53 protein-coding genes, 1 tRNA gene, 1 pseudogene and 1 riboswitch (2 of these 56 cut by a window edge) are annotated in these 57,671 nt (G+C 40.4%); of the genes and pseudogenes, 35 read left to right on the top strand and 20 right to left on the bottom strand.

What is annotated here, in order from left to right:
• Both JWR23_RS14445 and atpC read left to right on the top strand, forming a co-directional pair.
• Positions 1 to 580, top strand: a pseudogene (locus tag JWR23_RS14445) (F0F1 ATP synthase subunit beta) (its annotated part extends 188 nt beyond the left edge of the window); the annotation flags it as partial.
• A gap of 77 nt (positions 581 to 657) precedes the next feature.
• Positions 658 to 906 carry an ATP synthase F1 subunit epsilon gene (gene atpC, locus JWR23_RS14440; RefSeq protein WP_299516875.1) on the top strand — a complete coding sequence of 83 codons (249 nt, stop codon included), beginning with the start codon at positions 658 to 660 and terminating at the stop codon, positions 904 to 906.
• A gap of 169 nt (positions 907 to 1,075) precedes the next feature.
• On the opposite strand, the gene JWR23_RS14435 is transcribed toward atpC, so the two are convergent.
• Positions 1,076 to 1,648, bottom strand: a complete 573-nt coding sequence (locus JWR23_RS14435) for a dihydrofolate reductase family protein (protein WP_299516874.1) — start codon at positions 1,646 to 1,648, stop codon at positions 1,076 to 1,078.
• Positions 1,649 to 2,463: 815 nt separating this feature from the next.
• Here JWR23_RS14435 and ilvD point away from each other — a divergent pair.
• From ilvD to leuB, 9 genes are all read left to right on the top strand, one after another.
• The gene (gene ilvD / locus JWR23_RS14430; protein WP_299516873.1) at positions 2,464 to 4,167 is read left to right on the top strand and encodes a dihydroxy-acid dehydratase; all 1,704 of its coding nucleotides are present in this window, start codon (positions 2,464 to 2,466) and stop codon (positions 4,165 to 4,167) included.
• A gap of 105 nt (positions 4,168 to 4,272) precedes the next feature.
• Positions 4,273 to 6,012: a biosynthetic-type acetolactate synthase large subunit gene (gene ilvB / locus JWR23_RS14425; RefSeq protein WP_299516872.1), complete on the top strand. Its 1,740-nt coding sequence runs from the start codon at positions 4,273 to 4,275 to the stop codon at positions 6,010 to 6,012.
• Between the two features lie 50 nt (positions 6,013 to 6,062).
• Positions 6,063 to 6,713, top strand: a complete 651-nt coding sequence (ilvN, locus tag JWR23_RS14420) for an acetolactate synthase small subunit (protein ID WP_299516871.1) — start codon at positions 6,063 to 6,065, stop codon at positions 6,711 to 6,713.
• A gap of 108 nt (positions 6,714 to 6,821) precedes the next feature.
• Positions 6,822 to 7,880 (top strand): ketol-acid reductoisomerase, encoded by a 1,059-nt coding sequence (ilvC, locus tag JWR23_RS14415; protein WP_299516870.1) that lies wholly within the window; start codon positions 6,822 to 6,824, stop codon positions 7,878 to 7,880.
• 98 nt (positions 7,881 to 7,978) lie between these two features.
• Positions 7,979 to 9,142 carry a 2-isopropylmalate synthase gene (locus JWR23_RS14410; protein ID WP_299516869.1) on the top strand — a complete coding sequence of 388 codons (1,164 nt, stop codon included), beginning with the start codon at positions 7,979 to 7,981 and terminating at the stop codon, positions 9,140 to 9,142.
• 42 nt (positions 9,143 to 9,184) lie between these two features.
• The gene (gene leuC / locus JWR23_RS14405; RefSeq protein WP_299516868.1) at positions 9,185 to 10,591 is read left to right on the top strand and encodes a 3-isopropylmalate dehydratase large subunit; all 1,407 of its coding nucleotides are present in this window, start codon (positions 9,185 to 9,187) and stop codon (positions 10,589 to 10,591) included.
• A gap of 93 nt (positions 10,592 to 10,684) precedes the next feature.
• On the top strand, positions 10,685 to 11,281 hold the full coding sequence (leuD, locus tag JWR23_RS14400; protein ID WP_299516867.1) for a 3-isopropylmalate dehydratase small subunit: 597 nt from the start codon (positions 10,685 to 10,687) through the stop codon (positions 11,279 to 11,281).
• Between the two features lie 147 nt (positions 11,282 to 11,428).
• Complete coding sequence (locus tag JWR23_RS14395) at positions 11,429 to 12,946, top strand: alpha-isopropylmalate synthase regulatory domain-containing protein (RefSeq protein WP_299516866.1); 1,518 nt, start codon at positions 11,429 to 11,431, stop codon at positions 12,944 to 12,946.
• Between the two features lie 197 nt (positions 12,947 to 13,143).
• Positions 13,144 to 14,202: a 3-isopropylmalate dehydrogenase gene (gene leuB, locus JWR23_RS14390; RefSeq protein ID WP_299516865.1), complete on the top strand. Its 1,059-nt coding sequence runs from the start codon at positions 13,144 to 13,146 to the stop codon at positions 14,200 to 14,202.
• Between the two features lie 145 nt (positions 14,203 to 14,347).
• Here leuB and JWR23_RS14385 read toward each other — a convergent pair whose 3' ends face one another.
• From JWR23_RS14385 to JWR23_RS14345, 9 genes are all read right to left on the bottom strand, one after another.
• Positions 14,348 to 15,031: a hypothetical protein gene (locus JWR23_RS14385; RefSeq protein ID WP_299516864.1), complete on the bottom strand. Its 684-nt coding sequence runs from the start codon at positions 15,029 to 15,031 to the stop codon at positions 14,348 to 14,350.
• Between the two features lie 116 nt (positions 15,032 to 15,147).
• Positions 15,148 to 17,289 carry a M1 family metallopeptidase gene (locus JWR23_RS14380; protein ID WP_299516863.1) on the bottom strand — a complete coding sequence of 714 codons (2,142 nt, stop codon included), beginning with the start codon at positions 17,287 to 17,289 and terminating at the stop codon, positions 15,148 to 15,150.
• Between the two features lie 100 nt (positions 17,290 to 17,389).
• Positions 17,390 to 17,734, bottom strand: coding sequence for a Spx/MgsR family RNA polymerase-binding regulatory protein (locus tag JWR23_RS14375; protein WP_299516862.1), 345 nt, complete (start codon positions 17,732 to 17,734; stop codon positions 17,390 to 17,392).
• An 11-nt stretch (positions 17,735 to 17,745) separates the two neighbouring features.
• On the bottom strand, positions 17,746 to 20,304 hold the full coding sequence (locus tag JWR23_RS14370) for an outer membrane beta-barrel protein (RefSeq protein WP_299516861.1): 2,559 nt from the start codon (positions 20,302 to 20,304) through the stop codon (positions 17,746 to 17,748).
• Between the two features lie 155 nt (positions 20,305 to 20,459).
• Positions 20,460 to 22,856: a TonB-dependent receptor gene (locus JWR23_RS14365; protein ID WP_299516860.1), complete on the bottom strand. Its 2,397-nt coding sequence runs from the start codon at positions 22,854 to 22,856 to the stop codon at positions 20,460 to 20,462.
• 91 nt (positions 22,857 to 22,947) lie between these two features.
• Positions 22,948 to 23,508 carry an aminoacyl-tRNA hydrolase gene (gene pth / locus JWR23_RS14360; RefSeq protein WP_299516877.1) on the bottom strand — a complete coding sequence of 187 codons (561 nt, stop codon included), beginning with the start codon at positions 23,506 to 23,508 and terminating at the stop codon, positions 22,948 to 22,950.
• Between the two features lie 204 nt (positions 23,509 to 23,712).
• The gene (locus JWR23_RS14355; RefSeq protein ID WP_299516859.1) at positions 23,713 to 24,297 is read right to left on the bottom strand and encodes a 50S ribosomal protein L25/general stress protein Ctc; all 585 of its coding nucleotides are present in this window, start codon (positions 24,295 to 24,297) and stop codon (positions 23,713 to 23,715) included.
• A gap of 63 nt (positions 24,298 to 24,360) precedes the next feature.
• The gene (locus JWR23_RS14350; protein WP_299516858.1) at positions 24,361 to 25,305 is read right to left on the bottom strand and encodes a ribose-phosphate pyrophosphokinase; all 945 of its coding nucleotides are present in this window, start codon (positions 25,303 to 25,305) and stop codon (positions 24,361 to 24,363) included.
• 96 nt (positions 25,306 to 25,401) lie between these two features.
• Positions 25,402 to 25,472, bottom strand: a tRNA-Gln gene (locus tag JWR23_RS14345).
• A gap of 212 nt (positions 25,473 to 25,684) precedes the next feature.
• On the opposite strand from JWR23_RS14345, the gene JWR23_RS14340 reads away from it, so the two are divergent.
• Positions 25,685 to 28,816 (top strand): DUF2723 domain-containing protein, encoded by a 3,132-nt coding sequence (locus JWR23_RS14340; protein ID WP_299516857.1) that lies wholly within the window; start codon positions 25,685 to 25,687, stop codon positions 28,814 to 28,816.
• 103 nt (positions 28,817 to 28,919) lie between these two features.
• Here JWR23_RS14340 and JWR23_RS14335 read toward each other — a convergent pair whose 3' ends face one another.
• Positions 28,920 to 29,876, bottom strand: coding sequence for an acetyl-CoA carboxylase carboxyltransferase subunit alpha (locus JWR23_RS14335; protein ID WP_299516856.1), 957 nt, complete (start codon positions 29,874 to 29,876; stop codon positions 28,920 to 28,922).
• A 48-nt stretch (positions 29,877 to 29,924) separates the two neighbouring features.
• Positions 29,925 to 30,431, bottom strand: a complete 507-nt coding sequence (locus JWR23_RS14330) for a hypothetical protein (RefSeq protein WP_299516855.1) — start codon at positions 30,429 to 30,431, stop codon at positions 29,925 to 29,927.
• A gap of 366 nt (positions 30,432 to 30,797) precedes the next feature.
• Between JWR23_RS14330 and JWR23_RS14325 the strand changes: the two genes are divergently transcribed.
• The 3 genes from JWR23_RS14325 (at position 30,798) to JWR23_RS14315 (ending at position 36,537) form a co-directional block, all read left to right on the top strand.
• Entirely contained in the window at positions 30,798 to 32,285 is a 1,488-nt protein-coding gene (locus tag JWR23_RS14325; protein WP_299516854.1) for a PAS domain-containing sensor histidine kinase, read from the top strand.
• Between the two features lie 332 nt (positions 32,286 to 32,617).
• Positions 32,618 to 34,099, top strand: coding sequence for a glycine--tRNA ligase (locus JWR23_RS14320; RefSeq protein WP_299516853.1), 1,482 nt, complete (start codon positions 32,618 to 32,620; stop codon positions 34,097 to 34,099).
• A gap of 221 nt (positions 34,100 to 34,320) precedes the next feature.
• On the top strand, positions 34,321 to 36,537 hold the full coding sequence (locus tag JWR23_RS14315) for a tetratricopeptide repeat-containing sensor histidine kinase (RefSeq protein ID WP_299516852.1): 2,217 nt from the start codon (positions 34,321 to 34,323) through the stop codon (positions 36,535 to 36,537).
• Between the two features lie 82 nt (positions 36,538 to 36,619).
• Here the strand turns inward: JWR23_RS14315 and JWR23_RS14310 are convergent, their stop codons facing one another.
• Positions 36,620 to 37,261 carry a MarR family winged helix-turn-helix transcriptional regulator gene (locus JWR23_RS14310; protein WP_299516851.1) on the bottom strand — a complete coding sequence of 214 codons (642 nt, stop codon included), beginning with the start codon at positions 37,259 to 37,261 and terminating at the stop codon, positions 36,620 to 36,622.
• Positions 37,262 to 37,390: 129 nt separating this feature from the next.
• Between JWR23_RS14310 and JWR23_RS14305 the strand changes: the two genes are divergently transcribed.
• The 6 genes from JWR23_RS14305 (at position 37,391) to JWR23_RS14280 (ending at position 42,495) form a co-directional block, all read left to right on the top strand.
• Positions 37,391 to 37,864: a hypothetical protein gene (locus JWR23_RS14305; protein ID WP_299516850.1), complete on the top strand. Its 474-nt coding sequence runs from the start codon at positions 37,391 to 37,393 to the stop codon at positions 37,862 to 37,864.
• Between the two features lie 11 nt (positions 37,865 to 37,875).
• Positions 37,876 to 38,547: an NAD(P)-dependent oxidoreductase gene (locus tag JWR23_RS14300; protein WP_299516849.1), complete on the top strand. Its 672-nt coding sequence runs from the start codon at positions 37,876 to 37,878 to the stop codon at positions 38,545 to 38,547.
• On the top strand, positions 38,547 to 38,768 hold the full coding sequence (locus JWR23_RS14295; RefSeq protein ID WP_299516848.1) for a methyltransferase type 11: 222 nt from the start codon (positions 38,547 to 38,549) through the stop codon (positions 38,766 to 38,768). The genes JWR23_RS14300 and JWR23_RS14295 overlap by 1 nt, the downstream gene beginning before the upstream one ends.
• Positions 38,769 to 38,793: 25 nt before the next feature.
• On the top strand, positions 38,794 to 39,102 hold the full coding sequence (locus tag JWR23_RS14290; protein ID WP_299516847.1) for an antibiotic biosynthesis monooxygenase: 309 nt from the start codon (positions 38,794 to 38,796) through the stop codon (positions 39,100 to 39,102).
• A gap of 239 nt (positions 39,103 to 39,341) precedes the next feature.
• Positions 39,342 to 39,534, top strand: a riboswitch (cobalamin riboswitch).
• Between the two features lie 174 nt (positions 39,535 to 39,708).
• A complete protein-coding gene (gene metE / locus JWR23_RS14285) occupies positions 39,709 to 42,027 on the top strand; it encodes a 5-methyltetrahydropteroyltriglutamate--homocysteine S-methyltransferase (protein ID WP_299516846.1) in 2,319 nt (772 codons plus the stop codon).
• 228 nt (positions 42,028 to 42,255) lie between these two features.
• Positions 42,256 to 42,495 carry a cysteine-rich CWC family protein gene (locus JWR23_RS14280; protein WP_299516845.1) on the top strand — a complete coding sequence of 80 codons (240 nt, stop codon included), beginning with the start codon at positions 42,256 to 42,258 and terminating at the stop codon, positions 42,493 to 42,495.
• A 243-nt stretch (positions 42,496 to 42,738) separates the two neighbouring features.
• Here the strand turns inward: JWR23_RS14280 and JWR23_RS14275 are convergent, their stop codons facing one another.
• The 3 genes from JWR23_RS14275 to JWR23_RS14265 form a co-directional block, all read right to left on the bottom strand.
• The gene (locus tag JWR23_RS14275; RefSeq protein WP_299516844.1) at positions 42,739 to 43,158 is read right to left on the bottom strand and encodes an OsmC family protein; all 420 of its coding nucleotides are present in this window, start codon (positions 43,156 to 43,158) and stop codon (positions 42,739 to 42,741) included.
• A gap of 68 nt (positions 43,159 to 43,226) precedes the next feature.
• Positions 43,227 to 44,297 (bottom strand): NADH:flavin oxidoreductase/NADH oxidase, encoded by a 1,071-nt coding sequence (locus tag JWR23_RS14270; protein ID WP_299516843.1) that lies wholly within the window; start codon positions 44,295 to 44,297, stop codon positions 43,227 to 43,229.
• 88 nt (positions 44,298 to 44,385) lie between these two features.
• Positions 44,386 to 44,751, bottom strand: a complete 366-nt coding sequence (locus tag JWR23_RS14265) for a hypothetical protein (RefSeq protein WP_299516842.1) — start codon at positions 44,749 to 44,751, stop codon at positions 44,386 to 44,388.
• A gap of 147 nt (positions 44,752 to 44,898) precedes the next feature.
• Here JWR23_RS14265 and JWR23_RS14260 point away from each other — a divergent pair, with 147 nt between their 5' ends.
• Together JWR23_RS14260 and JWR23_RS14255 are read left to right on the top strand one after the other, a co-directional pair.
• On the top strand, positions 44,899 to 45,237 hold the full coding sequence (locus JWR23_RS14260; RefSeq protein ID WP_299516841.1) for a single-stranded DNA-binding protein: 339 nt from the start codon (positions 44,899 to 44,901) through the stop codon (positions 45,235 to 45,237).
• Positions 45,238 to 45,274: 37 nt separating this feature from the next.
• The gene (locus tag JWR23_RS14255) at positions 45,275 to 45,562 is read left to right on the top strand and encodes a hypothetical protein (RefSeq protein WP_299516840.1); all 288 of its coding nucleotides are present in this window, start codon (positions 45,275 to 45,277) and stop codon (positions 45,560 to 45,562) included.
• 80 nt (positions 45,563 to 45,642) lie between these two features.
• Here JWR23_RS14255 and JWR23_RS14250 read toward each other — a convergent pair whose 3' ends face one another.
• Together JWR23_RS14250 and JWR23_RS14245 are read right to left on the bottom strand one after the other, a co-directional pair.
• Positions 45,643 to 46,347: an SDR family oxidoreductase gene (locus JWR23_RS14250; protein WP_299516839.1), complete on the bottom strand. Its 705-nt coding sequence runs from the start codon at positions 46,345 to 46,347 to the stop codon at positions 45,643 to 45,645.
• A 13-nt stretch (positions 46,348 to 46,360) separates the two neighbouring features.
• Positions 46,361 to 47,341: a lysylphosphatidylglycerol synthase transmembrane domain-containing protein gene (locus JWR23_RS14245; RefSeq protein WP_299516838.1), complete on the bottom strand. Its 981-nt coding sequence runs from the start codon at positions 47,339 to 47,341 to the stop codon at positions 46,361 to 46,363.
• A gap of 202 nt (positions 47,342 to 47,543) precedes the next feature.
• On the opposite strand from JWR23_RS14245, the gene JWR23_RS14240 reads away from it, so the two are divergent.
• The 12 genes from JWR23_RS14240 (at position 47,544) to JWR23_RS14185 (ending at position 56,328) form a co-directional block, all read left to right on the top strand.
• Positions 47,544 to 48,410 (top strand): carbon-nitrogen hydrolase, encoded by an 867-nt coding sequence (locus tag JWR23_RS14240; protein ID WP_299516837.1) that lies wholly within the window; start codon positions 47,544 to 47,546, stop codon positions 48,408 to 48,410.
• Between the two features lie 53 nt (positions 48,411 to 48,463).
• Complete coding sequence (locus tag JWR23_RS14235) at positions 48,464 to 48,814, top strand: four helix bundle protein (protein ID WP_299516836.1); 351 nt, start codon at positions 48,464 to 48,466, stop codon at positions 48,812 to 48,814.
• A 2-nt stretch (positions 48,815 to 48,816) separates the two neighbouring features.
• Positions 48,817 to 49,875, top strand: a complete 1,059-nt coding sequence (locus tag JWR23_RS14230) for an agmatine/peptidylarginine deiminase (RefSeq protein WP_299516835.1) — start codon at positions 48,817 to 48,819, stop codon at positions 49,873 to 49,875.
• Positions 49,876 to 49,993: 118 nt separating this feature from the next.
• The gene (locus JWR23_RS14225; RefSeq protein ID WP_299516834.1) at positions 49,994 to 50,851 is read left to right on the top strand and encodes a DUF5668 domain-containing protein; all 858 of its coding nucleotides are present in this window, start codon (positions 49,994 to 49,996) and stop codon (positions 50,849 to 50,851) included.
• Between the two features lie 32 nt (positions 50,852 to 50,883).
• A complete protein-coding gene (locus JWR23_RS14220; RefSeq protein WP_299516833.1) occupies positions 50,884 to 51,918 on the top strand; it encodes a sensor histidine kinase in 1,035 nt (344 codons plus the stop codon).
• The gene (locus JWR23_RS14215) at positions 51,915 to 52,655 is read left to right on the top strand and encodes a response regulator (protein ID WP_299516832.1); all 741 of its coding nucleotides are present in this window, start codon (positions 51,915 to 51,917) and stop codon (positions 52,653 to 52,655) included. Before JWR23_RS14220 ends, JWR23_RS14215 begins: the two co-directional genes overlap by 4 nt.
• Before the next feature lie 85 nt (positions 52,656 to 52,740).
• On the top strand, positions 52,741 to 53,070 hold the full coding sequence (locus JWR23_RS14210; RefSeq protein WP_299516831.1) for a helix-turn-helix transcriptional regulator: 330 nt from the start codon (positions 52,741 to 52,743) through the stop codon (positions 53,068 to 53,070).
• Positions 53,071 to 53,118: 48 nt separating this feature from the next.
• A complete protein-coding gene (locus tag JWR23_RS14205) occupies positions 53,119 to 53,652 on the top strand; it encodes a DUF6428 family protein (RefSeq protein ID WP_299516830.1) in 534 nt (177 codons plus the stop codon).
• Between the two features lie 11 nt (positions 53,653 to 53,663).
• Complete coding sequence (gene arsN2, locus JWR23_RS14200; protein WP_299516829.1) at positions 53,664 to 54,098, top strand: arsenic resistance N-acetyltransferase ArsN2; 435 nt, start codon at positions 53,664 to 53,666, stop codon at positions 54,096 to 54,098.
• The gene (locus JWR23_RS14195) at positions 54,095 to 54,514 is read left to right on the top strand and encodes an arsenate reductase ArsC (RefSeq protein WP_299516828.1); all 420 of its coding nucleotides are present in this window, start codon (positions 54,095 to 54,097) and stop codon (positions 54,512 to 54,514) included. The genes arsN2 and JWR23_RS14195 overlap by 4 nt, the downstream gene beginning before the upstream one ends.
• Positions 54,514 to 55,572, top strand: a complete 1,059-nt coding sequence (arsB, locus tag JWR23_RS14190) for an ACR3 family arsenite efflux transporter (protein ID WP_299516827.1) — start codon at positions 54,514 to 54,516, stop codon at positions 55,570 to 55,572. The genes JWR23_RS14195 and arsB overlap by 1 nt, the downstream gene beginning before the upstream one ends.
• A 15-nt stretch (positions 55,573 to 55,587) precedes the next feature.
• Positions 55,588 to 56,328 carry a metallophosphoesterase family protein gene (locus JWR23_RS14185; protein ID WP_299516826.1) on the top strand — a complete coding sequence of 247 codons (741 nt, stop codon included), beginning with the start codon at positions 55,588 to 55,590 and terminating at the stop codon, positions 56,326 to 56,328.
• A 174-nt stretch (positions 56,329 to 56,502) separates the two neighbouring features.
• Here the strand turns inward: JWR23_RS14185 and phoU are convergent, their stop codons facing one another.
• Together phoU and pstB are read right to left on the bottom strand one after the other, a co-directional pair.
• Positions 56,503 to 57,192 (bottom strand): phosphate signaling complex protein PhoU, encoded by a 690-nt coding sequence (phoU, locus tag JWR23_RS14180; protein WP_299516825.1) that lies wholly within the window; start codon positions 57,190 to 57,192, stop codon positions 56,503 to 56,505.
• A gap of 73 nt (positions 57,193 to 57,265) precedes the next feature.
• Positions 57,266 to 57,671, bottom strand: partial view of a phosphate ABC transporter ATP-binding protein PstB gene (gene pstB, locus JWR23_RS14175; protein WP_299516824.1) — the 3' portion only. Its footprint extends 353 nt past the window's final position; the window shows 406 of its 759 coding nt (coding positions 354-759); the start codon falls outside the window, past its right edge — the gene reads right to left on this strand; its stop codon occupies positions 57,266 to 57,268.

Raw genomic sequence — 57,671 nt, 5'->3', positions numbered from 1 at the left:
CGAGATGGGTATGATGCAGGAACGTATCACTTCAACCAAACGGGGATCGATCACCTCTGTACAGGCGGTTTACGTACCTGCGGATGACTTGACCGACCCTGCGCCGGCAACAACATTTGCCCACTTAGATGCTACAACCGTACTTTCACGTAAAATTGCCGAGTTAGGTATATACCCAGCGGTTGATCCATTGGATTCGACATCACGTATCTTGAGCCCTGCTATTTTGGGCGACGAGCATTACAACACCGCTCAACGTGTTAAAGAAACCTTACAACGTTATAAAGAGCTACAGGATATCATCGCCATCTTAGGTATGGATGAGTTGTCTGAAGAAGATAAATTGGTTGTATCACGTGCCCGTCGTGTTCAGCGTTTCCTGTCTCAGCCGTTCCACGTTGCAGAGCAGTTTACAGGCTTAAAAGGTGTATTGGTTGACATTAAAGAAACCATCAAAGGATTTAACATGATCCTGGATGGCGAAGTTGACGAATACCCCGAAGCAGCATTTAACCTGGTTGGCAGCATTGAAGAAGCTATTGAAAAAGGTAAAAAATTATTAGAAGAAGCGAATGCTTAATTAGTCTGAAGTCTTGAGTCTAAAGTCATTAGTAATTTTGACTCAAGACTCAAGACTCAGGACTTAAGACTTAGAAAATGACATTAGAAATCCTTACTCCCGATAAAAAAGTGTTTGAAGGCGAGGCTACTTCGGTAACTCTGCCGGGCACTATGGGTTTTTTTGAGATATTGAACTACCACGCGCCTATCATCTCTACTTTGCAGGATGGTAAACTAACCGTACGTGCCGATGGTAAAGAAGAAGTTTTTTTAATAAAAGGCGGCGTTGTTGAAGCATCAAACAATGTAGTAGTTGTATTGGTAGAAGGCATAGAGCACCGCTAAATTTTACAATATTCTTTTTGAAGATGCCCGGGTAGTTTATCCGGGCATTTTTGTTTGTGGCCAAACCTAAATCCCCAAGCATCATTGCGTGTTTATGACCCATTCTCCTCCCGTGCGTCATCATGAGGAACAAAGCAATCTCTACGTAGGACATTCAAGCGGTTCGTTGTTATTGTCTGTCCACTGTGTAATTCAGTTCAGTTACCCCACAAGTAAATTGTCGGGTAGTCAATAGGTTTAGTTTTATTTTGTCTTTGATGTCTACAAACAATGGAATGCCTCGTCCAAGAATAATTGGATTAACAAATAGCCAGTAGCCGTCAATTAAGTTCAGTTGAATAAGTGAATGTGTTGCTGTCGGGCTACCAAAAAGCAAGATGTCTTTACCTGCCTGTTGTTTTATTTCATTTATTCTGTCCGAAAGGTTGTCGCTAATAATTTTTGTGTTAGTCAAACCCGCGTCTTTCATTGTTTTTGACAAAACAACTTTATGGACTTTGCTATACCACTTTGAATGTTCAATGTCATGCTTGGTCGCTGTCGGCTTGTCTCCTGCGGTAGGCCAGTAATTTTCCATCATCTGATAAGTTACTCGTCCATATAATGCAATATCGTCTTCGTTTATCCGCTTACCCACATAATCAAAAATTTCCTCATCAACTTTAATCCAATCCATTTCTCCGTTCGGTCCTGCTACAAAACCGTCAAGCGATATGTGCATAAATGAAATTATTTTTCTCATATTATTTTTGTTTAAGTGTTTATACTATTTGTCCGTTGGTTTGATTGTTGGTACTGTCGCCCTACAATTACTGCTAACTCAATTATTTATACCCTCTTTAAGAATACGGTCACCAAATTTAATATATAGTTGAGAAAAATCCATACACCAACCCCCGCTGTTCGATTTCTACCGCCTTTGAACGATTATGCTTGTAGTTTATAATTACACGGCATGCTTTAAACAATAGGCACAGCCTATCTGCATTGTAGTCCGCAGAGACATTCGGACAGCGGGGTTTCTCAAAGAAAACATCCCCTTGTCCTATGAGAGATCGCCACGCTACCGCTCGCGATGACGAGGCGGATATTACTTATGCTCCTTCACACTATGTGTAGTCAGAGACTACAACCTTCCTGAATTATTGAGGTTAATCGAATCACCAGTTAAATGACCGATGGGCTTACCGGGGGCAGGTAGGGTCAGGTAGGGTCACCCTGGTTCACCCTGGACCAGGTTATTTACTCCGCATTTCCATCAACTTTTTTACAACTCACCCCTATTTCAGGCAGAAAAAACGCCTATTACTATGCATGCATAAAATTAAGACCGAATACCGTTTTGAACTTTGGTATAGTGCACTAAAAATTATATTCTGTTTTATATACATATTTAAGAATTATATATATATATTTATATATATGTTCAATATATAGTATTTATTTAAAAAAATATGCTAAAGCTATTGCCAGTTTTTTTGTTGTTGCTTATCTTAACAGAAGCAGAATTTCAATACAGCCAAATCTAACCTACAGTAAATAATTAGTAATAAAAAAATGAGTTCATCTAACATCGCCGACGGGGTTGAATTAAATAAGTACAGTAAAACTTTTACGCAGGACCCTACCCAGCCTGCGGCTCAGGCCATGCTATACGGTATTGGCCTTACGGATGATGATATGAAAAAAGCGCAGGTAGGTGTGGCAAGTATGGGCTATGATGGCAATACCTGCAACATGCACTTAAATGACCTTGCTAAAATTGTTAAAAAAGGTATTTGGGATGAGGATCTGGTTGGATTGATATTCCATACCATTGGCGTGAGCGATGGCATGAGCAACGGTACCGAAGGTATGCGCTACTCGTTAGTGAGCCGTGATATCATTGCCGACTCGATAGAAGCTGTAACAGGCGCGCAATATTACGATGGATTAATTACCCTGCCGGGCTGCGATAAAAACATGCCGGGCTCTATTATGGCAATGGGCAGATTAAACCGCCCATCTATAATGGTATATGGCGGTACAATAAAACCCGGCCATTGGAAGGGTGAAGACTTAAATATAGTATCGGCTTTTGAAGCTTTGGGTAAAAGAATGGCAGGTCAGATAGAAGATGTCGACTTTATGGGCATAGTTAAAAACGCCTGCCCAAGCGCCGGTGCCTGTGGTGGTATATATACCGCAAACACCATGGCAGCAGCTATTGAGGCATTGGGCATGAGCTTGCCTTACTCCTCTTCTAATCCCGCGTTAAGCGACGAAAAGAAAGCCGAGTGTTTAGCGGCAGGCAAAGCCATTAAGATATTATTAGAGAAAGATATTAAACCAAGCGACATCATGACCCGCAAAGCATTCGAGAATGCTATGGTGGTAATTATGGTTCTGGGTGGAAGCACCAACGCGGTATTGCACATGATAGCCATGGCAAAAAGCATTGATATCAAGTTGACCCAGGATGATTTCCAATTGGTGAGTAACCGTATCCCCGTATTGGCTGATATGAAGCCAAGCGGTAAATACATGATGGAAGACCTGCATAATATTGGCGGTGTACCTGCGGTAATGAAATACCTGTTAAAACAAGGTCTACTGCATGGCGATTGCTTAACCGTAACCGGTAAAACTATTGCCGAGAACTTAGCAGAAGTACCTGAACTGGAATTTGATACTCAAAAAATAATATGGCCGGTTGAAGCGCCTGTTAAAGCTACCGGTCACCTGCAGATACTTTACGGCAATATTGCCGAAGGTGGCAGCGTAGCCAAGATCAGTGGAAAAGAGGGCACCCATTTTGAGGGCCCTGCCCGTGTGTTTGATGGCGAATTTGAACTGATACACGGCATACAAAGCGGACGAGTCAAAAAAGGTGATGTGGTGGTTATCCGCAACGTAGGCCCTAAAGGCGCACCGGGTATGCCCGAAATGCTTAAACCAACATCAGCCATTTTTGGGGCGGGTTTGGGCAGTTCGGTAGCATTAATTACAGATGGCAGATTTAGCGGTGGAACACATGGTTTTGTGGTAGGCCACATCACCCCTGAAGCTTTTGACGGGGGGGCGATTGCCTTAATTAAAGACGAGGATAAAATTATTATTGATGCTACTACTAACAAGATCAATGTAATTCTAACCGACGAAGAAATGGCAGCCAGAAGAGCAGCCTGGATTCAACCTAAGTTAAAAGTTACCAAAGGCCTATTGTACAGATACGCCAAAACTGTTACCACAGCCGCAGAAGGTTGCGTAACAGACGAATAGATAAGAGGTAAAAGGTTAAAGCTGAAAGGTAAAAGGCTTGACTAACTAAATTAAAAAAATCAGTGAAATCACCCAAAAAATCGGTGAAATCCAAAATAAAACAGTATGGAAGTTGCACAACAGGAAATACTAACACAAGCAGCCGCTAAAGAAACCACAAAGGTTTCGGGGTCGGTAGCATTATTAGAAGCATTAATTGCAGAAGGCGTTGATACCATATTTGGTTATCCGGGTGGCGCCATTATGCCTATTTATGATGCTTTGTATGATTATAATGAAAAATTGAACCATGTATTGGTTAGGCATGAGCAAGGCGGTACACATGCAGGGCAGGGTTATGCACGCACATCAGGTAAAGTGGGTGTGGTTTTTGCAACCAGCGGCCCCGGTGCTACTAACCTGGTAACAGGTTTAGCCGATGCACAAATAGACAGTACACCTTTAGTTTGTATAACCGGGCAAGTATTCGCGCACCTGTTGGGTACAGATGCTTTCCAGGAAACAGACGTTATCAACATTACTACTCCGGTTACCAAATGGAACTACCAGGTTACTGATGCTAATGAGATACCAGAGGTTATTGCCAAGGCTTTCTACATAGCCAAAAGCGGCAGGCCGGGACCGGTTTTAATTGATATCACCAAGAACGCGCAAATTCAGTTGTTTGATTATGAAGGCTATACACCCTGCAATCATATACGCAGTTATAGGCCAAAACCAATTGTGCGCCATCAATACATTGAGCAGGCGGCAGCTTTAATTAATCAGGCCAAAAAACCATTTATATTATTTGGTCAGGGTATATTATTAGGCAGTGCCGAGCAGGAGTTTAAAGCCTTTGTAGAAAAAAGCGGCATCCCTGCGGCATGGACCATATTGGGTGCAGGTGCTATCCCAACAGATCATCCGCTAAACGTAGGTATGTTAGGGATGCATGGCAATTACGGCCCTAATGTATTGACTAATGAGTGCGATGTATTGATTGCCATAGGTATGCGCTTTGATGACCGTGTTACCGGCCGTTTAGATAAATACGCTAAACAAGCCCAGGTTATTCACTTAGATATTGACCCGGCCGAGATAGATAAAAATGTTAAAACTACCGTTCCGGTATGGGGTGATTGTAAAGAAACATTGCCTTTACTAACCGCATTAGTTGAAGAAAAACAACATACCGAATGGGTTAAACTATTCAATGAATATACCCGCAAAGAAGTTGAAGCCGTGATCCATGACGAGTTGAACCCAACATCGGGCGAAATGACCATGGGTGAAGTAATAAAACAATTAAACGATCTTACCCACGGTGAGGCTGTTATAGTTACCGATGTTGGTCAGCACCAAATGGTGGCTTGCCGTTACGCGCAGTTTAACAAAACACGCAGCAACGTAACAAGCGGTGGTTTAGGCACTATGGGTTTTGCATTACCCGCTGCCATAGGCGCTAAATATGGGGCGCAAGACCGCACCGTGGTAGCTATTATTGGCGATGGCGGTTTCCAGATGACCTGCCAGGAATTAGGTACCATCATGCAAACCGGCGTTGATGTGAAGATCATTATTTTGAATAACCGTTTCTTAGGCATGGTGCGCCAATGGCAGGAACTGTTTAATGAGCGCCGTTATTCTTTTGTTGATATACAAAGCCCTGATTTTGTAGCATTAGCCGCTGCTTACCGTATACCTGGAAAGTGCATAGCCGAACGCGAAGAACTGCAAGGCGCGTTAAAAGAAATGCTGGATAACAAAGGTTCGTTCCTGTTAGAAGTGATGGTAACCAAAGAGAACAATGTGTTCCCTATGGTACCGCAAGGATGCAGTGTTAGTGAGATCAGGCTTAAATAGGCAGCCCCACCCAACCCTCCCCGGAAGGGAGGGTTTAAAAAGTTAAAAAAATGGAAAACACAATAAACGAAATTAAAAAAGTCTCCCCTACCGGGAGAGATTTAGAGGGGGCCGGCAAGCAGGAATATAACATCACTATCTACACAGAGAACCAGGTTGGTTTGCTGAACAGGATAGCGATCATATTTACGCGCCGTAAAATAAATATAGATAGCCTGAATACTTCTCCGTCAGAGATCGAGAGTATCCACCGCTTTAATGTGGTAATAACCGAATCTGAAGAAGTGGTACGCAAGCTTACCCGCCAAATTGAAAAACAGGTGGAAGTATTAAAAGTATACTACCACACCAACGAGGATGTGATATGGCAGGAACTGGCCCTTTACAAAGTATCAACCGACGTAATTGCCGAGAAGGTTAGTGTGGAACGTTTACTGCGCGAAAATGGCGCACGCGCGGTAGTTATCCGTAAGGATTATACGGTGTTTGAAACAACAGGACATCGCGAAGAGACAGACAACCTGATCAATATTCTGCAACCTTATGGGTTGATAGAGTTTGTGCGCAGTGCAAGAGTAGCCATCATTAAAGACAGCGAAGGCTTTAACTCTAAACTACGCGAGTTTGAAAGATTAGAGCCGGGTGAAGAGGTAATAGAGAACGAATACCTGAACAAAGGAGCTAAAGTATTTACGATGTAAGGCGAAAGCTAAAAGCAGAAAGCAAATAAAAAAATAAACATTAATCATAAACAATCGGTGTGATCATAAAACCATCGGTGAAATCAAAATCAATAAAAAAACAAAATCATGGCAAAATTAATTTTCGGCACTACTGAAGAAAATGTAGTAACCCGCGAGGAGTTCCCTTTATCAAAGGCACAAAACATTTTAAAAGATGAAGTGGTAGCTGTTATCGGTTATGGCGTACAGGGCCCCGGCCAAGCGCTTAATCAAAAAGACAATGGCATTAACGTTATTGTTGGTCAGCGTAAAAATTCAAAATCATGGGATAAAGCGGTAAGTGATGGCTTTGTACCCGGCGAAACGCTGTTTGAAATTGAAGAAGCCTTGGAAAAAGGAACTATAATTTGTTATTTATTAAGCGACGCGGCACAAATTGCTTTATGGCCAACCGTTAAAAAACATTTAACTCCGGGTAAAGCATTATATTTTTCACATGGTTTTGGTATAACTTTTAATGAGCAAACCGGTATCATCCCTCCTGCTGATGTTGACGTATTTTTAGTTGCTCCAAAAGGATCAGGTACTTCATTGCGCCGTATGTTCTTACAGGGTCGAGGCTTAAACTCAAGCTACGCTATATTCCAGGATGCTACGGGTCGCGCTTTCGAGCGTGTTATAGCTCTCGGTATCGCGGTAGGTAGCGGTTATTTGTTTGAAACAGATTTCCGTAAAGAAGTATACAGTGATTTAACCGGCGAGCGTGGTACGCTGATGGGTTGTATCCAGGGTATTTTTGCGGCTCAATATGAAGTATTACGCAGCAATGGACACTCTCCTTCTGAATCTTTCAACGAAACTGTTGAAGAATTAACTCAATCATTAATGCCTTTAGTTGCAGAGAATGGTATGGATTGGATGTATGCCAATTGCTCAACCACAGCACAACGTGGCGCGTTAGATTGGTGGAAGAAATTCCGTGATGCTACTAAACCGGTATTTGAAGACCTGTACAAAAGTGTTGCTACAGGTGTTGAATCACAAAAATCAATTGATTCAAACAGCAAAACTGATTACCGCGAAAAATTAGATGCGGAGTTAAAAGAACTACGCGACAGCGAATTATGGCAGGCAGGCAAAACTGTACGCAGTTTACGCCCCGAAAACCAGGCTGTAGAAGCATAAATTATTAGTCTTGAGTCTGAAGTCATGAGTAGTTAGTCAACTATTTAGACTTCAGACTAAAGACTTTAGACTAAAGACTAATATTAAAATAAAAAGATATGTTACACGATCCAAACCGCGTTTATGTTTTTGATACCACGCTTCGCGATGGCGAGCAGGTACCGGGCTGCCAGTTGACAACCCCTGAAAAAATTGAAATAGCCCACGAACTGGAAGCATTAGGCGTGGACATTATTGAAGCAGGTTTCCCCATATCAAGCCCCGGCGATTTTCAGAGTGTGGTAGAAATATCAAAGGCTGTGAAAAATCCAATTGTTTGCGCGCTAACCCGTGCCAACAAAGGCGATATTGATGCTGCTGTTGAATCATTACAGTATGCCAAACGTCCGCGGATCCATACAGGTATCGGCTCGTCTGATATGCATATCAAAAACAAATTTAACAGTACCCGCGAAGAGATCTTAGAGCGCGCTGTTGAAGCTGTAAAATATGCCAAAAAATCTGTCGAAGACATTGAGTTTTTTGCAGAGGATGCAGGCCGTGCAGACATTCACTACCTGGCTCAAATGATAGAAGGTGTTATTACAGCAGGCGCTACTGTTGTGAACATACCAGATACAAACGGTTACTGCCTGCCTGACCAATATGGCAGCATAATCAAGTTTTTGAAAGAAAACGTAAAAAATATTGATAAGGCCATTATATCTGTGCATTGCCATAACGATTTGGGTTTAGCTACGGCAAACTCTATCGCAGGCTTGCAAAACGGTGCCCGCCAAATTGAAGGCACTATTAATGGCATCGGTGAGCGTGCAGGCAATACTTCTATTGAGGAAGTCGTCATGATCCTGAAAACGCACCAGGTATTGGGCCTACACACCCATATCAACACAAAAAACTTTTTTGAGCTTAGCCGTATGGTTAGCTCGCAAATGCGCATGCCGGTACAGCCTAATAAGGCTATAGTTGGCAGCAACGCGTTTGCACACAGTTCTGGCATTCACCAGGACGGGTTCCTGAAAAATCGTGAAAATTACGAGATCATCAGGCCCGAAGATGTAGGTTTCCCTAACGCGAGTATTGTGCTTACCGCGCGCAGCGGAAGGCATGCGCTAAAATTTCATCTGGAACGGTTGGGTCACAACCTGAGTAAAGAAGAATTGGCCGCGACATATCATCGCTTCCTGGTATTGGCTGATAGTAAATTGGATATAAATGATGAAGATTTGTTAATATTAGTAGGCGACAAAAAATTTGCATAAGCCTATCTTTGTATAACGGATAGAAATAAAATAGAAATAAAAATGAGCAAGACATTATTTGATAAGGTGTGGGACACGCACGTAGTACGTAAGATTGAAGGTGGGCCGGATGTGCTTTTTATTGATCGCCACCTTATCCACGAAGTTACAAGCCCGGTAGCCTTTTTAGGATTAAAGACAAGGGGAATAAAAGTTTTATATCCCAACCGTACATTTGCTACTGCCGATCATAACACACCAACCATCAATCAGCATTTGCCGGTTGCCGATCCGTTATCTGCCAATCAGTTACACATGCTGGAAGAAAATTCTAACGAATATGGCATTAGCTATTGGGGATTGGGCCATCAAAAAAATGGTATCGTTCACGTTGTTGGGCCGGAATATGGTATTACCCAACCCGGTGCAACCATTGTTTGCGGCGACTCACACACCTCAACCCACGGCGCTTTTGGTGCTATAGCTTTTGGTATTGGTACCTCTGAAGTTGAAATGGTATTGGCTACCCAGTGCATTATGCAGCCAAAGCCTAAAAAAATGCGCATTAATGTTAATGGCAAATTAGGTAAGGGTGTTACGCCAAAAGATGTGGCTTTGTTCATTATTTCTCAATTAACTACATCCGGCGCTACAGGCTATTTTGTTGAATACGCAGGGGATGTTTTTGAGAACATGACCATGGAGGGCCGTATGACGGTTTGTAACCTTAGTATTGAAATGGGCGCCCGTGGCGGCATGATAGCTCCGGATGAAACTACCATTAACTATGTAAAAGGTCGCGAGTTTAGCCCTAAAGGCGAGGCTTGGGATAAAGCGTTAGCTTATTACAAAACTTTGAAAACAGATGCCGACGCGGTATTTGATAAAGAATTAACCTTTGATGGCGCTACCATCGAGCCAATGATAACTTACGGTACCAACCCGGGTATGGGTATGGGCATCTCGCATGACATTCCTGATGCTGCCGATGTTGAAGGCGGCGCGGCTACTTATGCAAAATCATTAGGTTACATGGGCTTTAGCGAAGGCCAAAGCATGATAGGCAAGCAGGTAGATTTTGTTTTCGTTGGCAGCTGCACTAATGGCCGTATAGAAGATTTCAGGGCGTTTACATCGTTGGTAAAAGGGAAACATAAGGCTGATAATGTTACCGCATGGTTAGTTCCCGGATCGCACATTGTTGAGGCACAAATTAAGGAAGAAGGTTTACTGGATATTTTAACTGATGCCGGATTTGAATTGCGCCAGCCGGGCTGTTCTGCCTGTTTAGCTATGAATGATGATAAAGTACCTGCCGGCAAATACGCGGTAAGTACCTCAAACAGAAACTTCGAAGGAAGGCAGGGCCCGGGTTCACGTACTATGTTAGCAAGCCCGCTGGTTGCAGCAGCTGCCGCAGTTACCGGTGTGGTTACCGACCCGAGAACATTAATTGAAGAATTGGTTTAAATTTCATAGTCCAAAGTCTTAAGTTCTTAGTCAAAAGTAAATCATAATTGACTAAGAACTTAAGACTCCAGACTAAAGACTCAATATACAAATATGGCTTACGATAAATTTAATATACTAACAAGCACTGCGGTACCATTGCCTATAGAGAATGTGGATACCGACCAACTGATACCTGCCCGCTTTTTAAAAGCGACAGAGCGTGTTGGATTTGGTGATAATCTTTTCCGCGACTGGAGATATAACCCGGATAATACACCGAAAAAAGACTTTGTATTGAACGATCCAACCTACAGCGGTAAAATATTGGTGGGCGGTAAAAACTTTGGCTCAGGCTCATCACGCGAACATGCTGCGTGGTCAGTTTATGATTATGGTTTCCGTTGCGTGGTGTCCAGCTTTTTTGCTGATATTTTTAGGGGCAACTGTTTAAACATTGGCGTATTGCCCGTACAGGTTAGTCCGGAGTTTTCTGAAAAGATGTTCGCCGCGATATTTGCTGACCCGAAAACAGAGATCGAAGTGAACCTGCCAAATCAAACCATTACGCTTTTAGCCACAGGCGAAAAAGAGACGTTTGAAATTAATTCATACAAAAAGAATAACATGCTTAACGGCTTTGATGATATTGATTATCTGCAAAGCATAAAAGGCGAAATTGAGGAGTTTGCAGAAAACCTGCCTTTATAATTAAGATATTCAAGTTCCCCTCTTGAGAGGGGGAGCGACGGACAGTGCGGAAGCAGGGGTGTGTTATATAAGCGATAGGACACACCCCTCCGCCCCTCTCAAGAGGGGAATCCACACCGCCCGCAGCTTTCTCATTAAACCAACCAAATGGAAAGACGGAAAATAGAGATAATGGATACTACACTTCGTGATGGAGAACAAACATCGGGAGTGTCTTTTTCCATTTCAGAAAAGCTTACCATAACCCAATTATTGCTTGAAGAGCTTAATGTGGACAGGGTGGAGATTGCGTCTGCACGTGTATCAGAAGGTGAGTTTCAAGCAGTTAAAACTATTTTAAACTGGGCAAAAGCAAACGGATATGCGGACCGCATAGAAGTATTATCTTTTGTAGATAACGGCGTTTCTATCAATTGGATGTTAAACGCTGGTGTTAAGGTACAGAACCTGTTAACCAAAGGCTCATTAAACCACCTAATCCATCAGCTTAAAAAAACACCCGAACAGCATTTTGAGGAAATAAAGCAGGCTATTAACCTGGCCTCAAAAAACAATATTGCTACTAATGTTTATTTAGAAGATTGGAGCAATGGCATGCGCAACTCGCCCGAATATGTTTATCAATTCTTAGATTTCCTTACTCAACAACCGGTAAAAAGAATACTCTTGCCTGATACGCTGGGCGTTTTAACGCCTGGGGAAACCTATAAGTTTTTATCAGAGCTGATAGCAAAATACCCAACTATCCATTTTGATTTTCACGCGCATAATGATTACGACCTGGGTACAGCCAATGTTTTAGAGGCTGTAAAAGCTGGTGTAAGTGGATTGCATCTAACCATAAACGGCATGGGCGAGCGGGCCGGAAATGCCGCGTTAGCCAGTGCTGTAGCTGTAATTCATGATTTTGCACCCGAGGTTGAAGTGGGTATTAAAGAGTCGTCTATTTATACGGTAAGTAAACTGGTTGAAACTTTTTCGGGGATTAGGATACCCTCTAACAAGCCAATTGTTGGCGATAATGTATTTACCCAAACAGCAGGTATACATGCCGATGGCGACAATAAAAACAACTTATATTTTAATGATCTCCTCCCCGAGCGATTTGGAAGGAAGCGGGAGTATGCCCTGGGCAAAACATCGGGCAAAGCCAATATCGAAAAAAACTTGCAGGAACTTGGCTTAAAACTAAACGATGCCGACTTAAAGAAAGTTACCCAGCGTGTTATTGAACTGGGCGATAAAAAGGAAACGGTTACCAAAGAAGATCTGCCTTATATCATATCTGACGTATTGGATAGCAGCCTGTATGATGAAAAGGTTATCGTTGAATCATACGTGTTAATGCACGCTATGGGTTTGCGCCCGTCGGCAACTATTTCTATGAGTATTGATGGCGAAAAGTTTGAAGAAAACGCGCAGGGCGATGGCCAGTTTGACGCGTTTATGAACGCGCTTGCTAAAGTTTATACCAAGAAACAACGAACCCTGCCAAAGCTGATAGATTATGCGGTACGCATTGCCCCCGGCAGTAGCTCAGACGCGTTGTGCGAAACTATCATCACCTGGGAAACGCCCGAAAAGAAATTCATAACCCGTGGTTTGGATTCAGATCAGACGGTTTGCGCGATAAAGGCTACGCAGAAAATGTTGAATATCATTTAAAAGCGTCATTGCGAGGAACGAAGCAATCTCTACATATGCTAATCAATGGGATAAAGTGCTTTTTTCGGAGGTAAAGAAAAAGTAAACCCTAATTGCCTATCAATGCAGAGATTGCTTCGTTCCTTGCAATGACGGTAAATACTAAAATCTTACTTTTATTTTTCAATTTTAAACATCCAAAAACAACAACATAAAAAATGAAACTTAATATCGCACTTTTAGCAGGAGACGGAATTGGACCAGAGGTTATAGACCAGGCCGTTAAAGTATCAAATGCTGTAGCAACGAAATTTAATCACGAAATTACATGGACAGCTGCCTTAACCGGCGCCGCCGCGATAGATGCTGTTGGTGAGCCTTACCCGGATTCGACCCACGAAGTTTGTATGGCTGCCGACGCGGTCCTTTTTGGCGCTATTGGTCACCCAAGGTTTGATAATGATCCAAAAGCTACTATTCGCCCCGAGCAGGGTCTTTTAAAAATGCGTAAAAAACTGGGGCTGTTTGCTAATGTTCGTCCCACATTTACTTTCCCATCGTTAATTGATAATTCGCCGTTGAAACGCGAGCGTATTGAAGGTACAAATCTTATAATCCTTCGTGAGTTAACCGGTGGTATTTATTTTGGCGAAAGAGGCCGTAAAGACGATGGCAATACCGCCTTTGATACTTGTACCTATACCCGTGCAGAAGTACAGCGCCTGGCAAAATTAGGTTTTGAAATGGCCATGACGCGTGGTAAAAGACTTTGCTGTGTAGATAAAGCTAACGTATTGGAAACCTCTCGCCTATGGAGAGAAACCGTACAGGATATGGAAAAAGATTTCCCCGAAGTTACCGTAAGCTATGAGTTTGTTGATGCCGTAGCTATGCGTTTGGTACAATGGCCAAACAGCTACGATGTATTAATTACAGAAAACCTTTTTGGTGATATTTTAACCGATGAGGCATCTGTAATAGCCGGCTCTATGGGCTTAATGCCATCTGCATCAATTGGTATCCATACATCATTATTTGAGCCTATACACGGCTCTTATCCGCAGGCAGCAGGGAAAAACATTGCAAACCCTTTGGCAACTATATTATCTGCCGCTATGATGTTTGAGGATGCCTTCGGATTAAAAGAAGAGGCAGAACTGATCAGATCGGTTGTAAATAAATCGCTGGCAGAAGGTATTGTAACCGAAGATCTGGCTGGTAAAAATAAAGCTTACAAAACAAGCGAAGTAGGCGATTGGCTGGCTAAGAATATATAATAGTTAATCTAAATTGCCATTTTCACACAAAGTGATAATTTTTTCTTGAGCGATAGCGAAAAAATCTATACATGTGCAATAGCATATGTATAGATTTCTCCCTACGGTCTAAATGAACTGTGTTTAAAAGCAAATATTATTCTTTTTAATTACCTGTTAAACTTTGTACCACACGCTTATCCGGCGGTAGCGCCATATATTTCTTATAAGAGTCGTTAATATAAGCTGCCAGTGATGGCCCGCTGTTATTTCTTAAAAAAGCATAACTGGGTCTGTATAACGACATGAAATTTTCCAGATCCTGGCCTTTTAGCGGTACAATACTTCCCACATAAGCAACGCTGTACACTTCATCTATATGGCGTTCTTGTGCTTCGGTAGCAAAATAACGTTTTAACCTTCGCGCGTCCTTGCCTTCTTTTGAAAACCAGGTACTTGGCGAAAGCACGTAAACCTTACTTTTTTCATATACCTGTGGATATTCCTCACGTGGATTAAAGTTTGATCGTTTAGCGCTAATTTCAACCTGGCGCAGGCTTATACTTAATGCTTTTAGTTCGATCTTTTTAGGCTTCATATCTATCACATACAAGGTATCAGACATATAGCCCGGCGAGTCAAAAATAATGAGGTTGCCCGTTGCAGCTTTTATTTCAAATTTACCGTCCTTATCAGCAAGGGTAAGTTGTTTGTTATTAGTATTATGGATAAAAACATTAGTTAACTTTTCATGGGTTCCTAATTCATATACGGTCCCTTTTAACAGCTCCTGTGCATTGGCAGAATAAGTAATAAACAATATTATAAAAATTACAAGGTAGCGTTTCATGGTGTATCAAATTATGTGATCAATATAACTCAATTATAATACCAATAGTTAATCCATTAGTATATTTAACAATAGCGTTACAAACAAAAAACCCGGCTGTGAGCCGGGTTTCTGTATTATTGCTTTTTCCAAACGTTATTAGCCGGGTTGTAATCCGGTAAAGTTGAATCAGGGTTATAAGTTACTGATTCAATAGCTTCGGTAGATGGGTACCTGAACGACCAGCTAACATTTCGCTCCCATATTTCGGCCGCAAAATTCACACGTTCTGTTTTACCACTAACGGTTTTAATTTCGAGCACAACAGGCATAGCCATTTTCTCCAGGTTATCAATAGTAATTATTGCTCCTTTAGCAGGATCATCGCCTATATATTTAACACCGCGTACGGCTACGTCTAAACGATAAGTATTTTCAAACCAACCTCTCCAAAACCATTGTAAGCTTTCGCCCGAAGCATTTTCTATCGTACGGAAAAAATCATCAGGTGTTGGATGTTTAAATGCCCAACGGTTAATGTAGGTTTTAAATGCAAAATCAAAACGTTCCGGCCCTAATATCTGCTCGCGCAACATTACTAAACCAGCGCTTGGCTTGCTGTATAACAGGGTGCCATTATTTGTCTCCTTTAAATTATCCGGATTGCTCAAAATTGGTTCAAGTGTAGGGCGGGTAAAATTGTTCCAGCTTGCCAAACGTCCGGTAGCGGTCAGTGCACGATAAAACTCGCCTTTTAATGAATTTTGAGTTGAAAGTGTATTAATAAAAGTATTAAATCCTTCATCCATCCAGCCATATAAACGCTCATTAGAACCTACGATCATCGGGAACCAGGTATGGCCAAACTCGTGGTCAATTACGCCCCAGCCGCCGTTTAAGCTGCAAAATACAATGCCGGGGTATTCCATGCCGCCTGCTTTACCGGCAACACCTGTAGCAGCAGGGTAAGGATACTCAAACCATTTTTGAGAATTATATTCTAACGAAGCTTTTATCATTTCGGTTCCACGGCTCCATTGCGGGGCCCTGAATCCTGTTGCTGTTGAACCTGGCAGCGTAGCGCTTTCTACCGGGTAAGCAGAAATAGCGATTGATTTTTTACCACTTGGCAGATTGATCTTAGCGGCATCAATAATAAATGCAGCAGATGCTCCCCATGAAGCATCACGGGCATTATGTATTTTGAAGTGCCAGGTTAACTCAGGTTTTCCGGTTGGACGTGAAGCAGGGTTCGTTACCTCTTCAGCCGAACGGATCATTACAGTTTTATCACTTTGAGCTGCTTGTGCCCATCTTTTTACCTGTTCGGGTGTATATACATCTTTAGTGTTCAATAACTCGCCAGAGCATACTACAATGTCTTTAGCGGGAGCGGTAATATTGATATCAAAATCACCATACTCTAAATAAAATTCACTTTCGCCGGTATATGGCAAAGTGTTCCAGCCCATCGCATCGTCATACACACACATACGCGGGTACCATTGTGCAACCTGGAATATTTTTCCATTTTTTGATTGATTTGTATTTATTATACCCATACGGTCCGATCCATAATCGGGCGATGTAAATGAATATTCTATCTTCAATTTTAACTGGCCACCACCTGCAGCTAACTGAGCAGGCAAAAACACCTGCATGCGGGTATCATTTACCAGGTATTTTGCATCAACAGCTGTAGTTGTTTTACTGCCTTTAGCTGTACTTAATACTTTTACAGATTTTATTTTATAACCGGCATCAAACACTTGCCCTTGTCCCCAGTTACGGCTTTGCTGTACACCGGCTGCATTTAATGGAACTTGTTTATTTCCTCTTGAATCTAATTTAAACAGGTTTTGATCTAACTGCATCCATATAAAACTCATTTTTTGAGGGCTGTTATTGGTATAGGTTAAAACCTCCGAACCTACAATTTCGTTGGTTTCGTCATGCAGTGTAGCAGCTAACTGGTAATCGGCACGGTTTTGCCAGTATTTTGGCCCTGGTTGCCCGTCGGATGCACGAACCTCATCACTATTTTTAGTATAAAAAAACGGTTTCCATAATTCATGATAATTGTAGTTTGTTGCCGGAGCATTAGGGTCTGCAACCTCTACAGCACGACCGCCACGAGCCGGACGAGCAGCACCAGCAACAGGTGTACCGGCAGGAGTTGTTTGTGGAGGAGTTGTTTGCGGAGGAGTAGTTTGTGCCTTAGCGATGGCAATACTAGCGCAAAAAGCCAGTACTAAACCGGCAGTGGAGTTCAATTTCATCAGTTAATTTAAGTTAATTTGGAGGTAAAAATATAAAAATAAGCGAACAGTATTCTATGTAAACAAATTATTACAAGCGCTTTAGCAAAAACACTCGCTATTATTTAAAATGCTTTTGATACACCGCCTCGTCAAACCCAAAAAACAGAAAGTCGCCATCCTCAATAACGGGCCTTTTTATCATGCTTGTTTTTTGCTGTAATAATTGCAAAGCATCATTTTGGGTTTTTATACTTTCTTTTACCTCGGGGTCAAGCTGCTTCCAGGTTAGGCCCTGTTTATTCATAAACTTCTCATACCCGGCTTTGCTGTCCCATTCCTCTAATTTATCTGCAGTTATGCCCAGCTTCTTAAAATCATGAAACTCATAGGCAACCTGGTTGGCTTTTAGCCAATCTAATGCTTTTTTAACTCTGTTACAATTGGTAATTCCGTAAACTTTCATACGTGTTATTTTTAATTTGGCGGCGTTTGTACAGGCGGCGCTACCGGTGGTGTTGCAGGTGGTGGCGTAGTTATACTTGGCGGCGGATTTGCTGCCGGGTTTTGTGGCGGATTATTTTGTGGCGGCGGCTGTACCAAAGGCTTGCTTATATCGTCGCTATTTATAGTTCGCTGGTTTCTTCTGATAGCATCTTTTAACTTACCAAAGCGATAATGCAGGCTTATAGCATATACACGTAAATAGCTCTGTGTATAATTAGACTGTACAAAATCTATCCCGTTGGTATTGCGTATGTTGGTGCGGTATTTAGAAAATGGGTTACTAACCGATGCAGACAAGGTTACCTTATTTTTTATAATTTCTTTACTGCCGCTATAAGCCGTATATAAATAAGCATTTGATTTACCCTGTAATGAAATAAACGGACTGTTAAAGTTAAAATTAGCATTAACGCGGTACCCCTTACCTAATTTATATCCGGTAGAAGCATTGAAAAAACCCTGCAGGCCCGAATTTTTTGTAAGTGCCCCGTTAACTGTTCCTTCTAACCATAGGTAGTTTAAATTTCCGTTTAAGTTAAAGTTCCAAAGGCGGGTAATAGGGTAATTAACGTTGAAGTTGCTCCCTAACGATTGGTTCTTACCTACGTTATCAAAAGTAGAACGGGTAATACCGGTAGCCTTATCATAGGTTGATATTTGTTGAACGGTATTACTTGCCACACTATAGCTCAAACCAATATTAATTGATCCTTTTTTGAAACGGCTATAGTTCATTTGATAATTATTGCTTACAACCGTTTTCAGGTTAGGATTACCGGCATATTCAAAATTGGGGTTTGAGCGGTCGACAAAAGGATTAAGATTTGTTATGCCCGGGCGCTGAATACGTTGGGTAAACCCAAAGTTTAAGCTGCTCATGTTACCAAATTTCCGGTTGATTGAAATAGATGGTATAAAATTAAAGTAGTTTTGATTTACCTGCTGTGAGCTTGTTATAAAATTAGCATTAACAATAGTTTCTTCTACACGTCCCCCTACTTTAAAGCCCCAATTTTCCAGGTTATATTGATAAGAGTTATAAACCCCTAATATGTACCGGTTATTATCATAGGCGTTGGTACGTGCCGGGTCAAGGTCATAGTGTGTGGGCATTGCATTTAACGGATCGTATCTTAAAGAGTCATACTCAAAATCACTGGTACCATTCCTGATAATACCTTTAAAACCAGCTTCAACATTTAAAACTTTTACCGTTTGGGCATAATCCAGCTGTATATTTTGCTCTTTAGATTGTTCCTTATTGTTTTGCTGATAATCAGGGTGCCCTAAAACAGGATAATATACCCGGTTTGAAATACCCAGATCATTAAACTGTGTGTTATTGGATACGGTGTATTTATAAGAAAAAGTAAGCAACTGATCTTTGCGGTTTTTAAACCCAAGCTGGTAATTGAACCCAACATCAAAACCATTATACTTACCTATGCCCGCGTTTGCTATATTATAACCCTGCATAATGGTATCTATTTTGGTTTTTACAGATGCCTGGTTACTTTGCGAAGTAGAGTTGCCGCCATTGATATTAAATTCGGCAGTTAATAAATTAAGGGTATCTATTTCATAGCTAAATTCTGTACCAATATAGCCACTTTTATTAGTTGAGTAGCGCGTACCTGATTGATTAAGGCTTGTTGTATCAGTAGCTATGCGGCTGCTTGAGTTAGTGGTTTGCGGTTGTTTATTATAGTTGGCCCCGTAAAAAGCAGATGCGCCAAATTTACCTTGCTTAAAGGTAAATGATCCGCCTGCACCCGGTCCGCCCACAGGGAACCTATGGCTTATATTTAAGCTGCCATTATAGCCGTTATCAATTTTTTTAGTGGTAATGATATTTATTATCCCTGCTAAACCTTCACTATCATATTTTGCAGGCGGGGTGGTAATAACTTCTATGCGTTGTATGCTTGATGCGGGCATGGCCCTGAAAATATCTTTAGGGCTGCGCGCTACCAGGCTGGAGGGTTTACCATTTATTAATATTTTATAATCGCCGCCGCCTTTTAATAATATATTATCATCAGCGTCTAATGACAATAATGGCACCTTGCGCAGCATATCCAACACATTAAGCACTTTGCTTTCAGGATCGGCTTGTATATCATAACTAATGCGGTCAACTTCCTGTTTTATTAATGGCTTATCGGCAGTTATGGTAACTTCGTTTAATCCATTTGCTGATGGCGACATTATTATTTTTCCAACGTCTATAATGGCATCTTTACCGGCAACAACATTAACAGTTTTTGTTTTGTATCCTAATGATGATAAGATAAGTTTATACGCTTTTGATGCTACTCCTTCAAATTCGAAAGTGCCATCATCCTTGGCTAATCCGCTTTTTACAGCCAGCTTAGTAGCCGGATTCATTAGTGATACGGTTACATATCCTAAGGGTGTATTAGTTGTAGAATCAATCAGTATACCCCTAACTGTTATTGTTTTACGGGTTTGGGCCGATGACATAAAATACAGGCAACAGCACAGTACTATAAGTACTATTTTTTTCATAGGTCTTTGGTAAATGTTTTATCGATAGCGTATTTAGATAGATTTATATGCTACGATTTTACCAAAAATCAGCCCAATTATTGGGCTCGTAACAAGAGTATTACTTATTTATTATTTGATACTATAAGCAGAAAATACTGTTGAAATTGCAAAAATTAGTTCCTACTGCCGCTGCTGGTATCATCATTATTAATGCCACGCTGGTTTTTCTTGATAGAGCCATTTAGCTTACCAAACTTATACATGAAATTAAGACCAAAGGTGCGGTAAAAATTCATGTTATAATTATAGCTCTGAAAATCGGGGGTTTTAGTAAAGAAATCAATCTTATTAAACTTGCTTAACGGGTTGGCTACAAACAAGGAAAGTGTGGCTTTTTTGTTAAATAATTCTTTCGATGCGCTATAAGCATTATTGAAATAATAATTATCCCTACCCTGCAGCAATACATAACGGCTGTCAAATCCAATATTTACTCCTACACGTACACCGTTATCAAATTTATAATCGGTATAGGTAAAAATGTGGCCCTGTTGGCCGCTGTTAGTAAAAAAAGTTCCGTTATAGGTACCCTTTAGCCATACCTGCAACAATTCTGAATTGATATTCACATTCATTTTTTTGGTTACCGGGTACTGTATGTTAACATCAATACCTAAACCCTGGTTCTTACCAACATTGGCAAATGTTGTAGTAGTTATGCCATTGCTTACGCTTGATACATTTTGAATAGTATTATTGGCAAACGTATAGTTTGTGCTGATATTGATAGAACCCTTGGCAAAATTACTGTAGCCTAATTCAAAATTATTATTAACAGCCGGGCGCAAATTAGGGTTACCTATATTAATAAATTTGGTGTTCTGCTTATCCTGGAATGGGTTTAACTGATAAATACCCGGGCGCTGAATACGCTCGGTAAAACCAAAAGTAAGGCTGCTGGTTGTGTTTAACTTGCGTTGTGCCGAGAAAGAAGGCACCAGGTTATTATAGCTTTGGTTAGCAGTGCTACTGTTGGCTTCAATGTTTGTACGCTCAAAACGTAAACCGCCTTTAAAGGTATACTTAGTAAATTTTAACTGGTAAGAGTTGTACAAGCTATATACATTTTGATGATAGGTAAAATCATTATTTTGGTTAACAGCTGTTATATATTGATTACTTGTAGCCAATGTATCATTATGCGAGTTGCTATAGTTGTTTCTCAATATCATTTTACCTCCCGCCTCTATAGTCAACACTTTAAAAGGCTGAACGTAATCCAGCTGGGTAGTGTATTCTTTTGAGCCCGAGTTATCATATTGTCGGTAATTAGGTATGCTATAATTTAAACGGTTATCAGCCAAAACATCATTAAATTGCTTGTTGCCGGAGTTACTGTATTTATATGATATAGTTAAAAGCCGATCCTTGTTATGTTTAAATCCAAGCTGGTAATTTATACCCATGTCTGTTCCTGTATAATTTCCCGTACCACTATTCAATAAATGGTAAGACTGATTTACCATATTGGCTGCATTAAATTGTGTGGTAACCTGGTCATTCCCATTTGTATTAGTGCCATTGTAATGATTAAACATGCCGCTAATTAAGTTCAGTGAATCAATTTCATAGCTTAACTCATTACTGGTATAGGTATTTGTGCCGCTACGAAACTGCAGGCCGTTTTGCACCAGTGACGATACCGGGCTATAAAAATCACTTTGGTTACCAAACCGAGAACTGTTTTTTGGGCGTTTGCCGGTACCTACATACCCGGTATAGCCTAATTTTCCCTGCTTTACGGTAAGATTAACATTTAACCTTGAACCCCATACCGTATTATAATTTACACCTATGGAGCCGTTATAGCCCTGGTCGGCTTTTTTTGTGGTGATAATATTGATTATCCCTGCAAGGCCCTCCGCATCATATTTAGCGGGCGGGGTGGTAATAACTTCTATTTTTATAATATTAGTTCCAGGCATTGATTTTAATATGTCTGATGGGTTTTTAGCCATCATTGCCGACTCCCTGCCGTTTATTAATATTTTATAATTGCCGCTTCCGCGCAGCTTAATATTATCCGTAGCATCAACTGATAGTAAGGGTACCTTACGTATCATATCCAATGCCGTAACAACTTTACTTTCCGGGTCGGCTTGCACGTCGTAGGTTAATTTATCTACTTCTTGCTTCATTAACGGTTTCATACCGGTTATGGTAACATCGTTTAGCTGTTTGCTTGAAGCAGACATTACAATTTTGCCAACATCTATGGTAGAAATGGTATCAGTAACAGGTATAGTTTTGGCCTTATAGCCCATATTTGCTAACGCTAATTGATATTTGCCGGCTGGCACAGTTATTTCAAAAACACCATCGTCTTTAGTTAATGCGCTTTTAACAGCTACTTGTGTTTTTGTGTTTTGTAAGCCTATAGTAGCGTAGCCAATTGGTTGTTTAGAAACGGAGTCGATAACCAAGCCTTTTACTGTTAAACTTTTCTGATTTTGTCCAAAAGCTAATACTGAGAAGCAAATTGAGAAGATGATAAGTAAGAGTTTTTTCATAAGCGTATAGGCAATAAGACGTGAAAATATTTATACCGTTACACTTATAAAAACTTTTAACATTATTTAACTAAATAATTAGTTTTATAAATTACTTATTAAACTTCGTCATAGTCAACTCCGTACCAATTGCCGCAAAGCTCTTTATCATTTCAATCGAGCGATCTATCAACGCGGGCAGCTCAGGCTTTTCGTCATCATCAAAACCGCTTAGCACATAGTCAACCTGGTGCCCTTTGGGATAGTTATCACTTACGCCAAAACGCAGGCGGGCGTAATCATTGTTGCCAAGGGTAGCTTCAATATGTTTTAAACCGTTGTGCCCGGCGGCGCTGCCTTTTGGTTTTAAACGAATAGTGCCCAAAGGCAAAGCAATATCATCTACAACTACCAGCACATTTCCAATAGGTATCTTTAGCTCCTTCATCCAGTGGTTCAATGCTTTACCACTTAAATTCATATAGGTTGTAGGCTTTATTAAATGTAGCGTTCGGCCTTTGTGAGATACTTCGGTATAATAAGCCAGGCGCATGTTATTAAATTTTGCTCCCTCCTGTTTAGCCAATTCATCCAACACCATAAACCCTATGTTATGTCGTGTATCGGCATACTCCGGACCAATGTTACCTAAACCAACAATCAGATATTTCATACCACTTTGCACCGGCGGCCTTTTTGCCGGAGTTGCTTTTTTTAAATACTTACTAAAATAGGGTCTTATGCCCATATATATTCCGGCGCCCTAAATGGGGAGCTTGTTTAGTTGCGAATATATTACTTTAAAACAAAAAGAGCGACAGGTATAAAACCTGTCGCTCTTAATTTTCCATGTTCCCCCTTCAGGGGGTTAGGGGGCTTATTTTTTACCCGATGCTGCTTCTTGTTCAGCCTGGCGTAATGCACGTGAAGTAGTTACCGATACAATGGTATCTTCTTTAGCATTAGTGATAGTATAGTTACCAACTGTTAAATCAGAAACCTTTACAGATTTACCAACTTCTAAAGTTTCGATGCTAACATCAATAAAGTCTAAATGATCTTTAGGTAATGCTTTGATGCGTAGTTTACGTAATTTTTGCACCAATTTACCACCTACTTTAACACCCGGAGAAGTACCTGTTAAACGCACAGGGATCTCGATAGTGATAGGTTTCTTTTGATCCAGCAATAAAAAATCTACGTGTATGATCTGCTCAGTTAATGGATGAAACTGAAGATCTTTAATAATGGCCTGTGATTTAACACCAGCAATGTCAAGGTCGATGAAATGAACCACCGGAGTATAAACTACGGGTCTCAAATCAGCTGCGGACACTGAAAAGTGGGTTTGGGTTGGCCCACCGTAAAGCACTGCAGGTACCAAACTTTGGTAACGCAGCTCTTTAGCGTCTCTTTTCCCTACGTTCTCTCTTGGAGAACCGCTAATAGCAATTGATTTCATTGTTTTTATTTATTTGTTTATTTAAAGCCTCACATCGCGTGGGGATATTTTTATTCATTTTACTTAATCAACCTTAAATAACTGGCTGATAGATCCGTGTTCGTTTACATTCATGATAGCCTTTGCAAACAAATCAGCAGTTGATAGTACCGTTATTTTGCTGCTTGTACGCTTCAAAGGTATGGTATCGGTTACTATCAATTCGGCTAAAGCAGAATTTTCAATGGTTTCATACGCATCGCCTGATAATACAGGGTGTGTACAAACCGCACGTACGCTACGTGCGCCACGCTCCATAATCAGCTCTGCTGCTTTTGCCAATGTACGGGCAGTATCACATATGTCATCAATAAGCACAATATCCTGGTCTGTAACATCACCTATCAACGTCATTGATTCTATTTCGTTAGCACGTTTACGTTGTTTATCGCAAATTACCACTTCGGCATTAAAGAACTTGGCAAAACCACGTGCCCTGTATGATCCGCCCATATCCGGCGAAGCAATAGTTAAGTTGTCTAAACCCAAGCCTTTTATATAAGGCACAAAAATTATAGATCCGTCCAGGTGATCTACCGGGACATCAAAAAATCCTTGTATCTGGGCAGCATGCAGATCCATGGTCATGATGCGATTAATACCTGCGGCTACCAATAAATTAGCTACCAGTTTTGAGCCAATGGCAACACGCGGCTTATCTTTCCTGTCCTGCCTTGCCAGGCCAAAATAAGGTATAACAGCATTTACATAATGTGCAGATGCGCGGCGGGCGGCATCAACCATCATCAGCAACTCCATTAAATTATCAGTTGGCTGATGGGTAGACTGGATCAAAAACACATCACAACCACGTACAGACTCATTAAAATGCGGTTGAAACTCGCCATCGCTGAAACGCGAAAGTGCCGAATCGCCCAGCTCCTGGCCGTAAGCATCAGCAATTTTATGTGCCAGTTCTATCGAACCGGAACCTGCAAATAACTTAACCGTATTGAACTGTAAAGGCATTTTTGAAGCTGTTAGCTATAAAAAACAATTTCGGATCTTGAATCTCCACGGAGTAAATCCGAAATTGAAAATTCGAAATCCGAAATAGTTGATTTGTTGCCCGACCAGGATTCGAACCTAGACAAACGGTACCAAAAACCGTCGTACTACCATTATACTATCAGGCAATCTCCACCTTCAAAACATACGTCCTGAAAAGGAACGCAAATATAAGACGAAATTTTCAACTTCAAAATCTAAATCTAAAAAAGTATTAAAGTATTTATTTAGCTATAAATACTGTTAAATTATGCTAAATGCTTTATAGTACTTTTAAAACATCGGGTTAGTTTTACTATTTTCGAAGCTGTAAACACATCAACCTTTGCAAATTCTAAAAATGAAATATAATAAGATCAACAACCTTTTTGGCTGGGTAGCATTTATAATTGCCTCATTAACTTATATTTTAACCTTAGAGCCATCGGCCAGTTTTTGGGATTGCGGCGAGTTTATTGCCTGTATATACCGCCTGCAGGTGGCCCACCAGCCGGGCGCGCCATTGTTTACCATGATAGGCAAGGTTTTTTCGTTGTTATCCTTAGGTGATGTTACCAAAGTAGCTTATTGGACTAATATTGCATCGGCATTAGCCAGCGGGGCAACAATCCTGTTCTTGTTTTGGACCATAACCGCCCTGGCAAAAAAGATATTAATTAAAAAAGAAGAAGACCTGCATCTTACCAATATTGTACTTATTATGGGTGCAGGTATGGTTGGCGCGCTGGCTTATGCGTTCTCTGATACGTTTTGGTTCTCGGCTGTTGAATCAGAAGTTTACGCGCAGTCGTCACTATGTACAGCCATTGTTTTCTGGGCCATATTAAAATGGGACGCTCATGCCGACGAGCCCCATGCCGATAAATGGATAATATTTATCGCTTACGTAATGGGCCTATCAATAGGTATACATTTATTAAACCTGCTGGTAATACCAGCTATAGCGTTGGTTATATATTTTCGCAAATCAAAAAACGCTACTACCTGGGGTACCATTAAAGCGTTTTTATTAGGTGTTGTAGTAGTGGCCGCGGTATTATGGGGTATTATTCAATACACCGTAAAAGGCGCCGCATTTTCTGATTTATTTTTTGTTAACACTTTAGGATTTGGTTTTGGCAGCGGGGCCATTGTGTTCTTTTTATTAGTAGTTGCCACCATTATTGCAGGTATAGTTTATACCGTTAAACCATCAAAAACAGCTATTATTATTACCGCGGTTGGCTTTGTTTTGGCATTGGCTGTAAGCGCGGGCATAATTGGCCTGGTAATAGCTTTGGCAATTATAGCCTTAATGGAGTATGTTGTTAAAATACGCGAAAGGCGCTTTGCTTTAAACAGCTTTTTAGTGTGTACCGCGTTTATATTGTTTGGGTATAGCTCGTTTGTGATGATAGTGATACGGGCCAAAGCAGGCACCAATTTAAATAACAGCGACCCGCAGGATGCTTTTGCATTAAACAGCTATCTTAACCGTGACCAATACGGCGATACGCCGCTATTATACGGCCAGTACTTCGACTCAAAACCTATCGAGCAAACCCAGGGTGCGAATATGTACCGCCGCGGAAAAGACAAGTATGAAATTGCCGGCAAAAAACTGAATACCATCTATGATAAAAACACCATTTTCCCGCGGATGTTCAGCGAAAAACCAGGGCATGTAGAATTTTACAAGAGCTGGGAGCATATAACAGATGGTCAAAGCGCTACGTTTGCCGATAACCTTTCCTTCTTTTTAACGTGGCAGGTTAATCAAATGTACACCCGTTATTTTCTATGGAACTTTGCCGGCCGTGCCAACGAAATGGATGGTCAAACCAATACAATTGATGGCAGCTGGATAAGCGGCTGGAACTTTAGTAAAAAACTGCCTTATGCCGTAACGCAAAGTAAAAGTTATAACCGGTTATTTTTTTTACCGCTTATTTTAGGGTTGATGGGCGTTTTCTTCCATTTTCGCCGCAATCAAAAAGATGCCGGTGTGGTTGGTGTGCTTTTCTTTTTTACGGGTATAGCCATATTACTATACCTTAATCAGGATCCATTGCAACCACGCGAACGTGATTACGCTTATGCGGGTTCCTTTTATGCCTTTGCTATTTGGATAGGCCTATCAGTATTATTTATTGCCGACCTGTTAAGTAAAAAAGAAAAAGCATTAAATGCGGCTATATTATCAACCGTGGTTTGCCTGAGTGTAGGGCCCATACTGATGGCTAACCAGGAGTGGGATGATCATAACCGGTCTACCAAGCTTACGCCGCATGATATGGCCTATAACTATTTAAACTCTTGCGCGCCTAACGCTATACTATTCACTTTTGGCGATAACGATACTTATCCGTTGTGGTACATACAGGAAGTAGAGAATGTGCGCCCTGACGTGCGTATTGTAAATTTAAGCTTACTGGGTATGGATTGGTACATCCGCCAGATGAAAACAAAAATGAATGAATCGGCGCCGTTGCCGCTTACCATGCCTAACGATAAATTTAAAGCCGGTGTGCGCGATGTTATTTATTATAATGATGCCAAAATACCGGGATCAATAGAAGTTAAAGACGTATTTGATTTTATGCTGTCAGATAATAAAAATGCCATGGCCCAATATGAAAATGGCGAACAGGCTAATTATCTGCCTACCAAAAATTTTAAGCTTACCGTTAATGCTGATGATGTTATAAAAACCGGCACCCTGCCTGCCGCTAAAAAGGACCAGATAGCGCCTGTTATGGAGTTTAAATATCCCGGCAACTATGTTACAAAAGACAATTTGGCGTTAATGGACGTACTATCGCATAACAACTGGAAAAGACCGGTCTACTTTACAGTGACCGTACCTACCGAAAACATGATGGGTTTAGATAAGTATATGTATAATGAGGGCTTTGCCTACAGGTTATTGCCATTAAAAGCAGATACAGCCGCCGCGCCGCTTGAAACTGCTAATACATTAACCATGTACAACAACATGATGAATAAGTTTAAATGGGGCAACATGAAAACCGCCACCTACTTGGATCATGAATCATTAACCATGTTTTACCCTTTAATAAGCCATTTGTATTTATCATTGGCAGAAAACCTGTTAAAAGAGGGCCGTGTAGACCTGGTTAAAAACGTATTGCATAAATATAATGACGTAATGCCTGCCATAATACCAGTGCAGGAAGCCGCCGTAAGGAAGTATTACTTATCAGAAATTGCTTATCGTGCCGGCGAAACTGCTATGGCTGATAAAATAGTTGGGCAGATTGATGATTATATAACCAACTCGCTCGACTATAATTATACTTTGTTTAAGGATGGCAAAGCTGATGTTAATAATAACGAGATACGGTTTGGAATGTCGTTTTTAAACGGATTGGCAACTTTGACTAAGGATTATAACCATACCGGGTTAAGCGCCAAATACAATACACAGCTTACCAATTATGCAAAACAATTTGGGATAGGTTTAGGGAAGTAAGCTATCTGAACCATGATTTACAGGATTTGATAATTGCCTTGATTATTAATAACAATAAGACCGGTAATCATGAAATCCTGTAATCCTAAAAATTAAGTTCAAACTATTCCTCCACCACCACGCCCATTGAGCAAAACTTGTTGATACGCTCGGTAACCAACTCGTCAATATTGCGTTCTTTTAATACTTTAAGGTCCTTTAGCAGTTGTTTCTTTAAGGTTGCAGCCATGACTACGGGATCCTGGTGGGCACCGCCAAGCGGTTCTTTAATAACACCGTCTATCAGCTTATTCTTCAGCATTTCGGTTGATGTCAGCTTCAACATTTCTGCCGCTCTTTCCTTTTGCTCCCAGGTTTTAAATAAAATAGTCGAGCAATTTTCGGGAGATATAACCGAGTACCATGAGTTATCAAGCATTAATACCCTATCGCCAATACCAATACCCAATGCACCGCCGGATGCACCCTCGCCAATTACCACACAAATAACAGGTACTTTTAAAACAGACATTTCCAGCAGGTTACGTGCAATTGCCTCACCTTGTCCGCGCTCTTCTGCTTCAAGACCCGGAAATGCTCCCGGCGTATCAATTAAAGTAATTACCGGCTTGTTAAACTTTTCGGCCATCTTCATCAGCCTTAACGCCTTGCGGTAACCTTCGGGATTAGCCATACCAAAATTACGGTATTGGCGCTCCTTAGTATTGCGGCCCTTTTGATGTCCTATAAACATAACGGTTTCGCCATTTAAGGTGCCAAAACCGCCTATTATTGCTTTATCATCGCCTACAGTACGGTCGCCGTGCAGCTCTATAAAATCATCACACATTAGCTCCAGGTACTGTAAAGTATATGGCCTTTCGGGATGGCGGGATATCTGTACTTTTTGCCAGCCGTTTAGGTTACTGTATATTTCTTTCTTGGTTGTTTCCAGCTTACTCTCCAGTTCAGCCAATGTTGCAGACATATCTAACTTATTTTTGTCTTCAACCTGCTTCACTTTTTCAATCTGCTGAAGCAAATCTGCCAATGGTTTTTCAAAATCAAACGTAATCTTCATATTCAGAATAATGAGGGCGCTAAATTAAATAAATCAAACGGCATATTATCAATTAGGTTTTTGCAATGCTTCATACCTGGTATTTTGCTGTGGCGATAATAGTTTTTGGGTTGATAAGCAAGCCAGTAACATGGCATTCCTTAATTCGCCCAAATATGCGCCAGACCGGTTACCATAAAATATCACAGTGCCATCATCAATTTTATTATGCCTGAAAAGGCTGTCTAACGTCCTTTCATTAGCAATAATAGATCCGCCTGTTTGTAATCTGCGTCGATGCATATAATTTTTAATTTCGGTAATCTTTTGTATTTGTATAGGGCTAAGGTCCAGTTCTTTTTTCCATTTAAGTACCTTATCGGGCATAGGGTAATGGTTCATTTCGGCTACGCGGGCCATTTCGTCGTCGGCTTCGCCTTTTAAATAAGCCTGATAATGCTGGTAAGTTAACGTACGTGCCGGCGAGCTTTTAATAGTACTATCAGCTGCTGACTGTGCACGAGCCATAATACCGGATAATAGCATCAATGTAAAAAAATATATAGTTTTCTGCATAGGATATAATTTATTAAACAACACAATTATTACGGCAAAGTTCGTTTAATTTAATAAATTTTATCAGTGCTATTTTCACAACGATTTTTACTTTAATAAATAAACTATAGCTTTATTTATTAAAGTAAAATAATAGTTGGCAGTATAAACTATTGTTTATACTATGAATTGTTAATTATTATATAATTTATTTATCTATTATTATATAATAGATTTTTTTTAATATAATTAGCAGTGTAGTAGCTATTTATAATTTATCATTATTATATTTGAGACCCGAAAAAATATTAACTGATATTAATTAGTAAAGCATTATTATAAATTGAAGCAATAAGTAATTGCTCTTTTTATTAATGCCGGTAGATTATGAAAACGATTATGGAATTTGGCATTGATACCCCTATTTCTGAAAATAACAAAATTCAACACGATAATATATACCATTTTACTCAAATTATAAATAACATAAGTACCGGTATTTGGGAATATAATGTTACTACCAAAGAAGTTAAATGGTCTGCCGGATTTTACACTATTTTAGGTTATGAAACAGGCGAAATTGAATGTTCATACGATTTCTTTTTAGAACACTTAGTTTATCACGACGACAGGAAAGTTTTGTTAAAACCAGAAACTGCTCCATTACATATCAGGCTATTAACAAAAAACGCAGGCTACCAATGGTTTGATATCAACATTAAAAAGTATGATAACGGGCCGGCATATTTACGCTATGGCCTGATAACTAATATACATCAGTATAAAATAGCGGCTATTAAAGCCCAGCAAAACGAGCTTTTTTTTATCGAAACAGCTAAAATAGCCAAAGTTGGCGGTTGGATGATCGATGCTTATACCCGCAGCCCTACCCTGCTAAAAGAAACCTATGATATTTATGAGTTGCATAACAAACCGCCACTTACCATTGATGAGTTTATTAGTTTTTTTGAACCCTCTTACCGCGCTAACTTAGTTGAAGCCATTGATAATACTATTCGTTATTGCCGGTCATTTGATATGGAGCTGCTATTCAGATCAGCTAAAAATAATGCAGGCTGGTTAAGATGCAAAGGCATACCTATAATAAATACCCATGGCGAATGCACCGAAATACGAGGTATATTTCAAAAAATTATCGGCCATAAAAAGCAGGAAATTGTATTAAGAAATTCGTTAAGACTATTAGAAGATCAAAATAAACGGCTGCAAAATTTCGCTTATATCGTATCACATAACTTACGATCCTATTCGGGCAATTTAAAATCTATGGTGAACCTGCATGGCGAAGTTAAAGAAAGTGAGCAGGCAGAAATTTTTTCTCATATCCGCGCAATAAGCGAAAGCTTAAGCGAAACAGTTGAGCATTTGGATGAGATAGTTAAAATACAGGTAGAAACAATTAAAGAAAAAAAGACCGTAGAACTGGAACCGGTATTTAAAAATATAGTTGAAGTATTAGACACTAATATTCACTCTTGTAATGCACAGATAGAATATGATTTTAGCGAATGCCCTATAATAGATTACATACCTGCATACCTTGAAAGCATTTTCCAGAATTTATTAACAAACTCCTTAAAATATCGCGACCCTGTAAAGCGACCGGTTATTAATTGCCGTACTTATAAAGATGGTGACCATGTTTATTTAACCTTCCAGGATAACGGTTTAGGTATTGACCTGCAACGCCATGGCGATAGTATTTTTGGCATGTATAAAACCTTTCACGAAAACAATGATGCCAAAGGCATTGGCCTTTTTATTACCCGTAACCAGGTAGAATCATTGGGCGGCTCCATAAAAATTGACAGTGCGGTTAATATAGGCACCAAATTCACAATTAGATTGGTATAGGCCCAACCAAACGCTCGCATACAGTTTGGGGGCTAAAAAAAAGTGTTTCACATCAGGTGTTTCACCCCGAATTTGCAAAAATCCGGAAAACAGCATAAAATACTAATTATAAGGTATTTATACCATTTTACTTAAAGCTTTTGTAGTGTTTCAAAGTGTTTCACTCATTTTTTCAAATCATTATATATCAATAAGTTAACCTAAAAGAGTGTTTCAGCTGTTTCATTATTTTGTGAAACACTAAGGGATTTTTAAAATTGCTTATAAAAAAGTCTGCCCTCCCTGAGGAGATTTAGAGGGGCTAATGCAAAAAAATATATCTTTGCGCTATTATGAGCAAGAATACCGACGAACTTTTTAAAAATGTTATAGCCCACGCCAAAGAGTATGGCTTTGTTTTCCCCAGCAGCGAAATTTATGATGGTTTAAGCGCCGTTTATGATTACGGCCAGTACGGTGCCGAGCTAAAAAACAACCTTAAAACTTACTGGTGGAAAGCCATGGTGCAAATGAATGAAAATATTGTTGGTATTGATTCGGCCATATTTATGCACCCTAAAATTTGGAAAGCAAGCGGTCATGTGGATGGCTTCAGCGACCCGATGATTGATAACAAGGATTCGAAAAAACGTTACCGTGCAGATCAGTTACTGGAAGATAAAATAGCCCGTTACGATAAAGACGGCAAAACAGATAAAGCCGAAGCATTGCAAACTGCAATGGACGAAGCTTTGAAAAATGAGGACCTTCCCCGCCTTAAAGAATTAATAATTGAGCATGAAATAGCCTGCCCGGTTAGCGGCACCCGCAACTGGACAGATGTGCGCCAGTTTAACCTGATGTTTAGCACCCAAATGGGCGCTGTAGCCGATGATGCCGATGTAGTTTACCTGCGCCCCGAAACCGCGCAGGGTATATTTGTAAACTATTTAAACGTGCAAAAATCTGGCAGGATGAAAATTCCGTTTGGCATTGCGCAAATTGGCAAGGCTTTCCGTAATGAGGTTATTGCCCGTCAGTTCATCATCCGCATGCGCGAGTTTGAACAAATGGAGATGCAGTTTTTTGTACGCCCCGGCACCGAAATGGAGTGGTACAAAAAATGGAAAGAAACCCGCCTGCAATGGCACCTGGCTTTGGGTACTGATGCTGCCAAATATCGCTATCATGACCATGTAAAGCTGGCACATTATGCCAATGCCGCGGTTGATATTGAGTTTGATTTCCCTTTCGGCTTTAAAGAGGTGGAAGGTATACATAGCCGTACCGACTTTGATCTGAGCCAGCACCAGCAATTCTCGGGCAAAAAAATGCAGTATTTTGACCCGGAGATAGACCCGGCTACCGATAAACCTTATGGCAACTACATTCCTTACGTAATTGAAACTTCTATAGGCTTAGACAGGATGTTCCTGCTAACCATGATGAACGCTTATGAAGAAGAAGACCTGAGCACCGATGAAAAGCAGGATAGCCGTACCGTATTACGCCTGCATCCATGCCTTGCCCCTGTTAAAGCAGCTATATTCCCATTAATTAAAAAAGACGGACTACCCGAGAAAGCGCGCGCGATAATGGATAAATTAAAGCTCGACTTTAACCTGCAATATGAAGAGAAAGATGCCATAGGCAAACGCTACCGCAGACAGGATGCCATTGGTACACCTTTTTGTATAACGGTTGACCATCAAACATTAGAAGACAACACTGTAACCATACGCCACCGCGATAGCATGCAGCAGGAACGCGTAGCTGCTGATGATCTGGATAAGATAATTGGCGCTTTGGTGAGCTGGAAGAATTTGTTAAGGTAGAAACAACTATAAGAATTATCGAAGTTTTAAAACGTTGTAAATCGCATTAAATAAATTCACAAACACTTATAATTTAAGTATAGCCCGCGAGTTAGAACACGTTTAACTTTCTCTTACTAAACAAAATACTTAATAAGCCCGTTTAAACAACCTTTAAGCGGGCTTTGCATGTAACATGCAATCTTTTTAAATTAATAAATTATATTTTTAATAATTAACTATTGATTGGTACGAGATTAAACCCTTTTTGCGCTTTATTATTTTTTTTCAATCTGATCAGTATCCCGCTATTTGCCGGACAGCAAAGCGCTGCAACTGATAGTTTGAAAAAATTGATCTTTCCTGTTTTAAAAAATACTTCAAAAGTACCCGATACACTTAGCATAAGCCGTATAAACAAACTTGCCGATGAGTTTTTTGAATCTTACCCTGATAGTACTTATTATTATGGTAGCCTGGAAATTAAACTATCAAAAAAGATCAATTACCTAAGGGGTATTGCTGATGGAACCAATCAATTAGCTGCAGTTAATACTTTCCATGGCAATTATGCAATAGCTGCTAAAAATTATAACCTTGCCTTAAACATATATCAAAAAATAAATAATATACGCGGCATAAGTAAGTGTTATATTGGTTTGGGCAGAATACAGAATTATTTAGGAAACTATGATAATGCAATTAACCTGTATAACAAAGCATTAGTTTTAAGTAAAAAAACAGGTAACGCAGCCGGGCTGTCTAAATGCTACAATATACTTGGTATTACTTATGATAATAAAGGAGATTTTTCTAAAGCGTTGGATTATTATTTCAAATCACTTACTATTGATATCAAGCTTAAAGATAATCTTTCGGCTGCAGACAAGTACAGCAATATCGGCATTATTATGCAACAATTAGAGCTTTATCCAAAAGCTTTAAGTTATTATAATCACGCGATTCGCCTTTGGGAACAGTTAGACGACCAGCAAGGAATTAGTGCTGCCTGCCAAAATATTGGCGAAACATTAATTGCCCAAAAAGATTATAAATCTGCTATTGGTTATCTTAACAGGGCATCGAAAATTTTTCATAAACTGAATGACTGTGAAGGTATAAGCCTGGTTTATTATGACCTGGGCTTATACAATTATTACACCCACCATACCAATTCTGCTATTCATTATTTAAAGCTTTCCTTAAAAACCTCTCAACAAAACAAAATTAAGTATAACAAGGCCAATACCTATGTAGGATTGGCCCAGGTGTATAATGCAGAAAAAAATTATAAGCGCGCCTATAACTATGCAGTTAAGGGGCAAATTATAGCCACCAGGTTAAAAAGTTTAAGCATTATGACCGATGCTGCTTTGCAGGTTAGTGAAGCATTGGCGGGGTTAAAACATTTTAAACAAGCTTATCATCAGCATCAATTGTATGCTGCATTAAAAAGCGATTTGAAACACAATGAAAGTATTCATAAAGTAATGCTATACAGTTTGGAGATAGATTTTGCAAAAAAGCAAAAAGACATCATTAATAAACACCATCAAACAGAAAGTATTTACACGCAAAAAATAGCCCGCCAAAAAAATGAGAACATGGTATATGCTATTATTATTGTTGTTATGGCTACACTGGTGGTAGTATACTATAATGCAAAGCGTAAACAACAAAAAATTAACAGCCTTTTAGCAGATAAGAATAGAGAAACAACATTGCACCAGGAAAGCCTGAATATACAGACAGCCAAACTAAATGAACTTAATTTATTAAAAGACAGGCTAATTGGTGTACTGGCCCATGATTTAAGGGCACCTATCAGTACCCTAAGAGGATTATTTAATTTAATGACCGACGATGCTATTACCCCCGAGGAATTTATTGAAATGACCCCAAGGGTATTTAATACACTTGAGCATACTTCTGACTTTTTAGATACCTTATTATTTTGGATAAACAGCCAGGTGGACCGTACAGAAAACACTATTAAAAGTTTTTATATTGATGATTTGATTACCCGTGAACTTGTACACCTGGAGGATAAGCTAAAGCAGAAAAATATTAGCATACACGTTAAAATGGCAACTGACGCTATTGCATTAGCTGATCCAAATGCCGTAAGGATAGTAATTCATAATTTTTTAACAAATGCCATTAAGTTTTCAAACCGTAATGGTATTATTGAAATAACATCATACGTACAGGATGCAGAAGTTATGTTCTGCTTAAAAGACAACGGGGTTGGAATGAGTGACGAGTTTTTAAATACATTGTTTAAAAGCCAGGTTAGCAGTTCTAAAGGCACAGAAAACGAGAGCGGTACCGGTATGGGCCTTCTGTTTTGCAAGGACCTTATTGAGAAACATAATGGTAAAATTTGGGCAAAAAGCAATTTAGGGCTTGGTACAGAGCTGTGCTTTAGTTTGCCGGTTGGTATGGAATTGGTAGTTTAATTAACTCAGCAAACAGCATTTATCATCAAACATAGTGAGAGATCTATACACGCGCTATTTTGTTTTAAATAAGCTTCTTCTATTACACCATATTTTCCCGGTAAATTTCCTCGAAAGGTTTATTCTTTTGTTTTTGGAACATGTTTGAAAACCGCTCATTAACGGGGGTAAGCAACTGTAAGCATAATTGTTTATCCTCGTCTGTCAAATCATGAACCATCATATGGGCAACTTTAAGCACCAGTTCTTTTGCTTTTGCCAATGTTTCCTCTCCCTTTGCAGTAAGCTTAAGCCGTTTTACACGTTTATCTTCCTGGTCGGCATATTCGCTTACCAATCCTCTCTTTTTCATCCTGATAAGCATGTTGGTACCGCTGGATAGTTCCATAATATTATTAAAAATAGCTTCTGACTTTATGGGGTTCTTTTGGTTAAAAATAGTAACCAATATACCAAATTCTTCAATCTGATCTAACCCTGTACCCTCCAGCGCTTTATTGGAGTAAACCATATGAAACTTTCCTATCCTCCTTAGCAGTATAATCAGGCGCCCGTTAATATCCGGCCGCAATTCGCCTTTGGGGGCATTATACTTTTCTGCTTTAACACCCGCGGCTAACTGATGCCGGCAAAAATCTTCAATAGTAGCATTGGGATATTTTTCTTCATATGCACCCCATAGTTTAACTAATTCAACGGTTTTATTCATGCTATTTACTTCCATTTGGAAGCAAATTTAAAAAAATATATACAAAATATTTGCTATTTACATCCAAATGGTATAATATTGTTTTTAATTACCACCAAATGGTTTAATATAACAGATTTTATCACCATAAAAAACAATAAAAAAATGAATACTCAAATGCTCCTTCCCGCTTGCTTAACCCTGCATTTAACCGCCTTAACCTTAATGGCTGGCACTACCGTAGTAGACTATATAACTTTTAAATCCTTTTGGAAGCTTTTTTACAAGGAAAAAGAAAAAGCCATAGGTGTAATGCAGGTGATGGCAACCTTTTCAAGGCTTATTGGCATTGGCGCGGCAGTATTAATTTTAACCGGCATAGGCATGATGGCTTTAACAAATGGCGTGTTTGGCGAGCAGCTATGGTTCAGGATAAAATTTGGCCTGGTAATTATCCTTATCCTGAACGGTGCATTTGTGGGGAGGCGGCAAGGCGTAAAATTGCGGAAATTGATCAATTCAGAACCGGGTAGCCCGGATCAGGTTAATGCAATAAGGGCCAATCTTAACAAATTTTACCTTATTCAGTTAAGCATCTTTTTCATTATTATTTTATTGAGTGCTTTTAAATTCAATTAAACTTATCTACCATGAAAATAGAACATTCACCTACCGTTTATAACCTGCTGATTGCAGGCGCAACCGGCGGCACAGGTCGGCAAGCCGTAGAACTGGCCCTACAGGCCGGGCACAGGGTAACTGCCTTAGTGCGCAATCCTGCCAATTTACCACTTATCCACCCCAACCTGGAGGTAGTAAAGGGCGACATTATGCAACCGGCCACTTTTGAAAAATATCTGGTAAATAAAGATGCGGTGATATCAGCCATTGGCGTGCGGGGAGGTTTGTTTAGTGATAGGCCTACTACGCTATACTCGCAGGGTAATGCCAATCTTTTACGGGCCATGCAGCAACAAGGCATAAACAGGGCCTTCTTTATTTCGGCGTCTGCGCTTGACGTAAGCCCTGTAATTCCGTTTTTTATAAAGTTGGTTGCCAAATACGTTATTCAGAAATTATTACGGCACATGTATGATGATCTGAGAACTATGGAGAGCATAGTAAAAGCAAGTGATATAAATTGGACCATTATGCGCCCGCCGCAATTAATTGATAAGCCGGTAACGGGAAACTATCGTATAGCTATTAATCATTTTTTAAAGAATTGCCTAAAAATTTCGCGGGCAGATGTAGCGCATTTTATGATCAACAACATAGCTAATGAATCAATATATAAAACAACCGTAGAGATTGCATATTAATGAAGCAAATAGAAATATTTAAAACCAATGTTGGTGATACAGTTGAGGCGGAGGTAATTATAAAATGCCTTCTGGATCATTATCCGCATTATAAAATAAATTTCGACCTGGAAGACTGTGACCGTGTGTTGCGTATAGAAGCCTCACAAAGTGCTATTAATGAAAAAGAAATAGAACAAATACTTATAAAGCAGGGCTATGATTGCTGCCATTTATTATAACCTATCAAATTAACACATACACACCATGAAACAAATTTTTATAGACAAATTTCTTGTTCCCCAAAACGCGCAACAAGAATTTATTGAAAGGATGAACATCAACAGAAATTTTATAAAAGATTTCCCGGGCTTTATAGAAGACGTAGCTTATGAGCGTACAGATGAACAGGAAAATTTGGTTTACATAACCATTGCCACTTGGGAAAATGAAGAATCGTTAAAAAATGCAAAGGGCCTTGTACAGGCCGAATATCAAAAACAAGGCTTTAACATGTCGGCTATGCTTGAGCGACTGGAAATTAAAATGGAGCGTGGTATTTATAAAAAAATATAGATACCCCCCCTTTTTTCACAAATAGTGTATTTACCAGGAGATCGAACAATAACCTACACCTATCACCATGAAAAAAACGGGGATCACTGCATTACTCAAATCGGTTTTCCCCGTTTTATTAACTTACTTATTTTGTCTGCCTAGTAATCTTTTAACTGTTCTGCAGGATAAAACCATAATTAACATTCAATTCCTCATTCCTATTAGCTACCTTTGTTTTGATGTAAGTTCTTTACTTTCCTTCATCAACCGGTATAGGTTTTACTTAATTGTAGATTAATAGGGAATCGTGTGCAAATCACGAGCTGTCGCGCAACTGTAAGTAACGCAAAAATTTTTGCCAATAAATGTCCACTGTCCCCTTTCGGCGGGATGGGAAGGGCGGCAAAAATGTTACAAGTCAGGAGACCTGCCATATACTGAATTGACAATGCTTTCGCGGTATGAAGCTTTTGGTCAGGTCTGATAGTCGTTATATAACAAGTTGTGCCAACACATCAACTTTTTTTACGCGTTCACCTATCCCAACTTTTCTTATTTACAAAACATTGCGAAGTTTAGCCAAAGAGCTTTTAACCGATTTATTTATTTAATCATTAAAAGAAAATGCTAACGCAAAACCTCGGCTATCCGCGAATTGGTAGCCAACGCGAGTTAAAAAAAGTCTGCGAAAATTATTGGGCAGGCAAAACGGGTCGTAAAAATGTGCTTACCGTAGGTAAAAATATCCGTCATGAAAACTGGCAGATACAAAAAGATGCAGGCATAGACCTCATCCCATCAAACGACTTTTCGTTTTATGACCATGTGCTTGATCATTCATTAATGTTTGGCGCAATACCTAAACGGTATAATGAGGTTATACTAAAGCCCGGCAATGAAGAGCTTGACCTTTATTTTGCTATGGCCCGTGGTTACCAAAAAGATGGCCTGGATGTAGTAGCTATGGAAATGACCAAATGGTTTGATACAAACTACCACTACATTGTTCCTGAATTTTATAAGGACCAGCAGTTTAAACTATTCTCCACCAAAATCACCGATGAATTTTATGAGGCCAAACAGTTAGGCATTATTACCAAACCCGTATTAATTGGCCCGGTATCTTACCTGTTATTGGGTAAAGAAAAAGAAGCGGGCTTTCAAAAAATCGACCTGATAAAAAACCTGCTGCCTGTTTATATTGATATATTAGGTAAGCTAAAAGCGTTAGGTGCAGAGTGGATACAGTTTGATGAGCCGTTTTTAGCGCTCGACCTTACAGAAAAAGAGCAACAAGCGTATAAAGATACCTACAAGCAGTTACGGGCAGCCTTCCCGCATTTAAAATTTATATTGGCTACGTATTTTGAGCGTTTAGGTAGCAATGCCGCCTTAGCTGCCTCTTTGCCTGTTAATACATTACATATTGACATGGCAAGGGCACCACAGCAATTGGATGAAATAATTACTTTATTGCCGGATAATATGAACCTGTCTTTAGGTATAATTGATGGGCGTAATATCTGGAAAAACGATTTTGAGCAATCTCTTGCCATTATACAAAAAGCTACAGAAAAACTGGGAGCAGAACGCGTTTGGATAGCGCCGTCATGCTCATTGATACACTCGCCATGCGATTTAAGGAATGAAACTAACGAGGAAGTATTAACGCCCGAAATTAAGCAATGGCTGGCCTTTGCTAAACAGAAAATAAGTGAGTTGGCTTTACTTAAAAACCTTGCCTCGGATAATCCCGGAGTTGGCCATCAATACCAGCTGGCAGAAAACAAACAGGCTAATGCAACACGCAAAGGCTCGGCACTTATACATAACCAGGCGGTTAAGCAACGGGTTGCTGCTATTGTACCGCAGGATGCACAACGCGCCCACCCCTTTACCACACGCCGCGAAGCACAGCAAAAGCTATTACAATTACCCTTATTTGCAACCACCACCATTGGCTCGTTCCCGCAAACTGCCGAGGTAAGAAGCTGGCGCGCAAATTTGAAAAAAGGTACGATAACCGAAACGGCATACAACAACCTGGTTGAACAGGAAACAGCCCTGGCGGTAAAATGGCAGGAAGAAATTGACCTGGATGTATTGGTGCACGGTGAGTTTGAACGCAATGATATGGTAGAGTATTTTGGCGAGCAATTAGCAGGTTTTACCTTTACTAAAAACGGCTGGGTACAAAGTTACGGCAGCCGCTGTGTTAAGCCGCCAATAATTTATGGCGATGTATCAAGGCCCAAACCTATGACGGTTAAATGGTCGGCATTTGCGCAATCATTAACCGCTAAATGGATGAAAGGTATGTTAACCGGGCCGGTAACTATTTTGCAATGGTCGTTTGTGCGGAACGATCAGCCCCGGGCAGAAACCTGTACCCAAATTGCTTTAGCTATACGCGATGAGGTTTGCGACCTGGAAAAAGCAGGTATCAAGATCATTCAGATTGATGAGCCGGCCATACGCGAGGGGTTACCCCTGCGCAAGCAAGACTGGGCCGCTTACCTTGATTGGGCCGTTAAGGCCTTCCGTATTTCGGCCAGTGGTGTGCAGGATGATACACAGATACATACGCACATGTGCTACTCTGAATTTAATGATATTATAAAAAGTATTGCAGCTATGGACGCGGATGTGATCACAATAGAAACGTCACGGTCGCAAATGGAGCTGTTAGATGTTTTTGCCGATTTTAAATACCCCAATGAAATAGGGCCGGGTGTATATGATATTCATTCGCCGCGCGTGCCTAAAAGGGAAGAAATGATCCACCTGCTTAAAAAAGCGAGGGCGGTAATTCCTGATAACCAACTTTGGGTGAACCCGGATTGTGGCTTAAAAACCAGGGGATGGGACGAAACAAAAAAGGCATTGATTGAAATGGTAGAAGCTGCCAGGGAAATGCGCGTTTTAGTTACAGAAATGACATAAATAATCACGATGTTATATCAAAAATAAAATCAGGCAGAGCTGCATGAAATTATATTGTGTATTATAAAAGCTCTGTGTTGCTTTGTGTACTTCTTAGCGTTCTCGGCGGTAAAATTTAACCGCGGAGGGTGCTAAGTAAGCACAGAGGAGAGCACGAAGATTGAATAATTATTTTGCTACTGATTAAATAACTGGCATTTGATTGAGCCTCGTTTTAATAAATATTATATGGCAAATCATGAAAATAAATATTGCCCCAGGTGCAAGGTGCCTTTTGAATGTAAGGTAGGCAGCATATTGTTATGCCAATGCCACGACCTTACTTTTACCGAAACAGAAAAAGACTATATCCGCATAACCTATCCTGATTGCCTGTGCCGGAATTGCCTGTTGGCGATGAAGCATGAAATAAACTCCTTATCGGCACAAAATAAAATACAGCATATACTAACCCTTCTCAAAAAGTGATTTGCATATACAATCATTTTAATAATAATATGATACTATTTTGCCAGTGTCTTGTTGGTCGGGATATTCCATCCCGTCCCAAAAGCGGCAGGATCTGCGATCCGGGGTGCGGTGGCAATTAATCCCAAAGCCGGCGCAAGGTGGGGTCAGGTGGGGTCACCCTGAGTCAGGTGGTCCAGGTGGTTGTGCTGCACTCACTAAACAACAATGCCATGAGTTACCCCATGGCATTGTTATAATTAACTATTGGTAGCTTACGCCCAAAGTAATAGGCACGCTCAAAGCTTTTGATACAATGCAATTAGCTTTAGCACCTTCGGCAATTTCTTTAAATTGTTCTTCGGATACGCCATCAATAGCCGACCCTTTTAACTCTAAATGGATACCGGCAATTACCAGCGCCTGCATATCAAGGTCCAGTATAGCATCGGTGCTTAAATCGCCCGGCGTAAACCCGGCCTTAGATAAGGCAGCGCCAACAGCCATAGTAAAGCAACCGGCATGCGCGGCGGCTATCAACTCTTCGGGATTGGTGCCAACACCATCCGCAAAGCGGGTCTTAAATGAATATTGGGTATTGTTAAGTGTAGTGCTTTGGGTAGATATTTCTCCCTTACCTTCGGTTAAGGTACCGGCCCAATGGGCATGTGCTGTGCGTTTCATATGTTTTGGTTTTAATTGTTGTGTGTAAATATAAAAATCCTAATCTCTAATTAACTAATCTCTAATCACTATTTAGGCCACTTACCGCGCTCATATTGTAGGGGCCATTTAATAGCTTCATAACCCAGCTCATGCGCCGCGCGTAACGGGAAATATGGATCGCGTAACAACTCTCGGGCTATAATTACCATATCAGCCTGGCCGGTTTGTATAATATCGTTAGCTTGTTTGGATTCGGTTATTAAGCCTACTGCGCCGGTAAGTATACCTGTTTTGCGTATCGCTTCGGCAAACTCCACCTGGTAACCCGGCTTTAACGGTATTGGTACCAATGCATTGCCTCCCGATGAACAATCTATCAGGTCAACACCCGTATCTTTCAATACTTTAGCTAACGCGACAGAATCTTCGCCGGTCCATCCTCCCTCTATCCAATCTGTTGAGGATATGCGCACAAACAGCGGGTTGGTTGCCGGCCAAACTTCTTGTACGGTTTCAACAACTTCCAGCAACAACCTAATACGGTTCTCGAATGATCCGCCATACTCATCAGTACGTTTATTACTTAACGGCGAATAAAACTCATGCAGTAAATAACCATGCGCGGCATGTATTTCAATCACTTTAAAACCTGCCTGTATGGCCCTTAAGGTTGCGGCTTTAAAGTCGGCTTTAACCTTTTCTATGCCGGCTTTATCAAGTTCAACCGGCGCTTCATCTTTTTCGTTGAACGGCACGGCACTTGGCGCTACTGCCCTCCAGCCATTGGGTTGATCTGACGGTATTTGCGCGCCGCCATCCCATGGTCTTTGATGACTTGCTTTGCGGCCCGCATGGGCCAATTGTGTACCGGCTATTGCGCCATGTTCATGTATAAAATCGGTTATTTCTTTTAGTTTGGCTATATGCTCGTCCTTATAAATACCCAAATCAGCATAAGTTATGCGTCCCTCTGCCGATACAGCATTTGCTTCTGTAACAACTAACGCGGCACCGCCAATAGCCCTGCTGCCTAAATGCACCAGGTGCCAGTTGTTTGCAAAACCATCCACACTCGAGTATTCGCACATTGGCGAAACGGTTATGCGATTTTTAAATTCAATGTCTTTTATTTTTAATGGAGAGAACAGATGTGGCATGCTATTTTTTTATGCAAATATGGATAGTAACAACTGCAGTAGTCTCACTGTTTTGTAAAATACTACAGGTAGGTTAACTAATGATAATCTACTCTGCTTTTTCTTCGCGCTTTACGAGTAAAACCTCATCGCCTTCTAATGGCAGGTAACCATATTCATAGCAAAAATGATAGGTCTTACCATTTTGTGTATCGTATTTATTGGTGAGGTATTTAAAGTTAAAACCTTTAGCGATCATTTTTGCAGTGGTGGTTTTTGTTTTTCCGGTTGGATTGAGCTCTTCCAATATCCGGCGGTTGCGCTTTAGGATATTATTGATATTTCGCACCATATTATAACTTTCGCTGTTAAGCTGGTTGTTGTAATTATTTCGGCAAAGGTCGTTGCAAAATTTTTTATCGGCACGGCCATGTATCACGGTGCCGCAATCAAGGCATGTTTTTTCGGTATTCATAAGGCTAAGGTAGTCAATATTATACCCGCTTGCAAACGTTTGCAAATGTATATTGTCGACTATAAACGCTTAATAACCGACTAATATTTTGAGCAGGATGCACATTTGTACTGTCAATTAAATAAGTAAACAATAAAAATCAAAAACATGAACTCATTAAAAAACAGCGTACGCCTGGTAGGTAACTTAGGCATGGATCCGGAAGTAAAAACATTTGACACTAACAAGAAACTGGCAAAGCTATCATTAGCTACAAGCGAAAGCTACAAAAATGATAAAGGCGAAAAAATAACCGACACCCAATGGCACAACTTAGTGATATGGGGCGCACAGGCCAAAATAGCCGAAGACATACTTAAAAAAGGTGATGAAATTGTTGTAGAGGGCCGCTTAAACAACCGGAGCTATATAGATAAAGACGGCAACAAAAAGTATACATCAGAAATTGTGGTAAATGAATTTTTAAAAGTAAGCAGCAGGAACTAAGTTGATTACAATCTAAACCTTTATCATTATATTTGTTATGTACTTAGAAGCAAAAGAAACCGCCCGGCTGTACACCTTGTTATCTGACAAGTTAGGTAACGACACTACCGAGGCTATGTTTAAATATATTGATAACAAAACAGAACGATCTGTGGAAGCAACTATTAAGACATTAGCCACTAAAGAAGATATCTCAAGGCAAATTGGTGAGGTCCTTAAAGAAATGGCTGAGAACAAGACCGAAACTATAAAATGGATGTTCATTTTTTGGATTGGCCAGGTTGGTGCTACATTAGCTATAACTTTGCTATACCTGAAGAAATAACCTAATCAATTGCTGTATTTCTGAATAGCCTATACTTAAATATTTTCAACCTAACGTATCAATAATATTGATGCGTTAGGTTATGGCGTACTCATCGCCACAGGCAATATCTTCCCGTTAAAAAACTTATGGCCGGTTAAGGCAAAATCGGCAATATACTTACCCATCTCAAATGCCATTACCGGCGATTGATAACCCGGGAAAGCTTTCTCCAGCATTTCGGTTTGTGCCGAGCCCAATGCAAGGCAGTTAACCTTTATGCCAAGTTCGGCAAATTCCTGCGCCAGGCATTCTGTAAGCGTGTGTAATGCGGCTTTACTTGCCGAGTAGGCTGATAGTCCCACAAACTTTGCGCTCCCCTGGTAGCCGCCCATACTACCAATATTTACTATGTGAGAACCTGCAGGCATAAACTTTTGCAGGCTTTGAATTATACGTACATGCCCTATAAAATTACTTTGCAGCATTTCAACAAAATCTGCTTCCTGTAAATCTATAAATGGCTTGTTTATTAAAACACCTGCATTGTTTATTAGTACATCTATATTTCCGTCTAAATTATTGGTAATAAACTGTTGCAGATCCGCATAATCATCATGTACAATATCAAAAGCAATGGGGTATAATATACAATCAGGATTTAAGCCCGCGCATATTTCGGCCAGGCGCTCCAGTTTATCCTGAGACCGCGCCAGGGCAATAATTTTATGCTGACCTGATAATATCAGTTCAATAACGGCCTCAAAACCTACCCCGCTGCTGGCACCTGTTATAATGATATTCATTAGCTAATAAATATTAAACTGATTTAGGCTGATCTTTATTTTCCTCTTCAGTCACTATATCACCTTTAGGCAAACCTTCTTCTAAACGGCTTGGCCTTAAAACGTAATATGCACCAAGCAGAGCAACTAAAAGTGATATAATATAAAAAGATCCCGGCAGGAAAACAGCCAGGGTATTATCCATCGGGAAAACTTTGGTAAGCTGCGTAAAAACAGTTTCGCGTATACCTGCACCGCCCACACTTATTGGTATAATAGTAGCCAATGCCGATATTAAAAATGACAATAAGTATGGTGAGAATTTACCATGAAAATCTTGCCCCATCAATATAAATACTATTGCCAAAACTTGTAAAGTTTGTACTATAACCGCCTTAGCGTGGCCGGCAAAAAAGTACCGTGTATATTCTCTGAAAAACTTATAGGCAACAAAATAATATACACCCGATGCAGCCGCAAAAATGCCTAATGGTATAGTAATATGAATATCAATTTGAGGTATTAAAAATATCAGGCAAACAGTTATCAGACCAATTGCCCAAAGGCCGCTTAATCGGTCGAACATTATCGCCCAAAAAACTTTTTTACCCGGTAGCTTATAGTTTTTATTCAACATCCATATTTTATAACCATCGCCGCCTATGCCACCCGGAAGCAGGAAGTTATAGAACAGGCCCAGCATATATAATCTGAAATTAAAACGTGGGTCGAGTTTTAAATTAATAGAATTGAAAAAACTCATTAATCGCCATGATGACATTATTATTGAAAGGAAAAAACTTATCAGTGCTGCAAGCATCCACCAGTAATTGGCGTGCAGCAACCTATACTTTACATCTTTAAAGGGCACATGCCTGAAAACAAAGTATAGTAAAACGGATGTTACTGCAATTTTTAAAAGCGTTTTAGTTATATTCCAAAAGGTGCCTTTCCAGGTTTTAGGTTTAATTTCGTCCTCAACCTCATTAATGATGCTTTTGTCTATTTCTGTCATTGGCTGTAAAGGTAATAATTTAGTGATTAGAGATTAATTAATTACCGATTGGAGATTAGTTAATTAGTGTTAAACCGATTATAATACGATTATATTGTTACAAAAAATTATTAGAGACGCATGACTTAGTTAGTGCCAACTAATCTTCAATCTCTAATTAACTAATCTTTAAAAACCGTATTTTTGCACAAATTTTAGGTGAATGAGTAAAGTACAGGTAGGTATAGTGCAGATGAGCTGCACAGCTAACAAACATGATAATTTACAAAAAGCTATTGCTAAGGTAAAAGAAGCAGCTAAAAAAGGCGCCCAAATAGTTTGCCTGCAAGAGCTGTTTACATCGCTTTATTTTTGTGATGTAGAGGATCATGATAATTTTTTACTGGCCGAACCTATTCCCGGCCCGTCAACGGATGAGCTTGCTAAAGTTGCTGCCGAATTAGGCGTGGTCATCATTGCTTCTCTGTTTGAAAAGCGCGCCCAGGGCCTTTATCATAATACTACTGCTGTAATTGATGCTGACGGTGCTTATTTAGGCAAGTATCGCAAAATGCATATACCCGATGATCCGGGTTTTTATGAGAAATTTTACTTCACTCCCGGCGATCTGGGTTACAAAGTTTTCAAAACCAAATTTGCCACTATAGGCATATTAATTTGCTGGGACCAATGGTACCCAGAAGCTGCACGCATAACCGCATTAATGGGCGCCGAGATACTGTTTTACCCAACCGCAATTGGCTGGGCAACTACGCAGGATGAGGCTACCAATGTAGAGCAATATAACGCATGGCAAACCATACAACGCTCGCATGCGGTTGCCAATGGCGTACATGTAGTTAGTGTAAACCGAGTTGGCGAAGAAGCAGGTGTTAAGTTTTGGGGGGGATCGTTTTTTGCTAATCCGTTTGGTACGATAATACATCAAACATCGCATAATAATGAAGAAGTAATTGTACAGGAGCTTGATCTGGATAAAACAGATTACTATCGCACGCACTGGCCCTTTTTACGTGATAGAAGAATTGATTCTTATCAACCAATAACTAAACGTTTGCTCGACGAATAAGGTAGTCCATAGACCATAGTCGATGGTCCATAGTTAAATAATTCACGTTTTATATGGCATTTAAATTCGAGAGCCTTCAGGTATGGCAAAGAGCGTTAGACCTAACCGTCGATGTAAATCTGTTGACTAAAAAATTCCCAAAGGATGAACTTTATGTTTTAACCTCTCAAATTAAAAGGGCTGCTGATTCAGTAGTTCTAAACATTGCTGAAGGATGTACAGGTCAAACCAATCCTGTGTTTAAAACTTTTTTGGGTTACTCGCTTAGGTCTGCTATTGAAGTTGTTTCTTGCCTTTTCATCGGTAAAAAACGAGCAATAATAGATAATGTTGATTTCCAAAAACTGTACGACGAATATCAAGCTTTAACAAAAATGATCACTGCTTTAAGAAATACACTGTAACTATGGACCATCGACTATCGACTATGGTCAATCCGGCCAAAGCCGGATTCCACTTTCCCGCAGAGTGGGCAAAACATACTGCCACCTGGCTTAGCTGGCCGCATAAGGAAGAATCATGGCCGGGTAAGCTCATGACCATCTATCCTAAATATTGCGAGTTTATTAAGGTATTAACCGAAGGTGAGTTGGTTCGTATTAACGTTAAAAACGAGCAAATGGCTGCATTTGCCAAACAGCAATTGCAATTAGTTGATGCTGATTTAAGCAAGATAGAATTTTTTGAATTTGCAACTAATGATGCCTGGTGCCGCGATCATGGGCCGGCGTTTTTGATCAATGCGGATACTAAACAAAAAGCCATTGTAGATTGGGGCTATAACGCCTGGGGTGGCAAATATCCACCGTTTGACCTGGATGATGTTATCCCTACAAAAATTGGTAATCACTTTGGTTTGCCTGTTTATAATCCGGGTATTGTGATGGAAGGAGGCTCGGTTGATTTTAATGGTAAGGGCACAATTTTAACCACTACTGCCTGCCTGTTAAACAAAAACCGTAACCCGCATTTAAACCAGCAACAAATAGAAGACTATCTGTACAATTATTACGGCGCGGAGCAAATTTTATGGCTGGGCGATGGCATAATTGGCGATGATACCGACGGCCATATTGATGATATTACCCGCTTTGTAACCGAAGATACCGTTGTTACCGTTGTTGAAGAAAATAAGCACGACGAAAACTATCATATCCTACAGGAAAACTTACAGGCATTAAAAACCATGCGCCTGTTAAACGGCAAGCAGTTAGATATTATTGAGCTGCCAATGCCCGATGCTGTTGTTTACGACGGGCAGCGTTTACCCGCCTCCTATGCTAATTTCTATATTAGTAACGCGGCTGTTGTGGTACCTACTTACCGTTGTAATAATGACGATAAGGCCCTCGAAATTTTACAAGGCTGCTTCCCCGAAAGAAAGGTTATAGGCATCGATTCTACTGATATTATCTGGGGTTTAGGCAGCTTTCATTGCTTGAGTCAGCAGGAGCCGGAAGTTTAGAGACTTTTCTACCGAAAAAATACCTGCATTCACCGAGTTCTTCTAAGTAAATGGCCAATTTTGTTTTTGGCTCGCTATATTAGTGCCTTACTTTTGGGTAAGATTTAAAATTACGATCATGAATAACGACATAAATAATAATATAGAATATCAAAATGGCCCCCGCAAGGGGAAAGTGTTAGCAGGCATAGTTTTGCTTGTAGTAGGTGCATCCTTGCTGTTAAGGCAAATGGATTTTTTCTTTTTCCCAAGCTGGTTGTTAAGCTGGCCAATGTGGTTAATTGCATGGGGGCTTTATATGGGTGCCCGTCATAACTTCCGCAATTCATCATGGTTAATAATGATAATTATTGGTTTCGCTTTTTTGCTTGACCGTATCATCCCCGGCTTTAATGCCGGCGCGGTTTTTTGGCCATTAGCTATTATAGGATTTGGTGCCTTTTTAATACTAAGACGTAATAATCATGGTGCCGATTATTGGGATAAAAAAGACTGGAAAAGAAAATGGGATTCTGGTAAATACAACTTTGGCAACCCCAACCCAACTAACCCAAACGACCCAATAGTTGATTACACAATTGGTGCTACACCAAATGATCCGTCAACCCCGCCGTCTCCGGGTACTGGTTATACCGGCGACGACCATTTGGATGCCGTATCTATCTTTGGCGGTGTAAAAAAGATCATCTTTTCAAAGAATTTTCAGGGCGGCGAGATAGTAAACATCTTTGGTGGCTCTGAGCTGGATTTTACACAAGCTGATATCAAGGGCCGTGTTTATATTGATGTTACCCAAGTATTTGGCGGTACTAAAATAATTGTACCTGCACACTGGATGGTAGTGTCAGATATGGCAGCTGTCTTTGCAGGTTTTGATGATAAAAGAATAAGAACCAGCGCCCCGTTAGATAATACCAAAATACTGGTGTTAAAAGGCACATCAATTTTTGCAGGGGTAGATATACGCAGTTATTAATAATGAACCAATCTTAATATAAAATATAAGTTTTGGCGATATCATCATTAACATTTCAAAAAATAAGTGTGGCATTTGTAGCCTGCGGGCTTGCATGGGCGGGCCTGCAAACCTACATTATACACGGTTTTGGATTTGCATGGTATACCGCTATAACCGATAGCCTGATAAGCGCTATACTGCTTGCAGCAGCTTGCTGGCTCATAAACAATAACCTACGCTATTATCAACCCGGTAAGGGCAGTTATATTAATATACTAATATGGTGTGTTGCACTGGCTGCCAGTTGTACCGCGGGCTGCAGATATATACTTCCGTTTTTAAATGCAGATACCGTATATGCCAACTTTATGGCGCAATCGTTGGTCATTAGGTTTTTTACTGATTTTTTGGCGATTGGCTGGATGGCCATGATTAGTATGATATGGTACTCGCAGCTTGATCAAAAAGAAAATGAAAAACGCAAGCTGGAAGCCGAGCAACTGGCCCGCGATGCTGAGCTTTATAACCTGAGGCAACAATTACAACCCCACTTTCTATTCAACAGCTTAAACTCTATTAACGCGCTTATTGGCTTTAAGCCCGATGAAGCACGTAAAATGATACACCAGCTATCTGATTTTTTACGGGGCACCCTTAAAAAAGACGATCAATTACAGGTTACCTTAAATGAGGAACTACAGCATCTTAACCTATATCTCGAAATTGAAAAGGTACGCTTTGGCCATCGCCTTAAAACCGAAATAAGCTGCGATGCAAAATGCGGCGAAAGTATTATGCCCGCTATGCTCTTACAACCACTGGTAGAGAATGCTATTAAATTTGGATTGTACGATACTACTGAAGATGTGGTAGTAAGCATTCGTGCAGAATTGGAGGGCAGTTATCTGGAACTGATCATACAAAATCCTTATGATCCTAAAACTTCCAGGCCGCGCCAGGGTACCGGTTTTGGCTTAAGCGGGGTGCAGCGTAGATTATATTTGCTTTTTGCCCGTAATGATTTGATGGAAACTCATACAAATGATAATATATTTACAACTATTATTAAAATTCCGCAGTCATGATACGTGCTTTATTAATTGACGACGAGCCTTTGGCCCGTATGGTTGTACAAGAATACCTGCAAGGCTATCCGCAGATAGAAGTTATACAGGAGTGTGGCGATGGCTTTGAAGGGCTTAAAGCTATTCAGCAACATCAGCCCGACCTGATATTTTTAGATGTGCAAATGCCTAAAATAAACGGTTTCGAGATGCTGGAACTGGTTGATGACCAGCCCGCCGTTATATTTACCACCGCTTTTGATGAGTACGCCATAAAAGCCTTTGAGGCACACGCTACAGATTACCTGCTAAAACCATTCAGCAAGGACCGTTTTAATAAAGCTATAGAAAAATACCTGACACAGGCCCCGCACACCGCCGCGCCAAAGCAAGAAAACTTACTGGAAACCGCCTCACACTCGCCCGCGCAACATGAACGTATTGTGGTAAAAACCGGCACCAAAGTAAAAATAATACCCGTTGTTGATGTGCAATATTTGCAAGCCGATGATGATTATGTAAGTGTATTTACACAAGAAGGCTCATACCTTAAAAATAAAACCATGAGCTTCTTTGAACAAACGTTGGATGCGCGTCAGTTTGTACGCGTACACCGCTCATACATTGTAAGCGTGCAGGAAATTACCCGTATAGATCCTTACGAAAAAGATAGTCACCTTGCCATCCTCAAATCAGGCGCTAAAATACCGGTAAGTAAAACCGGGTATGTTAAGTTAAAGCAGGTTTTGGGGATATAATTATCCCTTCTTCTCCGTCCCCAAACCGGACGGACAAATAAATATATTTGCATATCTCAACTATCAATCGTAATATTACGATTCAATGGGCTTAACCAAAACAGAAATATTTACCGAGGAGCAAAACAAGCTGGCAACCATGCTTAAAGCAATGGCGCATCCAGCCCGTATTGCTATTTTACAGTACATTATAAATGCCAATGCCTGTATTTGTGGCGACCTGGTTGATGAATTAGGTTTGGCGCAAGCTACCATATCACAACATTTAAAAGAGCTTAAAAACGCCGGGCTAATACAAGGCACTATAGAGGGCGTAAGCGTTTGTTATTGCATTGAGCCCGCCGCGTGGAGTTTATTAAGTAAAGAGTTAAGCACCTTCTTCGGCTCGTATACTGCCGCTAAAAGCTGCTGTTAAAAAAATTTGAGTCGATATATCGTAATATTACAATTAAATAAAGAAATCATGAATACAACAGATGTTATAAACTGGAAATCATTTAAAGAAGCGTTAGTAGCAAACCCTGAGTTGGAGCTACAGTTTCAATATGCCGAAAACAAGTGGGTTGATGCCTCTTATCATATCACAGAAATTAAGCAGGCACCTATTACATCAGTAGATTGCGGCGGAGTGATGAACAGCTGGACCGAGATAATTGTACAACTATATGAGCCGGCAGGTAAGGATGAGTTAAGTGCAATGAAGGTTAACAAAGCTTTATCGATCATTAATTTGGTTGAAAAATCGTTACCGCTAAATCCGTTGGGCATTGTTAAAATTGAGTTTGGCAATTCGGAGTTTGATACCCGGCAGATGCTGCCTAATGACCTTATTATTGATGGGGACAGCCTGATAGTAGATCTGCGCCCCGATTCGGTACAATGCAAAGCCATTGATCGCGGCGGCAATTGCGGTACACCTGCGGCCAAACCGGTAACCCAATTAAAGAACTTAGTTGCTGCTGCAGCTTGCTGTGAGCCGGGCGGAGGTTGTTGCTAAATATTAAAATCATGAACCTGCAAAAAGCCGAAAACTACAGGGAGCAGATCATTGCGCTACTATCCGCAGAAAAACTGCCTGTAGATGATCTGCCCGAAACTTTGGAGAACTTTATAGTGGCCCTGGATGGCGATGAGGTAACAGGGGCTATCGGTTTAGAAATTTATGGCGATTATGCTTTGCTGCGTTCTATGGTGGTTACACCACCCTATCGCAACAAGGGTGTGGCTGGCGAGCTATTACAGCAATTAGAAACCATTGCCAATACCCAATCAATTAAAGAAATATACCTGCTTACAGAAACAGCGCCCGATTATTTTACTGGCAAAGACTACCAAACTATAACCCGCGCGGATGTGCCTGCAGAGGTGCAGCAATCATCAGAGTTTAGTTATGCATGCCCGCAAACGGCAATTGTAATGAAGAAAATTTTAAACCTATCATGAAAAATATATTAGTACTATGCACCGGCAACAGTTGCCGCAGCCAGATAGCCGAAGGCTACCTAAGGCATTTTGCAGGCAATAAAGCAACCATTTACAGCGCCGGTATAGAGACGCATGGCGTTAATCCCAAAGCTATACAGGTAATGGCCGAGGATGATATTGACATCAGCCATCATAGCTCTAACAATGTGGATGAGTATGTAAATATTCCTTTCGACTATGTAATTACTGTGTGCGATAACGCCAAAGAGAATTGCCCCTACTTCCCTACCAAAGCGCAACGCTTCCATTTCAATTTCCCCGATCCGGCAAAAGCTACCGGGACTCCTGATGAGGTAATGAACGAGTTTAGGCGGGTGCGGGATATGATAAAAGATTACTCGCGCAATTTTATCAATCAAAACTTATCCAACTAATGGCTATTGATCACTGTGTCCCCGCCGAGCGTAAAAAGCTAAGCTTTTTGGACCGTTACCTTACCCTATGGATATTCCTGGCAATGGGGATAGGTGTAGCCGTGGGTTATTTTATCCCCTCATCCTCCGGATTTATTAATTCATGGTCAAGCGGAACCACCAATATACCGTTAGCCATAGGGCTGATATTAATGATGTACCCGCCCCTTGCAAAAGTGAAATATGAAAATATGGGCGAGGTATTTAAGGATACCAAAGTATTAAGCGCCTCTTTAATTTTAAACTGGATAGTTGGCCCCATCCTCATGTTTGTATTAGCCATTACGCTTTTACGCGATCATCCGGCTTACATGGTTGGCCTGATACTGATTGGCCTGGCCCGTTGCATAGCGATGGTAGTGGTATGGAACGAGCTGGCAGAGGGCAACCGGGAATACGCAGCAGGGTTAATCGCCTTAAACAGTATCTTCCAGGTGTTACTTTACAGCGTTTATGCTTATGTATTCATCACAGTTTTGCCACCTTTATTTGGACTTAAAGGATTAGCCGTTAACATTACTATTGGCGAGATAGCCAAAAGCGTCGGCATTTACCTGGGTATCCCATTTGCTGCCGGAATTATCAGTCGTTATACGCTGATTAAAATTAAAGGCGAGGCTTGGTTCCAACAAAAATACGTACCTGTTATTTCACCCATAACGCTTATAGCATTACTATTTACCATTGTGACAATGTTCAGTTTAAAAGGAAAACTGATCGTACAGATACCTTTTGATGTATTGCGTATTGCTATACCGCTGGTTATTTACTTTACAATAATGTTTCTGCTTAGCTTTTTCATTGGCAAATGGTTCGGTGCCGATTATTCGCGCAGCACTTCCATAGCGTTTACTGCCACGGGCAATAATTTCGAGCTGGCTATAGCCGTTGCCATAGGCGTATTCGGCATTAACAGCGGCGAGGCCTTTGCCGGGGTTATCGGCCCGCTGGTTGAAGTGCCTGCGTTGATCGCTTTGGTTAATCTTGCTTTTTGGTTCCGTACGAAACTATACTTCTAAAATAAACGTATAATAATGAAAATTGCACTTTTTTCTGATATACATGCTAACCTACCGGCGTTAGAGGCGTTTTTTGCCGATATTGAAACTCAAAAGCCTGATGCCGTATATTGCCTCGGCGACCTGGTAGGTTATAATGTATATCCCAACGAAATAATTGCAGAGATACGTAAACGCCGCATACCCACAATTGCCGGTAATCATGATCTAAAGGTAATTGGTTTAGCACCGGTAACAGACAATCAATTACAGGCATCGGGCAAAAATTTTGCCTACCATATAATCAGCGCCGACAATAGAAATTATCTATCTACACTTCCTGCTCATATCCGTTTAGAGTTCCGGGTAAACTCAAATCTCTTAAATATTTTATTGGTTCACGGCAGTCCGCGAAGCGTTAATGAATATATCCTGGCTGATACCGATGAAACCTATATTTTAGAACTCCTGCAGGAGGCAAATGCTGATATGCTATGCGTTGGTCATTCGCACAAGCCCTATCATCGGGTTATAAAGAGGGATAACGGAACGCTTGCACATGTCATCAATATCGGCTCGGTAGGCAAACCTAAAGACGGCAATCCAATGGGGTGTTATGTTATATTAGACATTAATGTTGACTCGGACCTAATCAATAAAGACAGCATTGAGGTAACATTTATTCGATTTGAATATAATGTAGATCAGGCTGCAAATGATATCGAAAAAAGCCCTCTTCCGAATGAGTTGGCTGATATGTTGCGCGGAGCTTATTAACCGAAAACTCATCCAAAAATTAAGCAAACTGACCGGTGGGTTAGCGCGTCCGCACGCCACCCGTCCCACAAAGCGGACGGACAAATCAACCCTCACTCACCGACCTTATGCCGGAAACGCAAAAAGGTGCATATTGCTACCCACCTTATCTTATCAAATCACAATTATCAATTACTATTCTTCGTCTTCGGGATTAATTTTCTTACTGCTTTCGAAGTGCTTTAGTATTTTGGCTTCTACGTAAAAAATTATTTCCTCTGCAATATTTTTAGACTGATCGCCTATCCTTTCCAACTTGCGGATTATAGATAAAATATATAGCGCTTCGGGTAAAGAATTAATATCAGCTTTTATTATATCACCTACCGTATTTGGCGAATTATCATTGATAGCATCCAACACGTCATCTCTTTTAAATATACTGCGGGCAAGCACGGTATCTTCTTTCTCAAAAGCTGTGCGGGTATCCATCAGGATATTTACGGCCTCATCATACATACGTATCAACGAGGTTTTCTCTAAAGCAGCTGCATCAAAATTTACGGATGATTCCACCACATAAAGTGCAATACCGGCAGCAATATCGCCAATACGTTCCAGGTTGGTATTTATCTTTAACGCAGCTAATAAAAACCGCAGATCGATAGCTACCGGGCAGTGCAGGGCAAATATATTCTCGCAATCGCGGTCTATCTTCAGCTCGAAAGAGTTAACTCGTTTTTCTTTGACCAGAACCTCGCGGGCAAGGTCCTTATCAAACTGTACCATGGCCTCTTTAGCCTTATTTAATTGCGACTGAACTAATATCCACATGTTAACCAGCTCTGCTTTTAGCGCGGTTATTTCATTTTCTAATGGTGTCATATAATTTTAAATTAAAAAGTCAAAATTCAAAAAGTGACGTGGATTAACTAACCTCTAATCACTCCCGAAGGGCTTAACTAAATCTGCCTGTTATATAATTCTGTGTACGTTGGTCTGATGGATTGGTAAACATTTGCTTGGTATCATCAAATTCAACCAGTTCGCCCATATAAAAGAATGCGGTCCTGTCGCTCACACGCGCAGCTTGCTGCATGTTGTGTGTAACAATAATCAACGTATAATTAGCTTTCAACTCATGAAACAATGCTTCAACACTCGAGGTTGATATTGGGTCGAGCGCAGATGTTGGCTCATCAAACAATATCAGCTCGGGTTGCATGGCAATGGCACGCGCAATACACAACCGTTGCTGTTGGCCGCCAGACAGGAATGTACCTTTTTTATGTAATGAATCTTTAACCTCTTTCCATAAAGCAGCGCTGGTTAATGATTTTTCTACAATAACATCCTTATCAGCT

Source organism: Mucilaginibacter sp. (genome assembly GCF_028288205.1).
GTDB lineage: Bacteria > Bacteroidota > Bacteroidia > Sphingobacteriales > Sphingobacteriaceae > Mucilaginibacter.
Note: the sequence above shows the minus strand (reverse complement) of the source record. Positions and strands in the feature narration are given on the sequence as shown.

What these genes read in the sequence shown, in the direction of transcription:
- JWR23_RS14210 (WP_299516831.1), top strand. Translation starts at nt 52,741, where the DNA reads ATGGGCTTAACCAAAACAGAAATATTTACCGAGGAGCAAAACAAGCTG.
- JWR23_RS14365 (WP_299516860.1), bottom strand. Translation starts at nt 22,856, where the DNA reads ATGAAAAAACTCTTACTTATCATCTTCTCAATTTGCTTCTCAGTATTA.
- JWR23_RS14310 (WP_299516851.1), bottom strand. Translation starts at nt 37,261, where the DNA reads ATGGAAGTAAATAGCATGAATAAAACCGTTGAATTAGTTAAACTATGG.
- phoU (WP_299516825.1), bottom strand. Translation starts at nt 57,192, where the DNA reads ATGACACCATTAGAAAATGAAATAACCGCGCTAAAAGCAGAGCTGGTT.
- leuC (WP_299516868.1), top strand. Translation starts at nt 9,185, where the DNA reads ATGAGCAAGACATTATTTGATAAGGTGTGGGACACGCACGTAGTACGT.
- JWR23_RS14355 (WP_299516859.1), bottom strand. Translation starts at nt 24,297, where the DNA reads ATGAAATCAATTGCTATTAGCGGTTCTCCAAGAGAGAACGTAGGGAAA.
- JWR23_RS14250 (WP_299516839.1), bottom strand. Translation starts at nt 46,347, where the DNA reads ATGAATATCATTATAACAGGTGCCAGCAGCGGGGTAGGTTTTGAGGCC.
- JWR23_RS14300 (WP_299516849.1), top strand. Translation starts at nt 37,876, where the DNA reads ATGAAAATAGAACATTCACCTACCGTTTATAACCTGCTGATTGCAGGC.
- leuD (WP_299516867.1), top strand. Translation starts at nt 10,685, where the DNA reads ATGGCTTACGATAAATTTAATATACTAACAAGCACTGCGGTACCATTG.
- JWR23_RS14270 (WP_299516843.1), bottom strand. Translation starts at nt 44,297, where the DNA reads ATGCCACATCTGTTCTCTCCATTAAAAATAAAAGACATTGAATTTAAA.
- JWR23_RS14435 (WP_299516874.1), bottom strand. Translation starts at nt 1,648, where the DNA reads ATGAGAAAAATAATTTCATTTATGCACATATCGCTTGACGGTTTTGTA.
- JWR23_RS14245 (WP_299516838.1), bottom strand. Translation starts at nt 47,341, where the DNA reads ATGACAGAAATAGACAAAAGCATCATTAATGAGGTTGAGGACGAAATT.
- pth (WP_299516877.1), bottom strand. Translation starts at nt 23,508, where the DNA reads ATGAAATATCTGATTGTTGGTTTAGGTAACATTGGTCCGGAGTATGCC.
- JWR23_RS14235 (WP_299516836.1), top strand. Translation starts at nt 48,464, where the DNA reads ATGGCATTTAAATTCGAGAGCCTTCAGGTATGGCAAAGAGCGTTAGAC.
- JWR23_RS14375 (WP_299516862.1), bottom strand. Translation starts at nt 17,734, where the DNA reads ATGAAAGTTTACGGAATTACCAATTGTAACAGAGTTAAAAAAGCATTA.
- JWR23_RS14380 (WP_299516863.1), bottom strand. Translation starts at nt 17,289, where the DNA reads ATGAAATTGAACTCCACTGCCGGTTTAGTACTGGCTTTTTGCGCTAGT.
- JWR23_RS14305 (WP_299516850.1), top strand. Translation starts at nt 37,391, where the DNA reads ATGAATACTCAAATGCTCCTTCCCGCTTGCTTAACCCTGCATTTAACC.
- ilvC (WP_299516870.1), top strand. Translation starts at nt 6,822, where the DNA reads ATGGCAAAATTAATTTTCGGCACTACTGAAGAAAATGTAGTAACCCGC.
- JWR23_RS14195 (WP_299516828.1), top strand. Translation starts at nt 54,095, where the DNA reads ATGAAAAATATATTAGTACTATGCACCGGCAACAGTTGCCGCAGCCAG.
- JWR23_RS14280 (WP_299516845.1), top strand. Translation starts at nt 42,256, where the DNA reads ATGGCAAATCATGAAAATAAATATTGCCCCAGGTGCAAGGTGCCTTTT.
- JWR23_RS14410 (WP_299516869.1), top strand. Translation starts at nt 7,979, where the DNA reads ATGTTACACGATCCAAACCGCGTTTATGTTTTTGATACCACGCTTCGC.
- arsB (WP_299516827.1), top strand. Translation starts at nt 54,514, where the DNA reads ATGGCTATTGATCACTGTGTCCCCGCCGAGCGTAAAAAGCTAAGCTTT.
- JWR23_RS14260 (WP_299516841.1), top strand. Translation starts at nt 44,899, where the DNA reads ATGAACTCATTAAAAAACAGCGTACGCCTGGTAGGTAACTTAGGCATG.
- JWR23_RS14335 (WP_299516856.1), bottom strand. Translation starts at nt 29,876, where the DNA reads ATGAAGATTACGTTTGATTTTGAAAAACCATTGGCAGATTTGCTTCAG.
- JWR23_RS14340 (WP_299516857.1), top strand. Translation starts at nt 25,685, where the DNA reads ATGAAATATAATAAGATCAACAACCTTTTTGGCTGGGTAGCATTTATA.
- ilvD (WP_299516873.1), top strand. Translation starts at nt 2,464, where the DNA reads ATGAGTTCATCTAACATCGCCGACGGGGTTGAATTAAATAAGTACAGT.
- JWR23_RS14265 (WP_299516842.1), bottom strand. Translation starts at nt 44,751, where the DNA reads ATGAATACCGAAAAAACATGCCTTGATTGCGGCACCGTGATACATGGC.
- JWR23_RS14225 (WP_299516834.1), top strand. Translation starts at nt 49,994, where the DNA reads ATGAATAACGACATAAATAATAATATAGAATATCAAAATGGCCCCCGC.
- atpC (WP_299516875.1), top strand. Translation starts at nt 658, where the DNA reads ATGACATTAGAAATCCTTACTCCCGATAAAAAAGTGTTTGAAGGCGAG.
- JWR23_RS14325 (WP_299516854.1), top strand. Translation starts at nt 30,798, where the DNA reads ATGAAAACGATTATGGAATTTGGCATTGATACCCCTATTTCTGAAAAT.
- leuB (WP_299516865.1), top strand. Translation starts at nt 13,144, where the DNA reads ATGAAACTTAATATCGCACTTTTAGCAGGAGACGGAATTGGACCAGAG.
- JWR23_RS14240 (WP_299516837.1), top strand. Translation starts at nt 47,544, where the DNA reads ATGAGTAAAGTACAGGTAGGTATAGTGCAGATGAGCTGCACAGCTAAC.
- JWR23_RS14205 (WP_299516830.1), top strand. Translation starts at nt 53,119, where the DNA reads ATGAATACAACAGATGTTATAAACTGGAAATCATTTAAAGAAGCGTTA.
- arsN2 (WP_299516829.1), top strand. Translation starts at nt 53,664, where the DNA reads ATGAACCTGCAAAAAGCCGAAAACTACAGGGAGCAGATCATTGCGCTA.
- metE (WP_299516846.1), top strand. Translation starts at nt 39,709, where the DNA reads ATGCTAACGCAAAACCTCGGCTATCCGCGAATTGGTAGCCAACGCGAG.
- JWR23_RS14330 (WP_299516855.1), bottom strand. Translation starts at nt 30,431, where the DNA reads ATGCAGAAAACTATATATTTTTTTACATTGATGCTATTATCCGGTATT.
- JWR23_RS14320 (WP_299516853.1), top strand. Translation starts at nt 32,618, where the DNA reads ATGAGCAAGAATACCGACGAACTTTTTAAAAATGTTATAGCCCACGCC.
- JWR23_RS14185 (WP_299516826.1), top strand. Translation starts at nt 55,588, where the DNA reads ATGAAAATTGCACTTTTTTCTGATATACATGCTAACCTACCGGCGTTA.
- ilvB (WP_299516872.1), top strand. Translation starts at nt 4,273, where the DNA reads ATGGAAGTTGCACAACAGGAAATACTAACACAAGCAGCCGCTAAAGAA.
- ilvN (WP_299516871.1), top strand. Translation starts at nt 6,063, where the DNA reads ATGGAAAACACAATAAACGAAATTAAAAAAGTCTCCCCTACCGGGAGA.
- JWR23_RS14295 (WP_299516848.1), top strand. Translation starts at nt 38,547, where the DNA reads ATGAAGCAAATAGAAATATTTAAAACCAATGTTGGTGATACAGTTGAG.
- JWR23_RS14350 (WP_299516858.1), bottom strand. Translation starts at nt 25,305, where the DNA reads ATGCCTTTACAGTTCAATACGGTTAAGTTATTTGCAGGTTCCGGTTCG.
- JWR23_RS14290 (WP_299516847.1), top strand. Translation starts at nt 38,794, where the DNA reads ATGAAACAAATTTTTATAGACAAATTTCTTGTTCCCCAAAACGCGCAA.
- JWR23_RS14230 (WP_299516835.1), top strand. Translation starts at nt 48,817, where the DNA reads ATGGACCATCGACTATCGACTATGGTCAATCCGGCCAAAGCCGGATTC.
- JWR23_RS14370 (WP_299516861.1), bottom strand. Translation starts at nt 20,304, where the DNA reads ATGAAAAAAATAGTACTTATAGTACTGTGCTGTTGCCTGTATTTTATG.
- JWR23_RS14255 (WP_299516840.1), top strand. Translation starts at nt 45,275, where the DNA reads ATGTACTTAGAAGCAAAAGAAACCGCCCGGCTGTACACCTTGTTATCT.
- JWR23_RS14215 (WP_299516832.1), top strand. Translation starts at nt 51,915, where the DNA reads ATGATACGTGCTTTATTAATTGACGACGAGCCTTTGGCCCGTATGGTT.
- JWR23_RS14275 (WP_299516844.1), bottom strand. Translation starts at nt 43,158, where the DNA reads ATGAAACGCACAGCACATGCCCATTGGGCCGGTACCTTAACCGAAGGT.
- JWR23_RS14395 (WP_299516866.1), top strand. Translation starts at nt 11,429, where the DNA reads ATGGAAAGACGGAAAATAGAGATAATGGATACTACACTTCGTGATGGA.
- JWR23_RS14385 (WP_299516864.1), bottom strand. Translation starts at nt 15,031, where the DNA reads ATGAAACGCTACCTTGTAATTTTTATAATATTGTTTATTACTTATTCT.